The organism is Citrobacter sp. RHBSTW-01013 (genome assembly GCF_013781985.1).
In the GTDB taxonomy this organism is placed as follows: domain Bacteria; phylum Pseudomonadota; class Gammaproteobacteria; order Enterobacterales; family Enterobacteriaceae; genus Citrobacter; species Citrobacter braakii.
Genome location: NZ_CP056185.1, coordinates 2,936,144 through 2,992,121, shown reverse-complemented (window position 1 = coordinate 2,992,121; position 55,978 = coordinate 2,936,144). Strand labels below are relative to the sequence as shown.

Genomic DNA, 55,978 nt, shown 5'->3' with positions numbered 1-55,978 from the left:
CTGATTGAAGAACTGTACGAACTACCGTTTATGGCGGGATTGTTTCTGATGAACCTCGGCTTTATGCGGCGGGATAAGCAGGAGAAAGCTGCATCCATCCGCTTCAGTGAACCACAGTTGGCGAAGTCATGAGATAAGGCCTGAGTCTGGAAAGCCAGGCTCAGGCGATGATGGCGGTGACTTACGCAATAGCCTCACACAGACGTGACTTCATATCGCTATACGTTTGTGCGGCATATTTTTCTGCCCACCCCTGATCGGTAATGTGCTCAATATTTACGGCGCAATATTTGGTTTCCGGCGTTTTCGAAATAGGATCGAGATTGTCCTGGGTTAACTCGTTACACGCGCCAATCCACCATTGATAAGTCATATAGACCGTTCCGGCATTGATGCGCTCGGAGACATCCGCGCGGCTGATAACCTTACCGCGGCGCGAGCTGACCCATACCAGATCGCGATGACGAATACCCAATTTTTCAGCATCATGGGTATTGATTTGCACATACCCAGGCTCGTCTGCCAGTGCTTGCAACGCTGCGCAGTTGCCGGTCATCGAACGGCAGGAGTAGTGCCCAACCTCACGCACGGTACACAGAACCAGCGGATATTGTTCATCAGGAGCTTCTGCTGGCGCTCGCCACGGTGCGGCAAACAGTTTGCCTTTGCCATTGGCGGTATCAAACTGGCTGTGCGCGTAAAGGTAGGGTGTACCAGGACTATCGAGATCCGGACATGGCCACTGAACATGACCCATCTCACCCATTTTCTCATAGGTCACGCCGTAGAACAGTGGACACAGCTCGCGCATCTCATCCCAGATTTGCTGGTTATTTTGATACTGCATTGGATAGCCCATTTCGCTGGCCAGCAGGCTGATAATCTCCCAGTCACGCTTTACATCACCAGTGGGTTCAATCGCTTTCTCAAAACGCTGGAAACCGCGATCGGCGCAGGTAAAGACGCCACCGTGTTCGCCCCATGAGGTGGCAGGCAGGAGGACATCGGCCATTTCCGCCGTCTTGGTCATGAAGATATCCTGCACGACGATAAAATCGAGCGCGTTAAATCCTTCGCGGACCAGACCCAAATCGGCCTCGGTTTGCAGCGGATCTTCTCCCATGATGTAGTAGGCTTTGATTTTGCCTTCGATAGCCAGATGCGGAACTTCGGTGATGCGGGTTCCAACCTTGTCATCCATCTGATTAACGTCAATACCCCATGCGGCGGCAAATTTCTCCCTGACGGCGAAATCGGTTACGTCCTGATACCCTGGAAACTGGTTAGGCAGCACCCCCATATCGCACGCGCCCTGCACGTTATTTTGCCCGCGCACCGGGCCAACACCGACGTTAGGGCGTCCCAGATTTCCGGTTAGCAAGGCCAGGCTCGACAAACCACGAACCACGTCAACGGCCTGACCAAACTGGGTGACGCCCATCCCCCACATCACGGTGGCCGATGGCGCCGCAGCAAATGTACGCATCGCCTGACGAACCTGCTGTGCGGGAACACCGGTTAAATGTTCAACGTCTTCAGGCGCATACTCCTTAACGGTTTCCCAGTATGTTTCCAGTCCTTCCGCATGCTTTTGTACATACTCGCGATCGTAGAGTTGCTCCTCGATGAGGACATGGCCAAACGCGTTGACCAGCGCCATATTGCAACCGTTTTTCAACTGCAAATGTTGGTCAGCGATACGGGCAGTTTCAATCCGGCGTGGGTCGCAGACAATGATTTTTGCGCCGTTCTGGCGAGCTTTAATTACCCGGCGGGCCACAATTGGGTGTGAATCGGCACAGTTATAACCAAAGATCAGCAGGCATTTTGAGTTTTCAATGTCGCTGATGGAATTGCTCATGGCGCCATTGCCTAACGTTTCCTGTAACCCGGCCACGGAAGGGCCGTGACAGACGCGGGCACAGCAATCGACATTGTTGGTATGGAGCACGCCACGTGCGAATTTTTGCATCACGTAGTTGGTCTCATTCCCTGTTCCACGGGAAGATCCGGTGGTCATGATGGCACGAGGGCCATAGGTATTTTTGATTTCAGTTAAGCGTTTTGCGGTGTAGCGAATGGCTTCATCCCAGCTAACGGGAGTGAATTTTCCACCTTTTTCATAACGGATCATCGGGCGGGTCAGACGGGGAGTCAGAAGGCGAGTGTCGTTAAGAAAGTCCCAACCATAATAGCCTTTCAGGCATAACTGATTTTGGTTCGTTACACCCTCTGCGGCCTCAGCGCGGATGATTTTGTTATTCTCAACAACAAGCTTGAGCTTGCACCCGGCCCCACAGTATGGGCATACACTGGTGATTTTTTTCATCAATAACAGACCTGTTAAATGCTGAAATAGCGCGAATTGTAGACGCAGTCACGCGATACGCATCGCGGACTACGATGTGTCGTAGTGACGGGCTGTTTAAGCATAAAGTGTGCCAGAAGTGAAAACCCAGCAATAGCAGGGGCTGACGGCCAAAGCGTTAAGCAGAATGACTGACGATTCGACATTAATGACGAGGCGCGACAAAATTAGTCTGCCGGTCAGCGGTGTAACCTTATGAAACATCAGAAAAAGATGAAAAACAGAAGTGATAGCGATCACAAATTTTAATTTTTCAGCGCTATGCTATGCTTTTATACGACGAGTGAATCGTTAATTTAAAAACATAAGTGAGGGAAATTATGGGCATTATTTCATGGGTGGTTTTCGGTCTTATTGCTGGGATTTTGGCAAAATGGATTATGCCGGGTAAAGATGGCGGCGGATTCTTTATGACCATTATCTTAGGGGTTGTCGGTGCAGTAGTGGGTGGCTGGATCAGCACCTTCTTTGGTTTTGGTAAAGTCGATGGTTTCAACTTCGGCAGTTTCGCCGTGGCGGTGATCGGTGCGATTGTGGTGTTGTTTATCTATAGAAAAATCAAAAGCTAATTAAACATACAGACAATAGAGGCCACTAATATGTGGCCTTTTTCTTAGGTCACCACCAGCCGAATTCTGTTCCCAGAACGACGATGATAGCCACGCCAATCATAATAAGCGTTGTTTTTTTCATCGTTATGCTCCCGGCGCAGCGTAGCCGCCAATAAAAAACCAGGATAAGAAAACGACAGCGGAAATGAAAATGATGACGGGGAAAATAATACCGAGTCGCATACGATTATCTGCCAGAGTTATTTAAAGACGGGTTAGCATAGCAGGGCTTAATGTACGACAAAAGTGGTTTTATCCTGACGCTTTTTATCCTTGTACATTGCGCTGTCTGCGAGGTGAAGCGCGCAGTTTACATCAGTCTCCAACGGATTAATTTCCACGATGCCAAGACTGGCGCCAGGATAAAATAGATGAATGTCACCCAGGTGGTAGTCACCGCAAATTTGCTGTTGTAGCTGATTTTTCACCTGCTGCAGGCGGTCCCGCGGATCCCTGTCATCTTCCGGTGACAGGCTCACGACTAAAAATTCGTCACCACCCAGTCGCCCAAGGATATCATTGTCACCGCATTCGCGAAGCAGACGCTGACCAATCTGGATCAGAAACTGGTCGCCAACCTCGTGGCCAAAGCGGTCATTGATCAATTTGAAATCATCCAAATCAATATAGGCAAAAATAATCTTCTGCCTGAGATGTCGGGCAAGGGAAAAAAGAGTCTCAACATTTTCAAAAATGGCGCGCCGATTCGGTAATCCGGTCAGGGCATCGGTGTAAGAGTGCGCAATCAGCGCGGCATTCGCTTCGCGTAACTGAGCAACCAGCGACTCTTTTTGAATAGACTGGGCGATCAGGCCCGCAAACAGATGTAACACCTGTTCGCCACGTTGGCTTAATGCGTGCTGGTGGCGACTGGTGGCGCAGAGCGTACCGTAAAACGTTCCGTCGGGAAGATGAACCGGCGTGCTCAGGAAAGTGGTTATCTCCAGCGCGCGGGCGGCGGTACAATCCGGCCAGCGAGCGGGAACGTTGTCGCTGTACAGACAGTTTTCGTCTATGGCGCGTTTGCATAGCGTCTCATCCCAGGGTACGGACAGCCCTTCAGGGATCTGCATCTGCTTGCTATTGCGCGCATACAAAATATGCTGCAGGCGGGCATCTAAATCGACCTTGGTTAAATAGGTGGATTCCATCTCAGTCACCACTTCCAGCATCTCCAGAAGTTGCCGAACCAGGCTCTCAACTGACTGCTCCGTGGCTAAGGATTGTGAGACTCTGGCAAGGATCATGTCCGACATGAGGTGTAAATGCTCCTGAGTAATGACTGGGCTAACGTGGCCCGCATGATAGAACATCAAGATGAAAGATGAAACACGCCATCCCGCTCAAAATTTAAACATTAAATTGAAAGCCGGCAGTAAAACATGGAGATAGATGGAAAGTCGGGGTAACCTGCCGGGATAAGGTTTTTAACAGGAGTCGATATGAAACTGGCGTCTATTATTTTGCCCGGCTTGTTGGTGTTAGCGGGATGTACCACTCAGCCCGAAGCCCCCAAACCGCCGAAGATTGGTCTGGCGAATCCGGCATCGGTATATTGCGAACAAAAGGGCGGCTCGCTGATTGCGGTGCAGACCCCGCAAGGCGTAAGGTCGGACTGCAAATTACCGGGCGGGGAAGTGATTGATGAATGGGCGCTCTGGCGCAGAGATCATCCGACAACGGGCAAATGAAATCCGGTTAGCATTGACGTATCCATTCAGCCAGCACCAGCGCGTGGTTTTGCTGGGTGTTTTTCGCCGCATACAGTAGCGTTAAGGTTTGCTGTCGGGCAATCTCTGCGAGACGCTTTCCTTCCTGCTGCTGTAGGGCGAGTTCAGCGCGATATTGCTCGGAAAAGTGTGTGAAATCAATCAATTCTGCGTGGAACGCCTTGCGTAAATCAGATGACGGCGTAAGCGCTTTATTCCATTCGTTAAAAATAAGGTCGGTCTTTTTTACCCCGCGAGGCCACAACCTGTCGACCAGTACGCGATAACCATCATTTTTTTCTGCTGGGTCATATACGCGTTTACATTGAATTTTCATCTTTTCATCCGCTCCATTAATCCACTGCTTTGATATATTTCGACACCTTTATTACGGTTAAATAAGATCGTAAAACGTGACAATTGTAACATTCTGCCCGTCCTGACTCCCAATTTAAGGGATTGTGATACCAACAAAAAATCGGTAGGCTGAGGCTCCTTATATTGTCCCTCATTGTCTGGACATAAGGAAAGCTTAATGGAAATTTCCCCGTTTAAAGATACGCTTCGCATTGCGCTGGTGGGTGATTACAGCCCTGATATTGTGGCGCATCAGGCCATTCCTCTTGCTATCGATGATGCCGCTGCCGTTCTGGAATTAGTGGCTGATTATGACTGGCTAACCACCTCTGATATTAGCAGCAGTGAAGATCTGATTGGCTATGATGCTATTTGGGTCGTTCCTGGCAGTCCATATCGGCACCTGGAAGGCGCACTGATCGCGATCCGCTACGCGCGTGAAAACAGCATCCCATTCCTCGGGACCTGTGGCGGTTTTCAACATGCGATTCTGGAGTATGCCCGCAACGTGCTGGGCTGGAGTGATGCTGCCCATGCGGAAACGGATACCACGGGGCGGATGGTCATCGCACCGTTGACCTGCTCGCTGGTAGAAAAAACGGATGATATTGAACTGAAGGCCAATACGCTGATTGCCAAAGCCTACGGACGGGGTGTTATCTCCGAGGGGTATCACTGCAACTATGGCGTATCGGAAGATTTTGCCGCCGAGCTTGAGAGCGGTGATCTTCGTGTGACTGGCTGGGATGAGGCTGGTGATATCCGTGCCATTGAGCTGGTGACGCATCCTTTTTTTGTCGGCACACTCTTTCAGCATGAACGTGGAGCGCTGGCGGGAAAACCCGTGCCGTTAGTTCAGGCAATGCTGCGCGCTGCGCGAGGATAAAAAAACGGGCAGGTTATACTCAAACCTGCCCGCTGCATTATGCGCTTGCGATCTCCCGATTACGCCCTGCGCACAGACCAAACACTGCCATCAGTATCGCTAACACGGCGACCCCAGCTAATGGAATCAGCCAGCTACCATTGAGGTCGTGAATCTTACCCATCAGCGGTGGCCCACAGGCAGCCAGTAAATACCCGACGGATTGTGCCATGCCGGACAGGGCCGCGGCCTGATGCGCTGAGCTTGCGCGCAGGCCAATAAAGGTCAAACCAAGGATCATTGTGGCGCCTGAGCCAAAGCCAAACAGTATGGTCCACAGCAAAGCCTGCCCGGGCATTACCGCGAATCCGGCTGCGCCGACGGCGCACATTAACGAAACCAGTGCGGCGATGGCGCGCTGATCCTTAAATCTGTTCAGGACGAGAGGGATCAATAACCCCGGCGCGGCGGTTGCCAGTTGCAGTAAACCATGTAACGAACCGGCCTGCGCTTCGCTGTAGCCGTGGCTGATTAAAATTGCGGGTAGCCAGCCAATGATCACGTAGTAGATAAGTGAATTGATCCCGAGAAACAGCGTCACCTGCCAGGCGAGGCTCGAGCGCCAGATCGCGCGGGAATGCAAAGCGCGCGAGTTGCTCAAACTGGCATTGGCCGTCTGGCGACATTGGGGTAACCAGATAATCAGCGCCAGCAGCGGAAAGACCATCAGTACCATCAGCGCACCGCGCCAGCCAAAGCCGTTCAGCGCCAGCGGAACCACAATAGCTGAACCCAGTGCCGCCGCTGCGCCCATAGTCAGCGAGTATGCGCCAGTGAGTTTTGCCACATGCTGAGCAAAATCACGCTTAATCAGCCCAGGTAACAGCACATTTCCCAGCGCGATTCCGCAACCAATGATAGCGGTGCCGCTAAACAGGAAACCTGGCGTGGGCAGAGAACGTATCGCAATACCTGAGCAAATCAGTAGCATTGCGGCAAACAGGCTGCGTTCGATACCCCAACGGCGTGCAACGGCGGCGGCCAGAGGCGATACCAGTGCGAAGGCCAGCAGCGGCAGGGTGGTCAGAAGTCCCGTCTGGGCGGTACTCAGGCCGTAGTCGGTGCGAATTGCATCCAGCAACGGGGCGGCACCGGTAAAGGTGACGCGCAGCGTGGTGGCAATCATCAGGATCCCCGCGATCAGCCAGGCTGCGTTTTTGCCGCGGGAGGAAGGCATATTTGTCATTTTTTTCTCATATCGTCAGGCGAGGCGATACTTTAGCGTTTTTACTCAATGGATGAATCAAGCTAAAATGACAGTTTATCGCTAAAAACGGACATTTTTATGTTAGGACTGAGGCTGGATGGGTATGAGCCCGATCTTTACCACGATGCGGCGGTGGCGTTTTGTATTCAGGCCCGGGAAGATGAACTCTTCAGTCCGCTGCATCAGCACCGTAAGGGGCAGTTGATTCTGGCCTTGCATGGCGCGATCACCTGTGAGGTTGAAAATGCCATGTGGATGGTGCCTCCACAATATGCGGTATGGATCCCCGGTGAAATTCCACACAGCAACCACGTTACCGTTGGGGCGCAATTGTGCTTTTTGTTTATTGAGCCGCAGGCAGTCGTGATGCCTGAACGCTGCTGCACCCTGAAAATCGCCCCATTATGTCGGGAGCTCATTCTGGCGCTGGCGTCCAAAACGGATGATCAACGGCTGGAGCCGTCTACCCAGCGGCTGACGCAAGTGTTATTTGATGAACTCCCGCAGCAGCCGCAGGAGCAAATGCAGTTGCCGGTTTCCGATCACCCGAAAATCCGCAGAATGGTCGCGACGATGGCGCGGGAGCCCGCGCAGTGGCAGACGCTGGGACAGTGGGCCAGCGTATTTGCGATGAGTGAGCGGAACCTCGCCCGTCTGGTCGTTAAAGAGACGGGGTTGAGTTTTCGCCGCTGGCGTCACCAGCTTCAATTGATTCTGGCGCTGCAGGCGCTGATAGATGGCCATAACGTGCAACAGGTTGCGCAAATGCTCGGTTACGATTCGACCACGGCATTTATCACCATGTTCAAAAAAGGCCTGGGACAGACTCCAGGCCGTTATCTGGCTGGACTGGCTACTGCTTCCCAACAATCAATGACACCAGACCTGCCGCAATGAGCGGTCCCACTGGCACACCGCGAAATAGCGCCACGCCCAGTACCGTACCCACCAGTAAACCGGCCACAAGCTGAGGCTGGCTACCCATGAGCGTGACACCGCGCCCGCCAAGCCAGGAGACGAATACCCCGATGGCAATAGCGACCAGTGATTTCCAGTTCACAAAGGAGTGGATGAGCGTGGAGGGGGGGAGCGTTCCGCTGGCGATCGGCGCCATGACGCCAATGGTTAGAATTATAATCCCGACGGTCAGGCCCTGTTTTTCTATCCATGGAAAGAACGTATTCAGAGGGGTAACACGAACAATGATCAGCACCAGAATTGAAACAGCGACAGTGGTGTTGTGGCTGACAAAGCCCAGAGCTGCCAGTCCGAGCAGGATCAGCAGAGTGACATCAAACATCGTAGTTTCCTTGCCAAAAGAAAAAATAAGCCTGCTTACTGTACGCGTAAACGCGTGACGGAACAGGCTTTTTTTAATGATTATGATTTTTTTTGGGCTAATGCACGATGCTACGCTTTTACACCTGACTCGGGCGGCTATTGTACGCGGCGGAACGGGAGTAATTCCGGTTTCGCGATACGCAGGTAATCTGCGGTATCCATGATCACGGATTTTTCCAGCACTCCGGCATTGAACGCAATTTCATTAAAACGCTCAAACAATAGCGGATCGGCGACCAGCTTAAGTTTTGGATGGAAGCTAAACGGTGGGATAGCGCCAAATACGCAACCTGTCAGTGCATCGACTTCCGCCGGGCTGGCAAGTGATGCTCTTAACCCGCCGATATGACTGGCTAACAGGCTCAGGTCGGCCTGCTGGTCGGCAGAAAGAATCGCCAGGACGTGCTGATTAACGCCGTTGCCTTTGACCTTACAAACCAGCGCTTTTGCTCCCTGGCCCAGTGCGGTACCGCGAATTTCAGAAACCGCTTCACATTTGCCGACCGCTTCATGGCTTACCACGCGATACGTCGCGCCTTGTTCTGACAACAGCGAAATTAAACGCTGATGCGTTGCGTTACCTTTGTTCACTTCCGTCATGACTTACTCCTGGTACAACAATGAAAATCCTGTCAGAAAAATGATTACGCATCCGCGCGTTTTTTCTGTTTGTTCAGGTAGAGCTGTGCATCGGATGCTTTGTAGGCATCATCAATGGTGTCGTTTGGCTGCATATTATAAATCCCTGCGGAGAAGCTGATTGCTCTATCTTGCGCAATAATTTGTAAGTTATAGCGAATCCTCTCCAGCAGACGAGGCGTTAATTCAGCGGGGTAATCAATGAGGATAATGCAAAACTCATCCCCACCGAGGCGGATGGCATAGTCGTTTTTGCGAATCGAGGTTTGAATGGCTCTAGCCAGAATGGTGATAATTCGATCGCCTTCCTTATGCCCCAGCGTATCATTAATGACTTTTAGTTTATCGCAATCAATGGCGATAAAGGTCACAAGGGTGCCCGCGTTTACCAACTGCTGTAAACGCTGTTCGAGCGTCGGCGTTAAAATTTTGCGGTTGTAGAGCCCGGTCATCGCGTCACTGATATTTTCACGTGTGACGTTGTGATACAGCCGAAAATGCGTTCTGACCATATTCAGCAACAGTATTGTTGCCAGCAGATAGAAGGCGAATACTTTCCAGGAGGAGACAATAAAGTACATAAAATCAAGCGATAAGGTGATGCGTATACCGCCGGGCATGTCCTCCTGGTAGTGAACATAGCTAAACAGGTTGTTCTCACTTTGGTGAACGAGTATCTCTTTACCTGAGTTGATGTCCGAAAGCGTCACGTTAAGATAGCGCCAGACGAGAGGGCGGTCGCTGGTATAGAAAATATTCTTTAAATTCTCTTTGTTGATATCCACCATCACCACGCCTTTTAACTTACCGGCATAGTAGACCGGTGTTAAAAAGCTCATCACTTTTTTCTCGGTCAGGTTATCTTCATAAATACGGGAGATTACCGTGCGGCCAGTGAAAATACCGTCAATATCATTCTGGTTGATACCCAGGTTTCCTTTTTGCAAAAACGACCAGTTGTGTATCGCAAATTTCCGCGAGTCGACCAGATCAAAGAAATAGACGTAGTTATTTTTGAGATCGACGTAATATCGAAATTTATACTCCTGCATACCTAAACCATGACCGTAATCTTTCTGCTCACGATTAACGTTTACCGCCCGGTCAAAAGAGGGCAGTAGAAATATGTCTTCAAGTTTCTCGCTACATTTTGTGGTGGGGGTTTGCAACGTACCGTGTAATGGTAGGTAGTTATGCTGGGTGAGGTTGAGCCCATGAGTGCCGTTAACGCTGTCGAAAGCGTTGCAAAGTGCTTTTTGTTGCTCGATAGAAGCGGATACCTGGGGGGATGAAAATGTGCGCATCAGATGGGCTGCAATACTTTGATTAGTATACTTATCATAGAGAAACGATGAGTCGGCTTTCTCATTGATATAGCGCATGTACGCATTCATTGCTTTATCGCTGGCAATGAGCTCATAAACCAAAAAAGAAAACGTCAAAACAACTACGCTGACGGAGATAAAGAGCCTGAGCGCTTTATGATGCAATTGCATAATGATGTACAGCCCTGTAAGTCTGATACTTCAGTCTATCACACGGCATACATCCGCTCTAACGCTACTGGGAAGGGCATTTTGTAATAAAAATCATTCGCGTGCTTCACCTTTAACTCTTATTGTTGTATTTATAATGCAACTTATAAGAAAGGAGACAAGCAGATGAGCGCGACTGATAAAGCGGGCCATACGTTCTTAGCCAGCCTGGGCAAAACCCGTCTGCGTCCGGGGGGCGTTGAAGCAACAGAGTGGTTGTTCAGCCAGTCACAGCTGACGCCCGACAGCCAGGTGCTGGAAGTGGCGTGTAACATGGCCACGACGGCGATAGAGTTAGTTCAACGTTTTGGTTGTACGGTATACGCCATTGATATGGATAAAACCGCACTGGCAAACGCCAGAAATAACGTGGCGGCAAATGGTCTGGAAAATCACATTCACGTTATGGCAGCTAACGCTAACACCCTTCCATTTGCGGATAACAGTTTCGACGTTGTGATCAACGAAGCCATGCTGACAATGTATGCCGATAAAGCGAAGGCGAAGTTAATTGCCGAGTATTATCGCGTATTGAAGCCCGGCGGGCGTCTGTTAACTCACGACATTATGTTCACCGCACAAAAACTGGGCGCGGGCGAGCAGGGCCAGCTTGTAGAGGTAGTGAAATCAAACGTTAGCCCGATGACCAGACAAGGCTGGCGAGATTTATTTCTGAACGGTGGGTTTGCACAGGTCTTGCAGCAGAATGGCGATATGTCGCTGATGTCGCCGCGAGGATTAATTCGTGATGAAGGGCTGACTGGGGCGGTTAAAATTGTGTTTAACGGCTTACGCACACGCGAAAATCGTCGCCGGTTCCTGAAAATGTTTCGCTTCTTCCGTTCGCAACGTCACCAGCTAAACTACATTGCCTGCTGCTCCGTAAAGGGAAAATAAAAAGGATAAACGGATGAATATTGATAAAATGAAAAATCAGCATGTTGAAATTCTGGAGAAAATATCATTTCTACGTACGTTGAGCCATGCAGGCGTATCATCCAATGCCCAGGAAATTGCAACTGCGATCGTTAGCATGAGTGCCATTATAAAAACACATTTGTTTGCTGAAGATCAGTTCCTTTATCCACATATTGAGCAGGATGGAAATAGTACGCTCAGACAGGTTAGCTCAAAATTTCAACGTGAAATGACGGATATCGTCAGCGAATATGAAGTTTTTTCCCGGCGCTGGAATATTGCCAGTAAATTAAAAGGTAATGATGAGGCATTCAGACGTGATGCCAACAATGTTCTACGCAAAGTGTATGAGCGTATGCAAAAAGAAAATAAAGACTTCTATCCGCTGGTGGAAAGGATGTAGGGTGTTTTAAAACACAATGATAAAAGGATGGCGAAGTGTCAGAAAAACACTGGTCGAGAATGGAGTACCTTCATCAGACAGTGACCAACCCTAATATAGTTATTAAGGGTACGCATAGCTATTACAGTGACTGCTGGGATCATGGATTCGAACGCTCGGTGGTGCGGTATTTACTCGGTGATGAGATCAGCCGGGACTGGGAACCGCTTGGGCATTTGGATAAGTTGATTATTGGGAATTTCGTCTGCATTGGCGCTGAGAGCGTTATTCTGATGGGGGGAAATAGTACGCACCGGCTTGACTGGATCAGTCTTTATCCCTTTATGGCGTCGATCAAAGATGCCTACGAGTTTCGGGGTGACACGGTGTTGCATGATGGTTGCTGGTTAGGCATGCGCGCCATGATCATGCCAGGCGTTACGCTCGGGGAAGGCGCTGTTGTCGCAGCAGGTGCTGTGGTGACTAAAGATGTGCCACCGTATGCGGTAGTCGGCGGCAATCCGGCAAAAATAATAAAATATCGCCTGCCGGTGGGGGATATTGAACGAATACTGGCTCTTAATTTGTATCAACTTCCGGAAGAGTCGCTCGTGAAAATGCAACCGCTGTTGTCTTCTGGCGATATTTCCGCGCTCGAAGTGGAAGTGGCTAGCCTGAGACAAAATGCTAAATGACATAACATGTGGTTGAAACGCGAGGTCATAAAAATCAACCAGAGGAGATAACCTCTGGCTGATTTATGTATGTGGTTAGCTATTGCTGGTTGTACTTTGCTTATGAAACAGTTCGCGAAAGACCGGATAAATATCATCCTGGTCGCGGATATGCTGCATCGCAAAGTTTTCAAACGTTGATTGCAGATGTTCGTATTCACGCCACAAGGTCTGGTGCGCGCGACGGGTGATTTCGATATAGCTATAATATCGCACCATCGGCAGCAGTTTTTTCGCCAGAATCTCATGACACAACGGGGAATCATCCGCCCAGTTATCACCGTCCGAGGCCTGTGCGGCATAGATGTTCCACTGAGCCGGGTCGTAACGGTCTTTTACCACTTCATCCATTTACTTCAGCGCGCTGGAGACAATAGTTCCCCCGGTTTCCTGAGAGTAGAAGAACTCGTGCTCATCCACCTCTTTCGCCTGGGTATGGTGGCGAATATAAACCACTTCCACGTTTTTGTAGGTCCGACTCAAGAACAGATACAGCAAGATATAAAAACGCTTGGCCATATCTTTGGTCGACTGATCCATTGAACCGGAGACGTCCATCAGACAGAACATCACTGCCTGGCTGGAAGGATCGGGCCGTTTTTCATAATTCTTGTAGCGTAAATCAAAGGTGTCGATAAACGGCACGCGTTCGATTTTTGCCCGTAGTTCGGCAATCTCTTTGCGTAACCGTTCCTCTTCCAGCAACTGCGCTGGTTCACTTTTTGCGATGGTTTCCAGATCCGCTTCGAGCGCATGCAATTCGCGACGCTTACCTGCCGTCATCGCTGTGCGGCGCGCCAGTGAGTTTTGCAGGGAGCGCACCACGCTGATGTTGGCAGGCACGCCGTTAGAGGTGAAACCTGCCCGGTGCGTTTTGTACTCCGTTAACTGACGCTGCTGATTCTGCTTCAGGTTAGGAAGTGCTAAATCTTCGAACAACAGATCGAGATATTCATCTTTAGAGATCTGGAAGACGAATTCATCCTGACCCTCGCCATCCTGGCTGGCCTGGCCTTGTCCGCTTCCTGAACCACCGCCGCCGCCCTGCGGGCGTTCAATGCGGTCGTTCTGCACAAAATGGTCGTTACCCGGATGCACGCGATGGCGCAAGCCGCCACGCCCCTGATGGAACATCGGTTCGCTAATATCATCAGTCGGAATAGAGACAGATTCGCCGCTATCCACATCAGTCACCGAACGCTTGTTAATGGCCTCGGAGATCGACTGTTTAATTTGCGATTTATAACGGCGTAAGAAGCGCTGGCGGTTTACCGTGCTCTTGTTTTTGCCGTTAAGACGCCGGTCAATAAACCAGGTCATAAGCCCCCCGTACTGCATTTGCCAACTTTATGCTACATCAGTAACGCCGGATGCGCTGAGCATATCCGGCCTACGGATGTGTATTGTAGGCCCGGCAAGCGTACGCGCCTCCGGGCACTTTTTTTAAGACGATTTACGTACGCGCAAATACCATTCGCACAGTAAACGTACCTGCTTACGCGTGTAGCCTTTTTCCATCATCCGGTCGACAAAATCGTCGTGTTTTTTCTGCTCGTCAGTTGAGGTTTTGGCGTTGAACGAAATGACCGGCAGCAGCTCCTCGGTATTGGAGAACATTTTCTTCTCAATGACCGTGCGCAGTTTTTCGTAACTGGTCCAGTTTGGATTTCGACCGCTGTTATTCGCTCTGGCACGCAGAACAAAGTTGACGATCTCGTTACGGAAATCTTTGGGGTTACTGATACCCGCCGGTTTCTCAATTTTCTCCAGTTCTGAGTTCAACGACTCGCGGTCAAACAGCTGACCGGTATCCGGGTCGCGATACTCCTGATCCTGAATCCAGAAATCCGCATAAGTGACATAACGGTCGAAAATGTTTTGTCCATATTCGGAATAGGATTCGAGATAAGCCGTCTGGATCTCTTTGCCAATGAACTCAGCATATTTCGGGATCAGATAGCCTTTCAGGAACTCAAGGTAACGTTCAGCCAGCTCCTGCGGGAACTGTTCGCGCTCGATTTGCTGCTCCAGTACGTAGAACAGATGCACCGGGTTAGCTGCCACTTCGGCGTGGTCAAAGTTAAAGACGCGTGAGAGGATCTTAAACGCGAAACGCGTGGAAAGACCGTTCATTCCCTCATCGACCCCAGCGTAATCCCGATACTCTTGATAGGACTTCGCTTTTGGATCGGTATCTTTCAGGCTTTCCCCATCGTAAACACGCATCTTCGAGTAAATGCTCGAGTTCTCAGGCTCTTTCAGGCGAGAAAGAATGGTAAAGCGAGAGAGTGTTTCCAGCGTGCCCGGTGCGCAAGGCGCATGGGTCAGCTCACTGTGGTTAAGCAGTTTTTCGTAAATTTTGATCTCTTCGGAGATCCGCAGGCAATAAGGCACTTTGACGATGTAAACACGGTCAAGGAACGCCTCATTGTTTTTATTATTACGGAACGTCACCCATTCGGACTCGTTCGAGTGGGCAAGAATAATTCCGTTAAACGGCAGGGCAGAGATACCTTCTGTCCCGTTGTAGTTTCCTTCCTGGGTTGCGGTCAGCAGAGGATGCAGCACTTTAATTGGTGCTTTAAACATCTCAACGAACTCCATAATCCCCTGGTTTGAGCGGCACAGTGCGCCCGAATAACCGTAGGCATCAGGATCGTTCTGGGCGTGGTGTTCGAGTTTACGAATATCCACTTTCCCGACCAGCGCAGAGATATCCTGGTTGTTTTCATCACCAGGCTCCGTTTTGGCAATAGCGATCTGCTCCAGAATAGACGGCCAGACTTTGACAACGCGGAATTTTGTAATGTCCCCGCCAAAATCATGCAGACGTTTTGCAGCCCAGGGCGACATGATCGTACCGAGATAACGACGCGGGATCCCATACTCTTTTTCCAGGATCTGCGCGTCTTCCTGTGGGTTAAACAGGCATAACGGATGATCGTTTACCGGGCTACGCTCGCCGTTGGCGCTCAGGACATAAATCGGTACTCGCTGCATCAGCGACTTCAGCCGCTCAGCAAGAGATGATTTCCCCCCTCCCACAGGCCCCAGCAGATACAGAATCTGCTTCTTCTCTTCCAGACCCTGAGCCGCATGCTTCAAATAAGAAACAATCTGCTCAATGGCCTCTTCCATGCCATAAAACTCTTCAAAAGCGGGGTATCGTGCAATCACCCGATTCGAAAAGAGTCGAGAAAGACGAGGTTCGTGGGCAGTGTCGACCATGACAGGCTCACCAATAGCCATTAATAGCCGCTCTGCCGCATTGGCATAAGCGCTGCGATCTTGCCGACAAGTGGTAAGAAACTCCTGCAGCGTGAACTCTTCGTCCTTGGCAGCTTCATAACGCTGGCGATAGTGATCGAATATATTCATGGTATGCCGTCCTTTCGTTTTTTTAGCACATGTTAAGAGCCGTTCATATGAATAGTAGAGGCCCCTGAAGAGGTAAACTGAACGACGTCGCTGCTGAAGAAACAAGCAACTCTCATGCCATTGTGGTGGTCAGGAGATCAACGTATTCGGTGATACACCTTCTAAAATTAAGCGTAGATGGCATTTGCAAAACTTGCCTGTGTGCGCAAATGAATTTCAATGGCATATCAATAACTCATCAGCAAAAAAAGCACATCTTTTGTAAATCTATGGGGCAGGATTCATGCGGTGTTCACTGTCCTGCAAGCAAAATGTCATCACTCGCTGAGAAATTAGGGGGTTACATTCTGGGGCGAATCCGTAAAATAGTTGGGCTGAAGCGTATTGACGGTTAAACTTTGACCGCTACACATTTAAATAAGGAATTATTGACTGTGACCAAACTCAAACTTCTGGCACTTAGCGTGCTTATCGCCACTTCCGCTAACGTCGCACAGGCAGAGAGCAACCTGACGCTGGGCGCAGGCGTTGGTGTGGTTGAGCACCCTTACAAAGATTACGATAGTGACGTTTACCCGGTCCCGGTTGTAACTTATGAAAGCGATAACTTCTGGTTCCGTGGTCTGGGCGGTGGTTACTACCTGTGGAATGACGATACCGATAAGCTGTCGGTGATGGCCTATTGGTCGCCAATGTACTTCAAACCGGGTGACAGCGATGACAACCGTCTGCGTAGTCTGGATAAACGTAAGAGCACCATGATGGCTGGCCTTTCTTACATTCACAACACGCAATACGGTTTCCTGCGTACCAGCCTTGCAGGCGATACGCTGGATAACAGCAATGGTATTGTATGGGATCTGGCGTGGTTATACCGCTATACCAATGGCGGTCTGACGTTGACTCCGGGGATTGGTGTCGAGTGGAACAGTGAAAACCAGAATGAATACTATTATGGTGTTTCACGCCATGAATCTGCCCGTAGCGGCTTGCGTAGCTACGATCCTGAAAGCTCCTGGAACCCGTATCTGGAGCTCAGCGCAAACTATAACTTCCTGGGCAACTGGAGCGTATACGGTACTGCGCGTTATACCCGCCTGTCTGATGAAGTGACAGACAGTCCGATGGTGGACAAATCCTGGACGGGTCTGATTTCAACGGGTGTTACCTACAAGTTCTGATACCACTGTGTGTCAAACAGTCGCCCGCAGAGATGCGGGCTTTTTGTGCATATCAGAGATGAATATTGATCCAAAACATGTGATTTGATTTTTTGTGCTGTTTTGGCATTACATCGGCCGCAACAAATAGTTAACGTATTTTTCCTGCCGCAATTACCAAAATTAAACCTGTTGTTTGATGAGACTGAAATCTATTCGTTTGTGAATGGAGGAGTATCTGTACAGTTTCACGAATCATTGTTCTGGGAGAGTGATTTCTGGTTTCGCAATATATTGATAATATTCTATTTTATAATCACGGTATAATTTTATCGTGAAACTCTCGCCACTAAAAATAGCAAGATAACTATTTTATTGTTTTTGTGTGACGATGAAAGTTAACTTTCATTTGAAAAAATAAAATCATTAAGTTAATTTTTATTTTACATCTTTTAGGTATTTATCTGAAAAAATTAAAATTGACATTAAATAAGCGATTGCAGATATTACTCCAACTTAATAAGTAAAGACAGTAACGCTGCATGGCTCAGATATTAAATGTCATGTGGTTTTCTTGCGAATAAACCTGGTAGAGATAATGAAAAAGTTAATCATGATAGCAGTGATGGGTGGGATTCTGACGGGATGTTCCACCGAGGCTTCACGCATGAGTGCTTGCGAAAGCAAGGGCGTGAGCCGCGATGCCTGCTATATCGCTGAGCAAAACCGTCAGGCGACAATCAATGCCGTAGCTGAAAAACAAGCTATGGAGAACGCGCAAAACGTATATAACTCAAATGATACTAATTCCAGTCATCACCACAAACACAATAATTATTAAGGTGTAACTCATGAAGAAATTAATAATTATCGCTGTACTGGTCGCAACATCTGCGGCTGCACCAGCCTATGCCATCAGCGAGGCTTACCGTCAGCAGTTACAGCATGAACATAAAACGATGGTCAGCGATGCTAATGCTCCGGTGCACGCCAGTAAAATCACACCCGTGCATGTGAATAAACTGGGCGTAGACTTTAAACGTGGCGCTGATGGTATTGCTTATATTAATGGCAAAGCGGCGGCAAATGATGAGAACAATGCAGATGCTCAGTCTTATAGCGCGGGCTTGATTTCCGTCATTGTCTATAAAAATGGGAAAATTAACGCGATGAAAGAGGGGAAATATTTAGGTCGCTTAAAATAACCGCAGTGCAGTTAAGATTTTCTGTCATTCGGCCCGGGAGCATAGTTTGTTCCCGGGTTTTTTATTGCCGTTGCCATAGCGGTCAACTTCCAATCTTAGAGGGTGCAATTTGTGCACCCTAACAGGACACATACCAGTTGTTTTGCTTTACTGTGGTGCATTAACACAGGAGGGTGCGATGACAGCGAAACAGGTGATGTTTACAAAGCAGGTATCGCTGCCTGCTATTGGGCAGGGAACATGGTACATGGGCGAGGATCCTGGCCGACGCCGGGAAGAGGTTTCAGCGCTGCGGGCTGGTCTGGATCTCGGTCTGCGGTTGATCGATACCGCCGAAATGTATGCAGATGGTGCAGCGGAAGAGGTAGTGGGTGAAGCATTAACCGGGCGTCGTGATAGCGCTTTTTTAGTCTCGAAAGTATATCCCTGGAATGCCGGTGGTCAGAAATCCATTGCCGCCTGTGAAGCGAGCCTGCGTCGACTAAAAACCGATTATCTGGATCTCTATTTGCTCCACTGGACGGGCAGTTTTTCATTTGCTGAGACCGTTGATGCCATGGAAACACTCATTGCGCAGGGGAAAATCCGCCGCTGGGGCGTCTCTAATCTCGATTACGATGACATGCAGGCGTTATGGCAAGTCACAGGTGGGCGGGAATGTGCCACTAACCAGGTGCTTTATCATTTAGCATCGCGCGGTATTGAATATGATTTACTGCCGTGGTGCCAGCAGCAGCAGATGCCGGTCATGGCTTACAGTCCGCTGGCTCAGGCGGGGCGATTGCGCGGTGACTTGCTTTCTCACTCTGTGGTGAACGACATCGCGCACGCGCACAATGTTAGTGCTGCGCAGATTTTGCTGGCATGGGTGATTCGTCTGCCGGGCGTGATGGCGATTCCAAAAGCGGCAAGCATAGCGCATGTCGAACAAAATGCCGCCGCGCTGGAGATAACGCTCTCTGTTGATGAGCTGAAGCAGCTAGATAAGGCATATCCAGCGCCAAAGGGTAAAACGGTGCTGGATATGGCCTGATTTGCCGAATGGCGATGCTCACGCTTCTTATCCGGCCAACGCAATGTTTGGTAGGCCGGATAAGGCGCAAGTTCCGTCAGGCTACAGACACAATTTTAGCGTTTAGCAACGCGGATAGTTTGTGCCAGGCGTGATGGTTTTTCTTCGCGGGTTTTCTGCGGCGCGGTCGCGTAAGCCGTCTCTACGCAAACAAAGGTTTTATAGCCGTCATCCGGCATGTCGCCCATGCTAACGGACAGCGCCGGACCCGGGTTCCAGCCCACGACATTCAGATGGTGATGATGGACGACGTCGATATTGCGGTTGAGCGCATCATCATGGATAACGCTGCACGCTTGCGGATTCAGATAGACACGATCGGTGCGGTCCGGGAAGGTCTGGATACCATCAGCCAGCACATCTTCTTTAGCATCATTCACTTTGTCGATCAGGCGATCGCCAAGTCCACTGACTTTTACTGCCGCAATGTCACCGACGTTGAAATAGGTATGCAGCGCAGAGGTGGTTTCAAATTCACCGTGGGCTTCCAGTTCCATTTCACAGGTGGCACCTACTTTGAAACGGGCCAGCAGGCAGAACTCGTGCGGCCATAGCTGACGCGTTTCAGCGTTGCTTTGCAATTCAAACGTTAGCGCCACGCCATTGTCGTCTTCGTTGTGCGCTTTCAGCGTCCATGGCAGGTTGCGGGCAAAACCATGAGAAGGCAGGCCCTGCTGAGCAGCCGGACCAAACCACGGCCAGCAAATTGGTACGCCGCCACGCAGCGCTACGCCGGTTTTAAACGGGGTATTGTTACTTAGCCACAGGACTTCCTCTTCGCCGTTGGGTTTCCAGGAAAGAAAATGTGCGCCCTGCAGTGCGAAAGATGCTTTAACCTGTGGATGATCGACCACAAGAATCTCAAGTTCATCAAGCTGGCGGCGGGAGAGGACCGGGGTAATTTGTTCGATTACCGGAAGTGCAAAAATTTTATTAATCATTATGCAATCCTTTTTTTTACCCTAAATAATTCGAGTTGCAGGACGGCGGCAAGTGAACGATCCCGATGAGCTTACAGAAGTAAGTGATTCGGGTGAGAGAGCATTGCCAACACACCGGTAACTTGAAGTATGACGGGTATCTTCAGGCAAAAAAAAGAGCGACCTGAGTCGCTCTTACAGATTACTGTTTCATCTCAACTTATTTGGAGATGTGAGCAATCAGGTCCAGAACTTTGTTGGAGTAGCCGGTTTCGTTGTCGTACCAGGATACCAGTTTCACGAAGTTGTCGTTCAGTGCGATACCAGCTTTAGCATCGAACACGGAAGTGCAAACTTCACCGTTGAAATCGGTAGATACTACGTCGTCTTCGGTGTAACCCAGAACGCCTTTCATCGGGCCTTCGGAAGCAGCTTTGATTGCTTTCTTAATTTCTTCGTAAGAAGCAGCTTTTTCCAGACGAACGGTCAGGTCAACAACAGATACGTTCGGGGTAGGAACGCGGAACGCCATACCTGTCAGTTTGCCGTTCAGTTCTGGCAGTACTTTACCTACAGCTTTAGCAGCACCGGTAGAGGACGGGATGATGTTCTGGGATGCGCCGCGGCCGCCGCGCCAGTCTTTGTGAGACGGGCCATCAACGGTTTTCTGAGTAGCGGTGGTCGCGTGAACAGTAGTCATCAGACCTTCGATGATGCCGAAGTTGTCGTTGATAACTTTAGCCAGCGGAGCCAGGCAGTTAGTGGTGCAGGAAGCGTTAGAAACGATGTCCTGACCTTCGTATTTGTCAAAGTTAGCGCCTTTAACAAACATCGGAGTGTTATCTTTGGACGGACCAGTCAGAACCACTTTTTTCGCGCCAGCAGTGATGTGCTTACGAGCGGTTTCATCTGTCAGGAACAGGCCAGTAGCTTCAGCTACTACGTCAACACCAACTTCGTCCCATTTCAGGTTAGCCGGATCACGTTCAGCGGTAACACGGATTTTTTTACCGTTTACGATCAGATGACCGTCTTTCACTTCAACGGTACCGTTGAAACGGCCGTGAGTGGAGTCATATTTCAGCATGTAAGCCATGTAGTCAGCGTCTAACAGGTCGTTGATTGCAACGATCTCGATGTCAGAGCGTTCTTGAGCAGCACGGAAAACAATGCGACCGATACGGCCAAAACCGTTGATACCTACTTTGATAGTCATATATTCCACCAGCTATTTGTTAGTGAATAAAAGGTTGCCTGTAAAATTACAAAAACCTTACGCAGCGTCAAGCGGAATCGTGTCAATCATTGCGACAAATCAATCTGCTGCTTAAGCTTTGCGCAACTGACTCGCCTCACTCTTCCTTTGGGCTTGAAACCACATGGGGTCGGCGGCCCGAATTTTAAAGGGCAATCAAGATAAAAACGTGATTGTGATCACGAATTGCAGGCTGCCATTTCGCACGGATCAAGTTTAGAACAAAAGTTCGCACTCTGGTGTTAATGTTTTGTTAGAATCTGTCTCGCGATGTGAGTTTAGATAAAGCGAGATGTGAGCAAATGGCTAATCAACCTTCTCCAGAAGAACTAAAAAAAAATTTAACCGAAATGCAGTTCTACGTGACGCAGAATCACGGGACAGAACCGCCATTTACCGGGCGTTTGCTGCACAACAAGCGTGACGGCATCTACCACTGTTTGGTCTGCGACAAACCGCTATTTCGTTCCGAGACAAAATATGACTCTGGCTGCGGCTGGCCCAGTTTTTACGAGCCTGTCAGCGCAGAGGCTATCCGTTACATTAAAGATACTTCACACGGCATGCAGCGCATTGAAATCCGCTGTGGTAACTGTGATGCGCACCTGGGGCACGTCTTCCCGGATGGTCCGCAACCTACCGGTGAACGTTACTGCGTTAACTCAGCGTCTTTGAACTTCACCGATGGTGAAAACGGTGAGCAGACCAAAGGTTGAAGAAACGATTCAGCAAATTATTCTACGGAGAGTGGATTTAACATGAATCTTGATGAGATGATCAACAGCATGACGCCGGAAGTTTATCAGCGCTTATCAACTGCCGTTGAACTCGGAAAATGGCCGGATGGCGTGGCGCTAACGGCAGAACAAAAAGAGAACTGCTTACAGCTGGTGATGTTGTGGCAGGCGCGAAACAATATTGACGCGCAGCATATGACGATTGATACCAACGGTGAGATGGTGATGAAGAGTAAGCAGCAGTTGAAAGTGGAGTTTGGTATTACGCCCGAACCCATTGCGACGTTTAAATCCTGATTACTCAGGCCCGGCAAACATCTATGTCGGGCCCGCAGTTGAAGTTATTTCTTGTTCATCATCGCCTTCAGATCGGCGAACGGATTATATTTCGCTTCGCCCACCGCTTTCTGTGCATCTTCGCCTGCAACCACCGTTGAACCATACTGGTCCGCTTCCGTATATTTGGAATGTTCGTGATCGTGGCAGTACAGGCACAACATTTCCCAGTTGCTACCATCTTCCGGGTTATTGGAGTGATCGTGATCGATATGGTGTACCGTCAATTCGCGCAAATTTGAGTACACGAACTCACGGGAACAACGTCCGCAGACCCAGGGGAAGAGTTTAAGCGCCTTTTCCCGGTAACCGACTTCCAGACGGGCGTAATTTTTAGGGATAAAAGCCATAAAGCTCATGCCTCCAGTAGAAAATGAAAAGCTGCGCCAAAAGCTGGCGCAGCAGAATGCGATAATCATAACCTATTGTGTCAGGCGTTGGGATCAGTGTTTGATGCCTAACGAATCGGCTAACTGCTTAGCCAACTGGTTTTGGTCATCCGCACCGTATTCCCAGAACATGGCGCCTCCCAGCCCCTTGCTCTTGATGTAGTCAGCCTTGATCGCTACCGAGCGCGGGTTTTCATAGGAGAGGGCAAAGAGCGCTTTTCCCTCCACAGACTGCACTGACAGCCACGGCACTTTTGCTTCATCATCCCAATGCTGGCTAAAGCGCTTTTGCGGATCGTTGATCAATTTCGCCACAATGTCGTTGTACTTCACATAGGTATCTTTGCTCAGATCGACGCCCAGTGATTTGAACAATTCAATTTGCGCGGGCTCGAAATAGGGCTGGGTAACAGGATTTTTCTGTGCGTCAGGTTTGCTCCAGTCAATGCCAGGCTCAACAGCGCGTTTCGGTACGCGACCATAAAAACCAATGCCCAGGTTCATCTGACTCGCTTTTAGACCGGCAGCAAGATAGTTGTTGACCACAAAATCAGCGCTGTACTTATCCGCCGCGGCAACCGTCGGCCATTGTGTCGAATCGTACAGGTTCGAGTTGAAATACTGCGTACCGTAAGCCATGTCATAGGTCATCAGGTTTATGTAGTCGAGCGATGGCGCAATGGCTTTCACATCCACCCAGCTTTTCGGGCTTTCCGCATTTGCGCCCACGGCGATAGTCAGTAGTTTTTTATGCCCCAATGCGGCGCGGAGTTCTTTTAACAGCGCGGTAAAGTTAGCTCGGTCGGCCGGTTGACTTTCGACCAGTCCCCAGGCGCCGTTGACCGGGTATTCCCAGTCGAGGTCGATGCCATCAAGGCCATATTTCGCAATTATCTCCTGAGCAGACTGAATAAACACCGCGCGCGATTCTTTCGTTGCCGCCGCGCCTGAGAATCCACGTGCCCCCCAACCACCGACGGAAAGCAATACTTTCAGGTTCGGATTCTGTTTACGCAGCTGTGGAATTTTCAGTAAATCATCCTGCACTTTCGGTGAAAGCCAAATCTGATGCAGCTTGCTGGCGTCTTTTAAGGCGTCATTGGTCTCGTCTTTTTCGTTGTTGTAGACAAGGCCAAACGAATAGTTGAGATGGGTTATCTGACGAACATCCAGTTTATTGATGTCGCCACCAGGACCGGCAGTGACGTCGCCGCCACCATTGAAGTAGCCAACTGACATCAGTGAACTGGCGGAAACAACGCTGGCGCAAAGCAGGGGTAATGCTGCCAACAAAGGCAATAGTTTCATCGGTGTTCCTCTTTGACATTTAAACAAGCAAACACGCCACGGAAATGGCGTGGCGAAAAAAACAGCACCTGCAGGTTAACAGTTTCATAACAGGAAAAATGCGAAGGTGTTCACGTCATGTTGGCGAAGCGGCAAACCATTTCTGGTAGGTTGTATCGGTTGGGGCAAACATTACTGATTGTTGACGCAAGTCCTTTTTCTGGCCTACAGATTTGCATACATGCGCAAATTCAATAGGCCGGATAAGGCGTTTTAAAGTATTAGCGCTGGGTTTCCAGCCAGTCATCAAGCGTATACAGCGTCGCGCCCGCTGCGGCCATTTCCATAAACGCCTCTGCACTGTCCTGGGGTTGAATATTGACGCCACGGCAGCCGTCGGTAATAACGCTGACGGTATACCCAAGATCGAGCGCATCCAGAACGGTGAATTTAACGCAATAGTCGCTAGCCAGACCCATGATAATAAGCTCAGCAATACGGTGTTCGAGCAGCCAGGCGTTCAGCGCGGTTGCCTGACGACGACCGTTATCAAAAAACGCACTGTAACTGTCGACCAGCGGGTTCTCGCCCTTGGTGAAGGTTTTCGCTATTGCACGCTGGTTCAGCAGCGGATGCAGGGCCGCCCCTTCGCTGTTTTGCACGCAATGATCGGGCCAGAATGTTTGCGCCAGACCATCCAGTTGTCCCTGACTGTAGGGGGCGACCTGATGCTGGCTGGCAAAACTACCGTGATTAGCCGGATGCCAGTCCAGACTGGCAACAACCGTGTCGCCGCGTAGGGCGCACCAGTCAATCAGACGGTTGGCAATCTCGATTGTGCTGTCGCCTTGCGGAACAGCGAGAGCGCCGCCGGCACAAAAGTCATTTTGTAAATCGACCAACAGTAAGGCTCGGGCCATGGGCATAGACTCCTTTATTCGTCCGGGGTGAGCTCGCCGCGCAGATTTTGCGTCATTGCTTCACGAATGCTCTGCACATCCAGTCCCTGACTGAGTAAATAATGCAATTTGGTGAGCGTGGCTTCGACGGTCATATCCGCGCCGCCAATCACGCCAGCGTGGGCGAGGGCATTACCCGTCGCATAGCCACCCATGTTTACCTTGCCGGACATACACTGGGTCAGGTTCACCACCACAATGCCACGTGAGCTCGCATCTTCAAGTTCTTGCAGAAACTCTTTATTTTGCGGTGCATTGCCCACGCCGTAGGAGCGCAAAATTAACGCTTTCACCGGCTGGCGCAGGAAGTTACGCACCACATCAGCGGAGATACCTGGGTAAATGGTGACTACGCCAATCGGTTGTGGAGTAATAGGATGAACAATCAGTTCACCTGCGCCGTGCGGTGCTGGCGGAGTTCCCAGTCGACGGATGTGGATCCCGGCTTCCAGTAGCGGCGCAAGGTTGGGTGAGGCAAAGGCGTCAAAGCCATCGGCGTGCGCTTTAGTGGTACGGTTGCCGCGAAACAGTCGATTGTTGAAAAACAGGGTTACTTCATTGATCGGGTAATTTGCCGCAACGTACAGCGCATTGAGCAGGTTGATTTGCCCGTCTGAACGTAGCTCTGCCAGCGGGATTTGTGACCCTGTCACAATTACCGGTTTACCCAAGTTCTCCAACATAAAAGAGAGCGCTGAAGCCGTAAACGCCATGGTGTCGGTGCCGTGCAGAATGACAAAACCATCGTAATCGTCGTAGTGCGCTTTAATGTCTTCCGCAATATGCTGCCAGTCTTCCGGCGTCATGTCGGAGGAATCCATCAACGGGACGTATTCGTGGATGGTGAAGTCTGGCATCTCCGGGCGGTGGAATTCAGGCATCAATGCCAGTTGACGCTGGAGATGACCAGAAACAGGAATATAACCCTGTTCTGAGCGCTGCATACCAATGGTACCGCCGGTATAGGCAACGTAAATCGATTTCTTTTGCATGACTTTTCTTCTGTCTCAATGAAAACCCCTCTTCATCCCGAAGAGGGGGCAATTGTTAGCGAACGTTGGCGCAGGTCAGGCAAAACGCATATCGGTTTTGCGGATCGTTAAACGCGGCCAGCTTATCGCTTTCCGCTTTAACTGCACTGGCCGCAGAAGCAAACGGCGCCGGGAGCATGGCCTGAATAGCTTTGGGCAGCACGGCGCGAACGGAGCCTGACATGCTGTCCATTACCATATCGACGAATGTCGGTTCATCCTGATAATACGCAATGTGCCACTGTTTCAGCTTGGCAAGCTCAGCCGCTTTCGCGATGGCGTCGTCAAAATCACCGAGGCTGTCTACCAGTCCGTTGGCTTTCGCATCCTGACCGGTCCAGACGTGACCCTGCGCGATTTTGTCAATCTGCTCAGGGGTTGTCTTACGTGCATCCGCGACCAGCGTGATAAAGCGCTTATAGCCATTTTCAATGCTCAATTGCATCATTTGCTGCACTTCAGGCGGTAACGCTTTGGTGATGGAGATATCCGCCAGCGGGGAAGTGGCCACGCCATCGGTATGTACACCAATGGAATCCAGGCTGTTTTCTACGGTGTTGATCACACCAAAGATCCCGATTGAACCGGTTAAAGTGCTGGGGTTTGCCACAATGTAACTGGCTGGGGTGGAGATCCAGTAGCCACCGGAGGCCGCCATGCCGCCCATAGACACGACAACCGGTTTACCCGCCGCTTTTGCCGCAGCCAGCTCAGCACGAATGACTTCCGAGGCGCTGACGCTGCCGCCAGGACTGTTAACGCGCAGTACAATAGCTTTCACTTTCGGATCGAGACGCGCTTCGCGGATTTGTGCGGCAGTGGTGTCGCCCCCCACATTTCCTGGGGTTTCTTCACCGTCCATAATCGCGCCGTTCGCGAAGATAACGCCAATGCTGTCTCCGGTATCCGCCGGTGTTTTCAGCGAATAATCGTAATAGCTGACGGCGCGATAGTTTTTATCCGCTTTGCTCCAGCCAAACTGTTTGGTCAGCATTTTTTCGACTTCGGCGCTGGAGGCGAGTGCATCCACCAGTTTGTTGTCGAGCGCATATTTCGCCGTATCTCCATCGACCTTCGTCAAACCGTCCAGCATCGCCTGTGCGCCTGGGAACACCTGCTGAGCTGGGATCTGGCGGTTGGCGGCGACCGTGTCGAGATAGTTCTGCCACAGCTCGCCGATCCAACGACTGTCGGCTTCACGCGCGGCAGGAGACATATCATCGCGGATAAACGGCTCTACGGCAGACTTATAGGTCCCGACGCGGAACACGTGCGTGGAAACTTTCAGCTTATCGAGCAGGGACTTGTAGTACAGACCGTTGGTGGCAAAGCCGTGCAGATCAACGGAACCCTGCGGAGAGAGGTAAATTTTGTTAGCAAAACTGGCGAGGTAATACTGCCCCTGGCTGAAGTTATCGCCCACGGCAAAGACCGGTTTACCGCTGTCGCGGAATTCCCGCAGTGCTTTGCCGATATACTGCATGGAAGGCTGGTCTGCCCCGGCAAAATTTTTCAGATCCATCACGATGCCGGTGATGTTGCGATCATCTTTTGCCTGGCGAATCGTATTCACGATATCGAAAAGGGAGTTTTCCTGCAGACGATCGGAACTGGCGCCAAACAGCTGACGGCCAATAACGCTTAAACGACTGGTGCTCGAAGGCTTATCGACAATCACCCCGGAGATATCCAGCAGCAGCGCGCCTCGCTCAGCGTGTTCGCTGGTGTTGCTGCTGCTGACCTGCATCCAGATGCCCACGCCAACCAGCACCAAAAAGATGAAGAACAGGTTAAGCACAAATTCACGGACGAAATTGAGTAATCGCCATGTCCATTTAAAAAATCCGGCAATAAATCGCCACAGGGTTCGCATGTATTCTCCCTACCAATTAACAACACGCCACCCCGAAATCCCGGAGAAAGGCGATAAGATGAGGCTATCGTAATGACCCGACAGGCACTTGTCAGCAGGAATCACCGCCTGTGCTGTAACAAAATCCGCTCACGTGTTAATTTTGTGAACAAATTTCATTGTTGGAGTTAAGCAAATGGATGCACTCGAATTACTTATGACCCGTCGTAGCGCCTCTCGTCTCGTCGAACCGGCCCCGGCAGGAGAACAACTGCAAAATATTCTGCGTGCGGGAATGCGCGCGCCGGACCACAAAACGCTGCAACCGTGGCAATTTTTTGTCATTGAAGGCGAAGGGCGTGAACGCTTTGCCGCCGTGCTTGAAAAAGGCGCTATTGCATCTGGCAGCGATGAGAAGGCCCAGGAAAAAGCGCGCAGCGCGCCGTTTCGCGCGCCGCTGATTATTACCGTGGTGGCGAAATGTGAAGCAAACGACAAAGTTCCGCTATGGGAACAGGAAATGTCTGCCGGTTGTGCGGTGATGGCCATGCAGATGGCTGCCATTGCCCAGGGCTTTGGCGGTATCTGGCGCAGTGGCGCATTAACCGAAAGTGAGGTCGTCCGCGAAGCGTTTGACTGTCGCCCACAAGATAAAATCGTCGGTTTTCTCTATCTGGGCACACCACAGTTGAAAGCATCCACGACGATTACCCTTGCCGATCCGAGCGCATTCGTCCGTTATTTCTGATATCAACGGCAAAACTGTCTGGATTATGAGCAAAGGCACCCGAATTCAGACAGTCACTCTTACCACATCATGGAATGAGCGCTACCATATCCGGATTGCAATGACAGGAGATGTCCATGAGCGAGCAAGCTATTCGTTTAACGCAATACAGCCACGGAGCCGGTTGCGGTTGTAAAATTTCCCCAAAAGTGCTGGAAACCATCCTGCACAGTGAGCAGGCGAAGTTTGTTGATCCAAACTTACTGGTGGGTAATGAAACCCGCGACGACGCGGCTGTATACGATCTGGGAAACGGCACCAGCGTAATCAGCACCACTGATTTCTTTATGCCGATTGTCGATAATCCGTTTGATTTTGGCCGCATCGCCGCCACCAACGCCATCAGCGATATTTTCGCCATGGGCGGCAAACCGATTATGGCAATTGCTATCCTGGGCTGGCCGCTTGATAAGCTGGCGCCGGAAATCGCCCGCGAAGTAACCGAGGGCGGACGCTTTGCCTGCCGTCAGGCGGGTATCGCGCTGGCGGGGGGGCACTCTATCGATGCCCCTGAGCCTATCTTTGGTCTTGCGGTAACCGGCGTTGTTCCAACTGAACGCGTGAAGAAAAACAGCACCGCCGAGGCGGGATGCAAGCTGTTTTTGACCAAGCCTCTGGGTATTGGTGTCCTGACCACCGCAGAGAAAAAATCGCTGCTGAAGGACGAGCACAAAGGGCTGGCGACGGAAGTGATGTGCCGGATGAACATTGCCGGGGCGGCATTTGCCGATATCGACGGCGTGAAAGCCATGACCGACGTTACCGGTTTTGGGCTGCTGGGGCATCTGAGCGAGATGTGTCAGGGGGCCGGCGTTCAGGCGCAGATCGTCTACCAGGCTATTCCTAAGCTGCCAGGTGTTGAAGAATACATCGCGCAGGGCGCGGTGCCAGGCGGTACCCAGCGTAACTTTGCCAGCTACGGACACCTGATGGGTGAAATGCCGCAGTCGGTTCGCGATCTGCTCTGCGATCCGCAAACTTCCGGTGGTCTGCTGTTAGCGGTAACGCCGGAAGCTGAAGCCGAAGTTAAAGCGGCAGCTGCGCAGTTTGGCATCGACCTCACTGCGATTGGTGAGTTAGTGGAAGCTCGTGGCGGTCGCGCCATGGTTGAGATCCGTTAACTCGATGCGGTTGTTTATTGCCGAAAAACCGAGTCTGGCGCGCGCTATCGCCGATGTGCTGCCGAAGCCGCATCGCAAAGGTGACGGTTTTATCGAGTGCGGAAACGGGCAAGTGGTGACCTGGTGTATTGGTCACCTGCTTGAGCAGGCGCAGCCAGATGCCTACGACAGTCGTTATGCTCGCTGGAGTCTGGTTGATCTGCCGATTGTCCCGGAAAAGTGGCAACTGCAGCCGCGTCCCTCGGTGACCAAACAGCTCAACGTTATTAAGCGATTTTTGCATGAGGCCAGTGAAGTCATTCACGCAGGTGACCCCGATCGTGAAGGACAGCTGCTGGTGGATGAAGTGCTTGATTACCTGCAACTGGCCCCTGAAAAGCGCCAGCAGGTGCAACGCTGCCTGATTAACGACCTCAACCCGCAGGCCGTCGAGCGGGCGATTGAGCGTCTGCGCGCCAACAGTGAGTTCATCCCCCTTTGCGTGTCGGCACTGGCGCGAGCGCGGGCGGACTGGCTGTACGGTATCAACATGACGCGCGCTTATACCATTCTGGGGCGTAACGCGGGCTATCAGGGCGTACTTTCGGTCGGGCGCGTGCAAACGCCGGTGCTCGGACTGGTTGTGCGCCGCGATGAAGAGATTGAAAACTTCGTTGCCAAAGACTTCTTCGAGGTGAAAGCGCATATCGTGACGCCCGCCGATGAGCGGTTTACCGCTATCTGGCAGCCGAGCGAAGCGTGTGAGCCGCATCAGGATGAAGAAGGGCGCTTGCTGAATCGCTCGCTGGCTGAACACGTGGTAAACCGCATTAACGGTCAGCCGGCGATTGTCACCAGCTATAACGATAAACGGGAATCAGAATCCGCGCCGCTGCCGTTTTCGCTGTCGGCGTTGCAGATTGAAGCGGCGAAACGCTTTGGCTTAAGTGCGCAAAACGTTCTGGATATCTGCCAGAAGCTGTATGAAACCCATAAACTGATCACCTATCCGCGTTCGGATAGCCGTTATCTGCCGGAAGAACACTTTGCCGGACGTCACGCGGTGCTGAACGCGATTAGCGTCCATGCGCCGGATCTGCTTCCGCAACCGGCGGTCAATCCCGATACGCGAAACCGCTGTTGGGATGATAAAAAAGTGGATGCCCACCACGCCATCATTCCAACCGCGCGCAGTTCGTCCATCAACCTGAACGATAATGAAGCGAAAATATACAACCTGATTGCCCGTCAATATCTGATGCAGTTTTGCGCGGATGCGGTATTCAGGAAGTGCGTTATTGAGCTGGACATCGCGAAAGGTAAGTTTGTCGCCAAAGCCCGTTTTCTGGCAGAGGCCGGATGGCGTACGCTGCTAGGCAACAAAGAGCGCGACGAAGATAACGACGGGACGCCGCTGCCGGTGGTGGCAAAAGACGACGAGCTGCTGTGCGAAAAAGGCGAAGTGGTTGAACGACAGACCCAGCCTCCGCGGCATTTTACCGATGCCACGCTGCTGTCAGCGATGACCGGAATCGCGCGCTTTGTGCAGGATAAAGATCTGAAAAAGATCCTGCGCGCAACGGACGGACTGGGAACGGAAGCGACGCGCGCCGGGATTATCGAGCTGCTGTTTAAGCGTGGTTTCCTGGTGAAAAAGGGGCGCTATATCCATTCTACCGATGCCGGAAAAGCGCTGTTTCATTCGCTGCCTGAAATGGCGACGCGTCCGGATATGACTGCGCACTGGGAATCTATCCTGACCCAAATCAGCGAAAAACAGTGTCGATATCAGGATTTCATGCAGCCGCTGGTGGGGACGCTGTATCAGCTAATCGATCAGGCGCGCAGCACGCCGGTACGACGCTTCCGTGGTATTGCCGCACCGGGTAGTAGTGGTGGTGACAAGAAAAAGAGCGCGCCGCGGAAACGCACGGCGAAAAAAAAACCGCCATCTGAAGAGGCGGGTCTGTAATGCGCTCTTAGGCTTGATAAGGCATGTGTGCCGCATCAAGCCTACGGGAACAACAGATCTGAATTAAATCACACCCTGGCCCAACATCGCGTCGGCAACTTTCACGAATCCCGCGATGTTGGCGCCACGTACGTAGTTGGTTTGCTTGCTTTCGCCGCCGTACTCGACGCAGGCATGGTGAATATCCAGCATGATGTGGTGCAGGCGCGCATCCACTTTCTCCGCTTTCCAGCCCAGACGTGCGGCGTTCTGCGCCATTTCCAGACCGGATGTCGCTACGCCTCCCGCGTTGGCCGCTTTACCCGGCGCGAACAATACACCCGCTTCCAGGAACAGATCGGTGGCCTCGATGGTGGTAGGCATGTTTGCCCCTTCGGCGACAGCCTTCACGCCGTTGGCGATCAGCACGCGTGCCGCATCGACATCAAGTTCGTTCTGGGTGGCGCACGGCAGGGCGATATCAACCGGAACAGACCACGGCTGTTGGCCTTCCAGATAGGTCAGGCCAAATTCGCGGGCGTAATCCGCCACGCGGCCGTCGCGGCTGTCTTTGATCGCGCACAGACGCGCCAGTTTTTCTTTGGTAAATCCGCTTTCGTCGACCACGGTACCGCTGGAGTCGGAGGCGGTGACTACTCGCGCGCCAAACTCCATGGCTTTCTCAATGGCGAATTGCGCCACGTTACCGGAACCAGAGACGGCCACGCGCATGCCTTCAAAGCCCAGACCATGGCGTTTGAGCATCGCTTCGGTGAAGTACACCAGACCGTAGCCGGTAGCTTCCGGGCGAATCAGGCTGCCGCCGAAAGAGAGACCTTTACCGGTAAAGACGCAGGCGCTGTTGTTGGACAGTTTTTTCATCATCCCGGCCATAAAGCCGACTTCACGACCGCCTACGCCGATATCGCCCGCCGGAACATCGGTATCGGGCCCTAAATGGCGGAACAGTTCGGTCATCAGCGCCTGACAAAAACGCATGATTTCGCCTTCGCTTTTACCTTTAGGATCGAAATCGCTCCCGCCTTTACCCCCGCCCATTGGCAGCGTGGTGAGGGCGTTTTTAAATGTTTGCTCGAAGCCAAGGAATTTCAGGATCGACAGGTTCACGGAAGGGTGGAAACGCATCCCGCCTTTGTATGGGCCAATGGCGGAGCTAAACTGCACGCGCCACGCGCGGTTGACCTGCACCTGATTGCGATCGTCCAGCCAGACGACGCGGAACTGGATCACGCGCTCCGGTTCAACCAGACGTTCCAGCAACGACATCTGACGATAACGCGGGTTTTGCTCGAGGAAGGGCCACAGTGTCGTCATTACCTCACGAACGGCTTGCGCGAACTCGGTCTGATTCGGGTCGCGCTTTTGCACATGGTTAAGGAATGACTCCAGAGAACGTGTCTGATCCATAGATATAAATACCTCTTATGTATTGATATGGTTATATTTTTGATTTTTGTGTTAAGTGTTTTGCAGTTTTTGACTATAACATCAGCAGTGTGACGGGACGCAAGAAAAAATTAACCGCGCTAAGTAAATTAATATTGCGGCGTGGGTCATAACCAAAAGCGATGATGGCAAGGGCTAAAGTTTCTGCCGGTTTATACCGTTATACTGAGCATAACTGTCAGTCAAAAAGGAAAGAATATGCGCCGTATAATCATGGCAGGAGCGTTGGCACTGGTGTCCAGCGCGACGCTGGCAAATCAGCTCTATCGCCCGGACGTGCAGGTGAATGTCCCGCCGGAAGTGTTCAGTTCCAGCGGTCAGCGGGCGCAACCCTGTAGTCAGTGCTGCATTTATCAGGATCAAAACTACTCAGAAGGGGCGGTGATTAAAGCGGATGGCGTTTTGCTTCAGTGCCAGCGCGATGATAAAACGATCAGCACGAATCCGCTGGTCTGGCGTCGCGTAAAAGGATAAACGCTTCTAATAGCGGGATATCGGCAGGCGCCAGCGGATAACGCAGCGCCTCTTCGGGTGAACACCAGACGATATCCTGATGCTCATACGCTCTCAGCTCCCCCTGATATGACGGTACATGCCAGGCATGTAAGTGAATGAGTCGGCCTGAAACCTCGCGTTGATGGCTGGCAATGTAGCACTCAACGACCGCCTCGATGCCCAACTCTTCACGCAGTTCACGGATCAGCGCCTCTGGCTGACTTTCCCCCGGCTCAACCTTACCGCCAGCAAACTCCCACATACCTGACTGATCCGCATGCTGCGGGCGTTGAGCCAGTAAAATTTTGCCATCACGTTCAATGATAGCGGCGACCACGTCGAGGGTTTTCATTATATTCATCAAGATCTAACGGTAGAAAATGACATACTATCGCTATCTTTGTTTTATCTAAAGTATTCAGGAGCCACCGTTGAACGATCCTCAGTCGTGGGTAAAACCGTTAACGCGTATCCCTTCCAGTTTGCAACCGCTCGTTGCTACACAGAAAAAACATTATGGCGATGTGCTGCATCCCACGCGCTGGTGGGGGCGGATGCCGTTCCTGTTCTGGCTGGTGGCGCTGTTTGTCGGGTTTCTGGAGCGTAAAAAGGCGCGCCTGTCGCCGGTGATGCGCGCGCTGTTGATGACCCGCGTTTCTCAGGTGTGCCACTGCGCTTTCTGCGTTGACGCCAACAGTTTACGGCTGGCTGAACGCTGCGGCGCGCTGGATAAAGTCTTACAGGTTGCCAACTGGCAAGAATCAACGCTATTTAGCGCAGAAGAACGTGTAGGGCTGGCCTATGCTGATGCGGTCACCGCAACGCCACCACAGGTTGACGATGCGCTGAAAGCGCAGATGAAGCAGTATTTTACCGATGATGCCATTACTGAAATGACCGCGCTGATTGCGTTTCAAAATCTCTCGGCGCGTTTTAATGCCGCTCTCGATATTCCCTCCCAGGGACTGTGCGACAGTTTTAAAGGACGCCCGCATGCTTGACCGCCATCTTCATCCGCGATTAAAACCGCTTTTACATCGCTGCGTGGGCATCCTTGATCAACCGGCGATTACCCCGGACGGACTTACGCTGGTCGGTTTTGCTATTGGCGTGCTGGCGTTGCCATTTCTGGCGTTAGGCTGGTATATGGCGGCGCTGGTGGCCATTGTACTCAATCGGCTGTTTGACGGGCTGGATGGGGCGCTGGCACGGCGCAGAGGACTAACGGACGCGGGAGGATTTCTCGATATCTCGCTCGATTTTCTGTTTTACGCCTTAGTGCCGTTTGGTTTTATTCTTGCTGCGCCGGCGCAAAATGCGCTGGCAGGCGGTTGGCTGTTGTTCGCGTTTATTGGCACCGGCAGCAGCTTTCTGGCCTTCGCCGCGCTGGCGGCAAAGCATCAGATTGATAACCCCGGTTATGCGCATAAATCGTTTTATTATCTGGGCGGACTGACCGAAGGAACCGAGACGATTTTGCTGTTTGTGTTGGGATGTCTGTTCCCGGAATATTTTGCCGTAATGGCGTGGGTCTTTGGCGCGCTGTGCTGGATGACGACGTTCACCCGGCTCTGGAGCGGATATCTGACGCTGAAAGCGGTCCAACGTCAGGCGTAACGTAGTGCGTTGCCGGATGCGCTTCGCTTATTTGGCCTACAACGATGGTTTATGTAGGCTGGGTAAAGCGCTCTCGCTGCATCCGGCAACAATGACAATCTTACTTGCTGGCGTCCGGACCCCGTTCACCGCTGGCGATCGGGTTTTTCGGAGAGCTGCTCCACTCATACCAGCCGCCGTCGTAGACGGAGACGTTTTTCCAGCCCATTGCGCGGGCATACATAAACGTTTCCGAAGCACGCCAGCCGGTACCACAATAGAATGAGACCTGTTGCTCTGGCAGGATATTCCATTGCTTCCACATGGCGGCGATGTCATCGGCGCTGCGCATGGTGCCATCCGGATTATGGAAATCTTCCATGTGGGTGGAGTCGCTGCCTGCATGGCCCCAACGCGCCCCTGCGATCTCACCTTTTGGCTTAATGTAGCTATAGCCGCTGGTCGTACCGATAAATTCCGGCCATGAACGAATGCTCACCAAAGACGCATCCTGGCGATGCAGCAGACCGCGAGCCTGTTCCATATCCAGCATCAGTTGCGGTTGGGCAGGGATCGTCACGCCGAAATCAGGTTCAGGCTTCACCGTTGGTGCAGTACCGCGTTCGACCGGTAAACCTGAGTCAGACCAGGTCTGCCAGCCGCCGTCGAGCAGACGAACATCTTTCACACCTGCATACAGCATAATTTGTGCCACGCGCGCGGCGGCGTAGACATCGCGGCCGTATAAAATCACCGTGGTGTCGTGGCGGATGCCGTGTTTCGCCAGCATCGCTTTGAGCTGCGCGTCGGACACTTTATTCCACAGCGGTTCGCTTTCGACTTCGTTGGTATCAATGTAGCCCGCGCCAGGGATATGGCTGAGCAGATACAACTTCGGCGCGCCCCAGGCGGCTTCAATCACTTTCCAGTCACCGGCCGGTTTGGCGGTCACCTCTTTACCCTGCTGAAGGTCGTGCAGCCACTGCGGGTAAACCAACTGTTCGAAGTGCGGCAGACGTTGCAGGCGGGCAGGGTCCGTAAGCGCATCGCTGAGGGTTGAGATAGCGTTAAAGCCGACTTTCTGCAGGCGGGATTTGACGGCCTGCATGTCAGTATCGCTGCCATACAATGCCACCGGCGCGTCGGTTTTCAGGTGATGTGCCTTAACCCAGGCGCTGAGTTGTTCATCATTCATCTTGTCGAGCCAGGCGGCAGACAGGTTCAGTGCGGAAGGCTCGTGTCCTGAAGGACCATTAAGCGATTGCGGCCAGCCGTTATAAAAAGCGCTCTGACGGGTATCGATCGCCGCGCCTTGCTTTTGCTGTAACTGGTTGAGGGTGAGCGTCTGTGCTGTTTCAGCAGCCCAGGAAGAAGCGCAAGCGAGCCCTAAAGCCAGTGCCAGCGCGGTCATTTGAGAAACACGTTTCATCGAATAGCCCGACGTTGAAAAAGAGGACGACATTCTGTGCCGCCAGTTAAGTAAAAACCTTGCGTTAACGCAGCATATCGCCACATTCACGCCCAGTTTTCCATCTGTAATACACGACCTGCTGGTGGGACGTCCTGCGCATCGTGGGTAACCTGGACCACCGGAATACCCTGTTTACGTACTTCGGTGAAGACCCACTGGCGAAAGGTATCGCGCAGCGACGCATCCAGCCGGCTAAAGGGTTCATCGAGTAACAGCGCCTGGGGTTGCGCCAGAAGCGCGCGAAGCAGGGCGACACGCGACCGTTGCCCGCCGGAGAGCGAAGCCGGATCGCGTGAATAAAATCCTGCCAGGCCCGCGCGTGCGAGGGCGCTTTCCACCTCATGGCGTCTGGCGGGACCTTGCACGCTGGCGGGTAAGGCCAGCAGTAAATTCTGCCCAACGCTGAAATGGTCAAACAGCAGCGCATCCTGAAACAGAATGCCAATCTGGCGCTGCGCGGTAGGCAGTGTGTCTACGCGCTGTTCGTTGAGCCACAGTTCGCCTGACGCCTGAAAATGAGGAGACAACGCCCCGATCATCCATGAAAATAGCGAAGACTTACCGCTGCCGGAAGGTCCCATAATGGTGACAATGTCACTTTTATTAACCTGGAAATTAACGTCCTTCAGTAGCGCTGTCGTACCCTGGTACAACGAAACGCTTTGTACAATGAGCATTAGCGGAGTCCTTGTCGAAAGCGGCCAATCCACGCAGCGAGAAACGCCGCCAGTGCGAAAATTATAAGCGGTAACAGAAGCTGCCATAGCGCCTGGGTTGCCAGAATGGCGGTGCTACCGCCGCTGCTTAATGCTACCGCTTCGGTGGTCAGCGTGGGATAGCGCCCGGCGCCTAACCACAGCGTCGGCATATACTGGGCGATACTGACTGAGAACCCTACCGCGAAGGCAACCAGCGCCGGGCGCGCCAGCTGCGGACATTTTACTTGCCAGAATATGCGGCCCCGGGTCCAACCCAGCGTTTGCGCAATCAAAATCAATCGTGGGTCAATGCGTTGCCACGCCGGTTTGAGCACAAACAGCATCCATGGCATCACCCACAGCAGGTGTCCCCAGACAATGGTTATCATCAGCCCATCCTGTCCGGCATATAACGCCAACAGATACTGTCCAGTCACCAGCGGCAGCGCAGGCAAAATGAGCGGTAGCCAGACCCAACGGTGTCCGGTTTGCGGACCCCATTCCAGCCAGGCAAAAAGTATCAGCAGCGCCAGCACGCTGGAGAGAAGCCCCAGTTGCAGGCTATTGCTGAGCGCCTCGCTATTTAGCGACGAATAGCTGGCGATCAGCGCCAGAACCAGCGCGCACACCACACCGCCAAAGGGCAAAAGTTGTACCAGCGAACGGCCGATTGTACAGGATGAAAAACGCAGGCGTTCCCCGTTTACTGCGGGAATAGTGCGTTGCCAGGCGCGCCAGAGCAGATACCCCGCCAGCGCGATGATGAGTAGCAGCAGTACCAGCAGCAGGCTGGCGAGTGCTCCTTTAGCCTGTTGCTCGGCATCGCCCTGACTGAGCCATTGCCAGCTCAACACGGCGAGCGTTGGTGGGTTTCCGGGACCAAGGACGATTGCTACATCCACTACCGAGAGCGACCAGGCGACGATCGCCAGCATGGCTTTGCCTAACGCGGGGGCGAGAGAGGGCAGAACCAGCCAGTTCAGGCATTGCAGTCGGCTGTAACCCAGCGAATCCAGGACGATAACCTGCTGCGAAAGCTGTTTTTCACTCAGCAGAGCTGAGAGGATCCATAACAAAAAGGCACTCTCTTTTACCGCCAGCGTTACGCCAAGCCCAATGCCGTAGCGGTCAGGCTGGGAGCTGAGAAACGGGAGCCATTGCCAGAGCATGCCGCCTTCGGCAAAAACCAACAGCACGCTGGTGGCGAAGGCAACATGTGGAATCGCCAGCAGCCACGGAAGACGTGTGCACAGACGTGCCCAGCCTGCGCCGGGCCATAAGGCGAGGATCGCCAGCAGGGCGATGATCAGCGCGCCGCCAGCCGCGAGGCTTACGGAAACCAGCGTTGCCAGTAACGCCTGCGGGAGTTGAGGATCGCTAAATAGCGCCAGCCAGTGTCTGGTGCTCAGCGCCGGCGTTATCAGAGAAAAAGCCGCTGGCGCCAGCGGCAGATAAACGCCCGCCATGATGGCCCAGAGTAGCAGAATTAATGTGTACCGTAGCGGCGTAGCCATTCTTGTTCCAGAGCGTTTACCCATGCAGCATGCGGTTCTGGTAGCATGGTAGGGAGCCCTTGTGGGATCCGCGCCAGCAGCGCATTACGCTGGTCGACAGGCAATTTTTGTGGATCAAGCACCGAAGGATCTCCCCAGACTGACGGGTCGGCTTTACGCAGCTGCGCTTCGGGTGAAAGCAGGAAATTTGCCACGACTTTCGCTCCGGCGCTGGCACGCGCATTCGCTGGAATGGTGACAAAATGCACGTTGCCGAGCATGCCCTGTGAGAAACCAAAACTATAGCTGCTTTTGGGTAATTCACCGCGGGCCACTTTTTGCTGCGCGTGGGCAGGATTAAAGGTCATTGATAAACGCAGGGTGCCACCGTTGAGCAGCGCATCCATTCGCGCGGGCGTGGGCGGAAAATCTTTACCTTCGCGCCACAGGGCAGGATGCAAAGCATCAAGGTAATGCCACAATGGAGCGGTAACGTCGGCGAATGTGGACGCATTGGGCGCTATTTTCAGCGCCTGCGGCTTGTTGGTGAGCGAAATTAACAACTGCTCAAGAAAAGCCGTTCCGGTAAAGTCTGGCGGACGCGGATAGGTCACCGTGCCAGGGTGCGCCTGGGCAAACTCAAGCAGTGCCTGCGGGGATTGCGGCGGCTGCGCGGTGAGATCCTGCCTGGCAATAAAGGTAAGCTGTGCGCCGCCCCACGGTGATTCAGCCCCCTCCGTTGGAATGGAAAAGTCTTCGTTCACCGGTTTCTGGGTATCAACATAGCGCCAGTTAGGCAGCGTTTGTGCCCACTGGGTCTGTAGCAGCCCGGCTTCTTTCAGCGTGCGGAAATTTTCGCCGTTCACCCACAGTAAATCGACCGAGCCACCGGTTTTTCGCCCAGATGCCGCTTCCGTCTGGATACGTTTTACGGCGTCGGCGGCATCCGCCAGGCGTACGATTTTCAGGTTAATGGCATAGTGCGATTTCATCTCGCCGCTAACCCAGTCGAGATACTGGTTAACTGCGTTGTCACCACCCCAGGCGTTGAACCACACCGTCTGACCGCGGGCGTCATTTTTGATTTGCTGCCAACTGGCGTCCTCGGCGAAAGCCGCCAGCGGAGAGAGCAGCAAACTCAGGCACAATAAGCAGTAACGCATAATATCTCCATTGCTCAAAATGGGGGAAAGACTCAGGTCTTTTTCCGTTGATGCTCAAGATAAAGGCTTCTGGCCACGGCAATCACCACGCTCAGAGCGAACAGGATGAACAGGCCGGTAACAAACCAAAATGTGCCGCCGGTTAACAGGCTACCAGCCCATGAATAGACGATAGTGGCCGGTAACTGACCGATGCCGGTGGCGATGAAGAAATGGCGAAAACGAATCGAGGTCAGGCCTGCTGCGTAGCTTACCGGGTCGAACGGCACAAAAGGTAACAGGCGACAGACAAGAATTGTGTGCTTGCCATAGCGCTCGAAAAAAGAGTCCATGTTGTTCAGCACCGTTTTTCCGGTCAGTTTTTCCACCGCGCTGCGACCTAAAACGCGGGCAATAAAAAAGCACAGCGCCGCGCCTGCCATCGCGCTGCTCCAGGACAGAACGCCGCCCCAAAATGCGCCAAACAGCGAGGCATTGGCAAAGGTGATCACAAAGGCGGGAAGCGGTGCGACGATGGCCTGTAAGATCATCAGGAAGAACGACACGACCGCCGCCTGGGTTCCGTAAGAACGAATGAAGTTCTCAAGAGTATGCTGATCGAGCGTGGTAAATGCCGCCAGGCTGGCGTGAAGAAAATCACTCACGCCAGGTATCCACGCCCACGCCATCAGGGCGAGCAGCAGCAGGGCAAGCAAGCTTAAACGGTAATAGCGTGTCCGCCGCGCTTTATTCATCTTGATCATTTACCCGCGTACTCGTGACCGGGCGCCGGATCGACATGTTTATGCCGCGCCCAGGCTTTGGCGGCCTGAACGAGGACGAATAGCGCCAGCCCCGCAACGCTGAGCTTACCGATAAATGCCCAGCTAATCCCTTCGCTGGCCAGTTCGTGCGACATCAGCGTATAGATAAAGATGCCGGGCAAGGTGGTTAGCGCAGATATCACGGTAAATGACCAGAACGGAATGGCCGTCAGCCCATAGGCATAGTTTTGAATGTTATAGGGGAACAGTGGCACGAGCCGGGTCAGGATCAGAAAGTCTACTCCGCTATGGGCAATGCCTGTTTCGATAGCCTGAAACGTTGCCGTATGGCCAACGTATTTCAGCAGCAATTCCCGGCCAAGCCAGCGAGCCAACATAAATGACAGCGCCGAAGCCATGGTTGCCGCCACTAACGAGATAAGCGTCCCTGTCACCGGGCCAAACAGCACACCGCCGACGATCACCAGAATGCTGCCAGGGATCAGACACAGCGCGGCAACTATAAACAGCAGGATATAAAGGGTATAGCCGAACAGGCCGCTTTGGCGGATGACATCTTGTAAATGATGGAAATTGGTGATCAGATCGGTCAGACCGTAATGATGGAAAACTCCCGCCAGAACGCAGAACAATACCGCAACAATTAGCAGCCGGTATTCTGCGTTATGCGAACTTCTTTTTCATGGGGGTTCTCCTGTAAAACCGAGTGCAATGTGGCGTTTTCGTCAGCGAAAAGTGCGCGCGAAGATATAATAAATTTCCGGCCGCAACAATGTATTACCGTGGCTTTATTGATTTTGCACAGAATAAACAGACTCTCCAGGCCAGGCCCGGAGAGTGAAAATACACAGACGATCAGACGCGGAATTTAGCCCATACAGGCGCATGGTCGGACGGCTTTTCCATGCTGCGGATTTCATAGTCGATGCCGGTTTCTTCGCAGCGCTCCGCCAGCGGTTTGCTCGCCAGCAGCAGATCGATACGCAGGCCACGGTTATCGTCAAAGCCTTTTGAGCGGTAATCAAACCACGAGAACTGGTCGTTCTTTTCAGGCCAGGCGTGACGGTAGGTATCTACCAGGCCCCAGCCCAGCAGACGTTCCATCCACTCGCGCTCTTCTGGCAGGAAGGAACATTTGCCGGTACGCAGCCAGCGTTTACGGTTCTCTTCGCCAATACCGATATCGAGGTCGGTTGGGCTGATATTCATATCGCCCATGATCAATACCGGATTGTCGCGCTTCAGTTCAGTCTCCAGATAGTTTTGTAGGTTCTGATAAAACGCGGCTTTGGCCGGGAACTTGGTTTCATGGTCTCGGCTTTCGCCCTGCGGGAAATAGCCGTTGATCACCGTGATGCTGCCCAGAGGCGACGGAATTTCCGCCATGATGATACGACGCTGCGCTTCTTCGCCATCACCCGGGAAGCCACGACGCACCGCAATCGGCGTTTCTTTCGTTAATAGTGCTACGCCGTAATGGCCTTTCTGACCGTGATAAAAGACGTTATAACCCAGCTTTGCTACCTCTTCGAGAGGGAACATATCGTCGTGGACTTTTGTCTCCTGTAAGCCAATAACATCCGGTTGGTGTTTTTCGACAATGGCTGCCAGTTGATGGGGACGGGCACGCAGGCCGTTGATATTAAAAGAGACAAATTTCATAGTCGCTGCCACTTTGCAAGATGAATAGTGCAAGGATGGTAGCAGAATTTCTGCAGGCTGACTGCTTCTTGTCACCTGATTCCAACAATGATTGCTAATGGTGTTAACGATGGAGCAAAAACTGCACCGTTTTGGCGCGTAGCGCGTCGGAATAGAGCAATAATTTCCGATAAATTTCGTATACGATCACAATTCCAGAATTATATTTGGCGACTGAATAAAATTGCGTTTTTTCCTCTGTTTAGTCATCTGGTACGCAAACATATTCACTTTATATGCACATACAGTGAATATCGTCAGGTTGTAACTCGTTGATATTCCGTCACCGCCCTCCGTTTATGCACTTTTTTCGCTGGCTGGCACGAAGCCTGCAATCTACATTTACACCGCAAGCACTATATTTATTAACATATAAATAACCTTTTATTTACCATTGAGGTCGCTATGTCTCTGTCAATTACGCGTGAAAATTTTGATGAATGGATGATGCCCGTATACGCTCCGGCCCATTTTATTCCGGTGCGTGGCGAAGGTTCACGTCTGTGGGATCAGCAGGGTAAAGAGTATATCGATTTTGCGGGAGGCATTGCGGTTAACGCGCTGGGTCATGCACATCCGGCATTGCGCGAGGCATTAAACGACCAGGCGAGCAAATTCTGGCATACGGGAAATGGCTACACCAACGAGCCGGTGCTGCGCCTGGCGAAAAAGCTGATTGATGCCACTTTTGCCGAGCGTATTTTCTTCTGTAACTCTGGCGCAGAAGCTAACGAAGCGGCATTAAAACTGGCACGTAAATATGCCCACGATCGTTTTGGTAGCCAGAAGAGCGGCATTGTGGCGTTTAAAAATGCTTTCCATGGTCGCACGCTGTTTACCGTCAGCGCCGGAGGACAGCCCGCCTATTCACAGGACTTCGCGCCGCTGCCGCCGGATATCCGCCATGCGGTGTATAACGATCTCGACTCTGCCAGCCAACTGATTGATGACAACACCTGTGCGGTTATTGTGGAGCCGGTGCAGGGGGAAGGCGGCGTAGTGCCGGCAACAAACGCCTTTTTGCAGGGGTTGCGTGAATTATGCGATCGCCATAATGCGCTGTTGATTTTTGATGAAGTTCAGACCGGGGTTGGCCGTACCGGCGAACTGTATGCCTACATGCACTACGGCGTTACGCCGGACCTGCTGACGACAGCAAAAGCGCTGGGCGGTGGTTTCCCCATCGGCGCACTGCTGGCGACAGAGCGTTGCGCCAGTGTGATGACGGTCGGTACGCACGGTACGACCTATGGCGGAAACCCGCTGGCCACTGCGGTGGCGGGAAAACTGCTGGAAATTGTTAACACGCCGGAAGTGCTTAACGGAGTGAAACAGCGCCACGACTGGTTTGTGGAGCGTATTAACGCCATTAACGAACGTTTTGGACTGTTTAGTGAAATTCGTGGACTCGGACTGCTGATTGGCTGTGTGCTGAACGCGGAATTTGCCGGGAAAGCAAAACTCATCTCGCAAGAAGCGGCGGTTGCCGGAGTGATGGTGCTGATTGCTGGCGCTAATGTGGTGCGGTTTGCGCCAGCGTTAAACGTCAGCGAAGAAGAAATCGCCACCGGACTGGATCGCTTTGCGCTGGCCTGCGAACGCATTAAAGCAGGAGGTTCATCATGATGGTGATTCGTCCCATTGAACGCGCTGATATCACCGCGCTGATGCAGCTTGCCAGTAAGACCGGCGGCGGGTTGACCTCGCTACCGGCGAATGAAGCTACGCTGATGGCGCGTATCGAACGTTCGCTACAAACCTGGCGCGGTGAGTTGCCCAAAAGTGAGCAGGGATATGTGTTTGTGCTTGAAGACAGCGCCAGCGGAACCGTGGCAGGGATTTGCGCCATTGAGGTGGCGGTGGGGCTTAACGATCCCTGGTACAACTACCGGGTCGGTACTCTGGTGCACGCCTCGAAAGAGCTGAACGTGTATAACGCGCTGCCGACGCTGTTTCTGAGTAACGATCACACGGGCAGTAGCGAACTTTGTTCTCTGTTTCTCGATCCGGACTGGCGTAAAGAAGGCAACGGCTATTTGTTGTCGAAGTCGCGCTTTATGTTTATGGCGGCCTTTCGTGACCGGTTCAATGAGAAGGTCGTGGCCGAGATGCGCGGCGTGATCGATGAACACGGCTACTCTCCGTTTTGGCAAAGCCTCGGCAAACGTTTTTTCTCAATGGAGTTCAGCCGGGCGGATTTTCTCTGCGGAACCGGGCAAAAAGCCTTTATTGCTGAACTGATGCCTAAGCATCCGATTTATACCCATTTCCTGTCTGACGAAGCGCAAAGCGTGATTGGTCAGGTGCATCCGCAAACGGCTCCTGCGCGGGCGGTGCTGGAGAAAGAAGGATTTCGCTACCGCAACTACGTCGATATTTTCGACGGCGGACCGACCCTGGAATGCGATATTGACCGGGTACGGGCTATCCGTAAGAGCAGGCTGGTGGAGGTGGCTGAAGGGCAGCCTGCGCCAGGCGACTATCCTGCTTGTCTGGTTGCCAATGAAAATTATCAAAACTTCCGCGTCATGTTGGTTCGTGCCGACCCGGATACTCAGCGTCTGGTACTGACGGCGGCGCAACTGGACGCCCTGAAATGTCACGCGGGCGACCATGTACGTTTTGTGCGTCTTTGTGCAGAGGAGAAAACAGCATGACATTATGGATAAACGGCGACTGGGTGACGGGGCTGGGCGAGCGTCGGGTGAAAACCAATCCCGTAAGCGGTGATGTGCTGTGGCAGGGGAATGATGCCGATGCAGCCCAGGTAGCGCAGGCGTGCCGGGCCGCGCGCGCAGCCTTTGCCGGTTGGGCTAAACAGCCCTTTGGTGCACGCCAGGCCATTGTTGAAAAATTTGCTTCATTACTGGAAAGCAATAAAGCCGAACTCACACAGATTATCGCCCGGGAAACCGGCAAACCCCGTTGGGAAGCCGCTACGGAACTGACGGCGATGATCAATAAAATTGCCATCTCCGTGAAAGCCTGGCATGCGCGTACCGGAGAGCATCACAGCGAATTACCGGATGGCGCAGCGACGTTGCGCCATCGCCCGCACGGCGTGCTGGCGGTTTTTGGCCCGTATAACTTCCCCGGCCATTTACCCAATGGTCATATTGTTCCGGCACTGCTGGCAGGCAACACATTGATTTTCAAACCCAGCGAGCTGACGCCGTGGACCGGTGAAGCCGTGACAAAGCTGTGGGAGCAGGCGGGATTGCCGCCGGGTGTGCTGAACCTGGTGCAGGGCGGTCGCGATACGGGGCAGGCGCTGAGCGGGCAGGACGATCTCGATGGCCTGCTGTTTACCGGCAGTGCCAATACGGGTTATCAACTGCATCGACAGCTATCCGGCCAGCCGGAAAAAATCCTCGCTCTGGAGATGGGGGGCAACAACCCGCTGATTATTGAGAACCCGGAAGATATTGATGCCGCAGTGCATCTGACTATTCAGTCCGCGTTTGTCACCGCCGGACAGCGTTGTACCTGCGCCCGTCGCCTGTTAGTTAAAAAAGGCGCGCAGGGGGATGCGTTCCTGACGCGCCTGGTGGACGTCAGCCAGCGTTTAATGCCCGGCAACTGGGACGCAGAACCGCAGCCATTTATTGGCGGGCTGATTTCCGAACAGGCCGCGCGGCATGTCTATGATGCCTGGCAGCGTCTGGAATCGTTAGGGGGTCGAACGCTGTTAGCGCCACGTCTGGTGCAAGCCGGAACGTCACTGCTCACCCCAGGGATCATCGAACTGACCGGGGCGGCGAACGTACCCGATGAAGAGGTCTTTGGACCGCTGCTTGGCGTCTGGCGTTATGACAGCTTTGATGACGCAATTCGTATGGCGAACAACACCCGCTTTGGATTGTCGTGTGGGTTGGTTTCCCCCGAACGCAGCCAGTTTGATCAACTGCTGCTCGAGGCGCGGGCCGGGATCGTCAACTGGAATAAGCCGTTAACCGGCGCGGCGAGTACAGCGCCGTTTGGCGGCGTTGGCGCTTCCGGGAACCATCGCGCCAGCGCGTGGTATGCCGCAGATTATTGCGCCTGGCCGATGGCAAGTCTGGAATCACCGGCCTTAACGCTGCCAACGACGCTTAGCCCCGGCCTGGATTTTTCTCGCGAGGATAAGCTATGAAAGCCCGTGAGGTAAATTTTGATGGTCTGGTGGGGCTGACCCACCACTATGCGGGGCTGTCATTTGGTAATGAGGCCTCAACCAAACATCGTTTTCAGCTATCGAACCCGCGTCTGGCGGCGAAGCAGGGTCTGCTAAAGATGAAAGCGCTGGCGGATGCGGGATTTCCCCAGGCGGTGATCCCGCCTCATGAGCGGCCGTATATTCCGGTGCTGCGTCAGTTGGGCTTTACCGGCCGCGACGAACAGATACTGGAGAACGTGGCGCGTCAGGCGCCCCACTGGCTCTCCAGCGCCAGCTCCGCATCGTCTATGTGGGTGGCGAATGCGGCAACGGTCTGCCCTTCAGCCGATGCGCTGGACGGGAAAGTGCATCTGACGGTGGCGAATCTGAATAATAAGTTTCACCGTTCGCTGGAAGCGCCGACCACCGAAGCGTTGCTACGGGCGATTTTCCGTGATGAGAATAGTTTTACGGTCCACGGTGCGTTACCCCAGGTTGCGCTATTCGGTGATGAAGGTGCGGCAAACCATAACCGCCTCGGCGGGGATTACGGCGACCCTGGCGTACAGCTGTTTGTTTACGGTCGTGAAGAAGGGAATGCATCCCATCCGAAGCGCTATCCGGCGAGGCAATCCCGTGAGGCCAGCGAGGCGGTCGCCCGACTGAATCAGGTTAACCCGCATCAGCGCATTTTTGCCCAGCAAAACCCGGACGTTATCGATCTTGGCGTGTTTCATAACGATGTGATTGCGGTGTCGAATCGCCAGGTACTGTTTTGTCATCAGTTGGCGTTTGCCAGACAGCAGGCGTTGTTCGAGCAGTTACGCAGTCAGGTGGCAGGTTTTACCCCGCTGGAAGTCCCGGCTGCGGAAGTGTCGGTGCAGGATGCGGTGACCACCTATCTGTTTAACAGCCAGCTATTGAGCCGTGATGACGGTTCGATGATGCTGGTCCTGCCGCAGGAGTGTCGGGAGCATGCGGGCGTGTGGCGGTATTTGAACCGTCTGCTCGAGGAAGACAATCCGATCGATGACCTGCAGGTATTCGATCTGCGTGAAAGTATGTCCAACGGCGGCGGTCCGGCATGTCTGCGCCTGAGAGTGGTGCTTACGCCACAGGAGCTGCAGGCCGTAAATCCGGCGGTTATCATGAACGATACGCTGTTTAACACGCTGAATAATTGGGTCGACCGTTACTATCGCGATCGTCTTACCGCCGCCGACCTTGCCGACCCGCAGCTGTTACGTGAGGGGCGTGAAGCGCTGGATACGTTGACGCAATTGCTCAACCTCGGCTCTGTGTATCCCTTCCAGCAGGAGAGGACCAGTCATGGATAATTTTCTGGCCCAGACGCTGGCAGGGATAACCCCCGAGACAACCGAGGGCACAGCTCGCGGCTTTTCCTGGCAGTGGATTGGTCACGGAATTCTGGAGCTGACGCCGGACACTCCGGCGGAATATTCGCTGGTGCTGTCTGCGGGGATCCACGGCAATGAAACGGCCCCGGTAGAGATACTTGATTCAATTCTCTCCAGGCTGTTTAGCGGTGAACTAACGCTGACATGGCGGCTGCTGGTGATTCTGGGGAACCCGCAGGCGCTGGCGGCGGGACAACGTTATTGTCATAGCGACCTGAACCGTATGTTTGGCGGCCGTTGGCAGATTTTTGCCGCGAGTGAAGAAACGCACCGAGCCCATCAGCTTGAGCTGTGTCTGGAGGATTTTTATTCGCGGGCGAAAGAGCCAGTACGCTGGCATCTGGATCTGCACACCGCGATTCACGGCTCGCAGCATCTGCGCTTTGGCGTGTTGCCACAACGCAACGTTGCCTGGGACGAAGATTTTTTGGGATGGCTGGGAGAGGCAGGGCTGGAGGCGCTGGTTTTCCATCAGACACCTGGCGGCACGTTCACCCATTTTAGCGCTGAACATTTTGGCGCGCTGGCCTGCACGCTGGAACTGGGTAAAGTGCTGCCGTTTGGACAAAACGATCTGACTCAGTTTGCGCAGACGGCAGATGCGCTGGCGAAGCTGCTAAAGGGCGAGCGAATGTCACCGGGAGAAACATCTCCGCTGCGTTACCGCGTGGTGTCGCAAATCACGCGGCGTAGCGACGATTTCATTCTTCACATGGATAACCAGACGCTCAACTTTACCCCTTTTACAGAGGGCACCTTGCTGGCGCAGGACGGTGATGAACGTTTTACCGTCACCCATGATGTTGAATACGTTCTTTTTCCAAATCCAAACGTGGCCTGTGGTTTACGTGCCGGATTGATGCTCGAAAAATTGTGAAAAATATATATGCCCTTTTGGTTTATCCCTAAGGGCTTATTTTTACGTGCTGTTTTTATTTATTACGGATTATTCCTGGTGAATTGCTTTCTTAATAATCAGGGATGAGGTATAGTTCTTCATAATCCCTTCAAAATCATCCCGTTGTAATTTTTTATTGCAACTCTGCGCAATTTATTCTTTTTTTCTCCATAATTGATGAAAGTTTGTTTTTTACACTTTCATTGTTTTACCGTTGCTCTGATTAATTGACGCTTAAGCCGGTAAAGTTAATCTCGTCAACACGACATCACATTGCATAAGAGTCGCATGAGTGTCGTAAAAATAACTGAAAGAAAGGATAGAAATTATGCGTAAACTGACTGCTCTGTTTGTTGCCTCTACCCTGGCGCTGGGCGCTGCTAACCTGGCCCACGCCGCTGACACGACAACAGCTGCGCCAGCTGATGCCAAACCAATGATGCACCACAACGGTAAGTTTGCCCCGCATCACGACATGATGTTTAAAGACCTGAACCTGACCGATGCGCAGAAACAGCAGATTCGCGAGATCATGAAAGGTCAGCGCGATCAGATGAAACGTCCGCCGCTGGAAGAGCGCCGCGCAATGCACGACATCATCGCCAGCGATAGCTTTGATAAAGCGAAAGCTGAAGCGCAGATTGCGAAGATGGAAGAACAGCGCAAAGCCAACATGCTGGCGCACATGGAAACCCAGAACAAGATTTACAACATTCTGACCCCGGAACAGAAAAAGCAGTTTAATGCCAATTTTGAGAAGCGTCTGACAGAACGTGCCGCGCAGAAGGGTAAAATGCCGCAAGCTGCTGAGTAATCGTTCAGCGTCTACACTATATCATTCACGCTGTGTGTGCTGATTGCCGCACAGTGTGAAACCAAACTCAAGACCGCCGCTCTTGTCCACAACACGTTTAACGAGGTGGGCAGGATCGGCGGTTTTTTCTTTGCTGCCTCTTGCACCGCGCTTGTGACACGTTATTCTCCTGAAGCCCGCGAAAATTCCACCTGGAGGGCGCGTTGTTCTTTTTTGCAAAACACCGGGTTCATCGCTAAGGCAAATCAACTCTGCTGCCGATAACAATAATCTGCAGGGTGAACATAACAATGATGATTTATGGCTGCCTGTTTACGGTGGGCTGCCGTGCTGCGCCTTTCTGGAGGGATGATGGAATACTTTGATATCCGCAAAATGCCGGTCAATCTGTGGCGAAATGGTGCGGGAGAAACGCGTGAGATTTGCTGTTTTCCGCCAGCAACACGAGATTTTCACTGGCGGGCGAGTATCGCCTCCATCGCAGCAAATGGAGAGTTTTCTCTTTTTCCCAGCGTAGAACGCGTGATTACCCTGCTGGAAGGCGGAGAAGTGACGCTGGAAGAGCCGAACACCTTCACGCATACCCTGAAACAGCATCAGCCTTTTACCTTTGCCGGTGACAAGGTGGTAAAAGCGAAGCTGACGGAAGGGCAGATGTCGATGGATTTTAATATCATGACCCGACGGGATGTCTGCCAGGCAAAAGTCAGAGTTGCCGATCGCACCTTTACGACCTTTGGTTCGCGCGGCGGCGTGGTGTTTGTTATCAGCGGAGCCTGGCAACTGGGTGATAAGCTGTTGACCGTCGATCAGGGTGCAAGCTGGCACGACGGTAAACACACGTTACGACTGCTGGAACGCGAGGGGAAACTGCTGTTCAGCGAGATTAACTGGATGCCGGGGCATTCTCCGGACTCAGTTCAATAATGTCATATTGACCAGACAGAATAGGCCGGCAGAGAATTTTGTAGCCATCTTGATCAAAGCCGGCCGGCATTCGCGCGAGTGTAGCTGCCTCATCCAGCGTTGAAACGGCTCCCAGCCACAGCCAGTTATTGATGATATGGTACTGCGTCATTTCAGCGCGGGTTTCCTGCAGCGCAATGGCATTGCTCCACGGCCAGCAGATTACGCGCACTCTTTCCAGGGCTTCTACCAGACGCAAATGATGTGCTTCAGGGCTTTCTTTCCCGCAGCAGGCTCCGGCGCAGCGTTTAAGCGCGGAGCGAAAACAGGCGCGCCCGTGGCTCAGGGGTTCCAGCCCCAACAGGCCGTAGCACAGCTGTTGTTCATCGGCGAGGCTTTGCAGCGTCTGTAGCGCTGCGCGGCGGTTGGCAAACAGGCCAAACAGATTGGGGGCGTGGGAGAAATCAATATCTCGTGCGTAAACCACCTGAACCGTTCGGTCGGTAAGCTGCAAGGCACACAGCTGGCGATTGCGTCGCAGCCGTTTGTTAAACAGGGGCTGCTGTTCTTTGATAAGCCGCGCTTCCAGCAGCAGGGCGCCAATTTCTCCGGCCGTACAAATCCAGCTAATGCGCCTGGCCTGACGCAGCATACTCGCTTCGTCTGCGGTACGCAGATGCGCCAGCACACGGCTGCGAATATTGACACTTTTACCAATATAAAGCGGCATGGTGTCGCTATCACTGTGAAACAGATAGACGCCTGGCGCGGTGGGAAGCGCACTCAAAAACGGGCGCAAATGCTCGGGATATTCATAGATTGCCGCTGCCTCAAATGTCAGACGAGGGGCTGATTGACGCTGTACCACTGTTGACTCCAGATGCTGGTTATTCATCCAGTGTAGCAGTTTGAGGACGATTAAAAAAGCGGCATGAGATTCAGCAGGCTAATGCCAGATAGTGCCAATCCTGGCGCTACCCGGCATTTTGAAGGGAAAAGGATTACGCTTTTTTCCAGAAATCATCAAACACGGTGATCGGGGTGCGACGTTTATGCTCAGTTTTCACGTACCAGCCTTCAATTTTTTTCGCGACGTCGGCATCCAGCGTTTTTCCTTCCAGATAGTCGTCGATGTTGTCGTAAGTGACGCCGAGTGCGGCTTCATCCGGCAGAGAAGGGCGATCGTCCTCGAGGTCGGCAGTTGGTGCTTTCTTATATAAGTGCTCCGGGCACCCCAGCGCGGCGAGCAGTTGTTTGCCCTGGCGCTTGTTCAGACGAAATAGTGGGTTAATGTCGGTACCGCCATCGCCGTACTTAGTGAAAAATCCGGTGATGGCTTCTGCAGCATGATCGGTACCCACGACAACCCCGCTGGTCATGCCGGCGATACTGTATTGTGCCTTCATACGTTCACGGGCTTTTTCATTGCCACGCACAAAATCGCTCAGTTCGATACCCGCTTCACGCAGGGCCTGCTCGCTGGCCAGCACCGCGCCCTTAATATTGACGGTCAGTACGCGGTCCGGTTGAATAAAGGCGATGGCATCCTGGCAGTCTTGCTCATCGGCCTGAACGCCATACGGTAGGCGTACGGCAATAAACTGCAGTGCGTCATTACCCGTTTCTTTTCGCAGCTCGGTGATAGCCATCTGGCACAGTTTTCCCGCGAGCGTTGAGTCCTGTCCGCCGCTAATTCCCAACACCAACGATTTCAGAAAGGGGTAGGTCTGCAGATACGATTTCAGGAAATCCACGCTGCGGCGAATTTCTTCTTCTGCATCGATGTGCGGTTTTGCGCCAAGCGCCTGGATTATCTCTTGCTGCAGAGTCATTTAACCCCCTCCGAAAAATAAAATGATCAAAAAAATGATGTGTTAAAGCTAACGCGTTGAGGCCCAAACGACAAGGGATGCGAGCCTGATATAGCATCATTTTGTTTTAATAGAATTTTCCGAAACCACCTAAGTATCCTCTGATTGCTTGAAAAATGCGTTGTTGTGCTCCAGGCTTATATAACACGCTGAAATACAAGAGGACGGAATATGAACAAGAATCTAACAGGAATTCTGAGCGCAGCGGCTGTTTTGACTATGCTGGCAGGGTGTACGGCCTACGATCGTACGAAAGACCAATTTGTTCAGCCCGTGGTGAAAGATGTGAAGAAAGGGATGAGCCGGGCGCAGGTAGCGCAGATTGCCGGTAAACCGTCTTCCGAAGTCAGTATGATCCATGCGCGTGGGACGTGTCAGACCTACATCCTGGGTCAACGAGATGGTAAAGCTGAGACCTATTTTGTTGCTTTAGATGACACCGGACACGTGATTAACTCTGGCTACCAGAGCTGCGCAGAGTACGACACCGACCCGCAGGCAGCGAAGAAGTAACAACTGTTTATTGCCTGAGCACTCGGGAAAACCGGCCACTGCGCCGGTTTTTTTATGTCACACGATCTTAATTATTGACGCGAATTATTTACCTGAAGTGTGAGGGTGGTCATAACGCCAGGTCAAGGAGAGACAATTTAGTTGGTCAAGGAAATACCATCCGCCGGTGCAATCCCGTATACTCATTTCAGCCACCTAAAAAAGTAATTTAGCTGACGCAAGTTACCCAGAGCATGGATGCAGGTTAGGGCTTGCGAAGTGTCTGGTGACAGATAATCGCACATGAGGATCGTTTTAATGGAAAAGAAACACATTTATCTGTTTTGTTCTGCGGGCATGTCGACTTCATTGTTGGTTTCGAAGATGCGTGCTCAGGCCGAAAAATACGAAGTACCGGTTATTATTGAAGCGTTTCCTGAAACGCTGGCCGGAGAAAAAGGTCCAGTGGCCGATGTTGTATTATTAGGTCCACAAATTGCTTATATGTTGCCCGAAATTCAGCGTTTGTTACCCAACAAGCCTGTGGAAGTGATTGACTCGCTGCTGTATGGCAAAGTCGATGGTTTAGGCGTGCTTAAGGCTGCGGTTGCAGCAATTAAAAAAGCCGCAGCAAATTAATTATTTTATTTTAATTTTTCCCGTCAAAGAGTTATTTCATTAACATTCACCGCAATTATTAATTGCGGTATTTAAGGGTATTTTTCTATGAGTAACGCTATTGCTTCACTTGAAAAGGTACTCCTTCCTTTTGCTGTAAAAATTGGAAAGCAGCCACACGTTAATGCAATCAAAAACGGTTTTATTCGTTTAATGCCGTTAACCCTCGCAGGGGCCATGTTTGTATTAATCAATAACGTTTTCCTGAGCTTTGGGGAGGGGTCGTTTTTTTATTCAATGGGCATTCGACTTGATGCTTCAACTATTGAAACGCTGAATAGTTTGAAAGGCATTGGTGGAAACGTCTATAACGGTACGCTGGGTATCATGTCATTGATGGCGCCGTTCTTTATCGGTATGGCGCTGGCAGAAGAACGCAAAGTCGATTCTCTGGCTGCCGGGCTGTTATCCGTCGCCGCGTTTATGACCGTAACGCCATATAGCGTGGGTGAAGCCTATGCCGTTGGCGCGAACTGGCTCGGCGGTGCCAATATTATTTCCGGTATTATTATCGGCCTCGCGGTCGCGGAAATGTTCACCTTTGTGGTCCGTCGCAATTGGGTAATTAAATTACCTGATAGCGTACCGACATCCGTGTCGCGCTCTTTCTCTGCGCTGATTCCTGGCTTCCTTATCCTCTCCATTATGGGGATCATCGCCTGGGCATTGAACACCTGGGGTACGAACTTCCACCAGATCATCATGGATTCCATTTCAACTCCGCTGGCATCGCTGGGCAGCGTGGTGGGTTGGGCCTACGTGATTTTTGTTCCGCTGCTGTGGTTCTTCGGTATTCACGGTTCACTGGCGCTGACCGCGCTGGACAGCGGTATCATGACGCCATGGGCGCTGGAAAACATCTCCATTTACCAACAGTTTGGTTCCGTAGACGCCGCGCTGGAAGCCGGAAAGACCTTCCACGTCTGGGCGAAACCGATGCTCGACTCCTATATTTTCCTCGGGGGTAGCGGGGCTACGCTGGGTCTGATTATCGCTATCTTCCTGGCATCGCGCCGTCCGGATTATCGTCAGGTTGCTAAACTGGCACTGCCGTCAGGCCTGTTCCAGATTAACGAACCTATCCTGTTCGGTCTGCCGATCATCATGAACCCGGTGATGTTTATCCCGTTCATTCTGGTGCAGCCGATTCTGGCGGCGATTACGCTGGCAGCTTATTACTCCGGCATTATTCCACCGATTACCAACATCGCACCGTGGACCATGCCAACCGGTTTGGGCGCGTTCTTTAACACCAACGGTAGCGTCGCTGCTCTGCTGGTCGCGCTGTTCAACCTCGGTATCGCCACGCTGGTTTATCTGCCGTTCGTGGTGGTAGCCAACAAAGCGCAGAACGTTATTGATCAAGAAGAAAGCGAAGAAGATATCGCTAACGCATTGAAATTCTAAAATTTAATCCGGCATGGCTTCACGGTCATGCCGGACTGAACCAGAGGAAAAAAGTATGTTGGATATCGAGAACATCGTCGACACGCAGTCAGAAGCAGAAGAACTTGAAGAAGTGGTGATGGGTCTCATCATCAACTCCGGTCAGGCGCGTAGCCTGGCTTACGGCGCGCTCAAAATGGCCAAGCAAGGCGATTTCGAGTCAGCTAAGGCTATGATGGACCAGTCTCGCCTGGCGCTGAATGAAGCGCACCTCGTGCAAACGAAACTGATTGAAGGCGATCAGGGCGAAGGTAAAATGAAAGTTAGCCTGGTGCTGGTTCATGCTCAGGACCACCTGATGACATCAATGCTGGCGCGTGAGCTGGT

Annotated in this window: 59 protein-coding genes and 1 pseudogene (2 of these 60 cut by a window edge); 31 read left to right on the top strand and 29 right to left on the bottom strand. The window is 52.2% G+C overall.

Annotated features, from left to right (window positions below; genetic code table 11):
* Positions 1-132 carry the 3' end of a hypothetical protein gene (locus tag HV350_RS14505; RefSeq protein ID WP_181628785.1) on the top strand. The gene continues 516 nt to the left of window position 1, outside the view, so the window shows 132 of its 648 coding nt (coding positions 517-648); its start codon lies off the left edge, out of view; its stop codon occupies positions 130-132.
* A gap of 49 nt (positions 133-181) precedes the next feature.
* On the opposite strand, the gene fdhF is transcribed toward HV350_RS14505, so the two are convergent.
* A complete protein-coding gene (fdhF, locus tag HV350_RS14500) occupies positions 182-2,329 on the bottom strand; it encodes a formate dehydrogenase subunit alpha (RefSeq protein WP_181628783.1) in 2,148 nt (715 codons plus the stop codon).
* A 359-nt stretch (positions 2,330-2,688) separates the two neighbouring features.
* On the opposite strand from fdhF, the gene HV350_RS14495 reads away from it, so the two are divergent.
* The gene (locus HV350_RS14495) at positions 2,689-2,937 is read left to right on the top strand and encodes a GlsB/YeaQ/YmgE family stress response membrane protein (protein WP_016152796.1); all 249 of its coding nucleotides are present in this window, start codon (positions 2,689-2,691) and stop codon (positions 2,935-2,937) included.
* A gap of 49 nt (positions 2,938-2,986) precedes the next feature.
* Here the strand turns inward: HV350_RS14495 and yoaJ are convergent, their stop codons facing one another.
* Genes yoaJ through HV350_RS14480 form a run of 3 tightly spaced genes read right to left on the bottom strand, consistent with a single transcriptional unit; the run spans position 2,987 to position 4,235 of the window.
* Positions 2,987-3,061: a protein YoaJ gene (gene yoaJ, locus HV350_RS14490; protein WP_101700011.1), complete on the bottom strand. Its 75-nt coding sequence runs from the start codon at positions 3,059-3,061 to the stop codon at positions 2,987-2,989.
* A 2-nt stretch (positions 3,062-3,063) separates the two neighbouring features.
* Positions 3,064-3,162 (bottom strand): YoaK family small membrane protein, encoded by a 99-nt coding sequence (locus tag HV350_RS14485; protein WP_032941789.1) that lies wholly within the window; start codon positions 3,160-3,162, stop codon positions 3,064-3,066.
* A 47-nt stretch (positions 3,163-3,209) separates the two neighbouring features.
* Positions 3,210-4,235, bottom strand: a complete 1,026-nt coding sequence (locus tag HV350_RS14480) for a sensor domain-containing diguanylate cyclase (protein ID WP_181628781.1) — start codon at positions 4,233-4,235, stop codon at positions 3,210-3,212.
* A gap of 186 nt (positions 4,236-4,421) precedes the next feature.
* Between HV350_RS14480 and HV350_RS14475 the strand changes: the two genes are divergently transcribed.
* A complete protein-coding gene (locus tag HV350_RS14475) occupies positions 4,422-4,670 on the top strand; it encodes a DUF333 domain-containing protein (protein ID WP_016152798.1) in 249 nt (82 codons plus the stop codon).
* 7 nt (positions 4,671-4,677) lie between these two features.
* On the opposite strand, the gene HV350_RS14470 is transcribed toward HV350_RS14475, so the two are convergent.
* Entirely contained in the window at positions 4,678-5,025 is a 348-nt protein-coding gene (locus HV350_RS14470; protein ID WP_016152799.1) for a DUF488 domain-containing protein, read from the bottom strand.
* 198 nt (positions 5,026-5,223) lie between these two features.
* On the opposite strand from HV350_RS14470, the gene HV350_RS14465 reads away from it, so the two are divergent.
* Positions 5,224-5,931 (top strand): CTP synthase, encoded by a 708-nt coding sequence (locus HV350_RS14465; RefSeq protein ID WP_181628780.1) that lies wholly within the window; start codon positions 5,224-5,226, stop codon positions 5,929-5,931.
* A gap of 37 nt (positions 5,932-5,968) precedes the next feature.
* On the opposite strand, the gene HV350_RS14460 is transcribed toward HV350_RS14465, so the two are convergent.
* Positions 5,969-7,156, bottom strand: a complete 1,188-nt coding sequence (locus HV350_RS14460; RefSeq protein WP_181628778.1) for a CynX/NimT family MFS transporter — start codon at positions 7,154-7,156, stop codon at positions 5,969-5,971.
* Between the two features lie 99 nt (positions 7,157-7,255).
* On the opposite strand from HV350_RS14460, the gene HV350_RS14455 reads away from it, so the two are divergent.
* A complete protein-coding gene (locus HV350_RS14455; protein WP_047358592.1) occupies positions 7,256-8,074 on the top strand; it encodes a helix-turn-helix transcriptional regulator in 819 nt (272 codons plus the stop codon).
* Here the strand turns inward: HV350_RS14455 and HV350_RS14450 are convergent.
* The 3 genes from HV350_RS14450 to dgcJ form a co-directional block, all read right to left on the bottom strand.
* Complete coding sequence (locus tag HV350_RS14450; protein WP_016152803.1) at positions 8,031-8,477, bottom strand: DUF441 domain-containing protein; 447 nt, start codon at positions 8,475-8,477, stop codon at positions 8,031-8,033. The genes HV350_RS14455 and HV350_RS14450 overlap by 44 nt on opposite strands.
* A gap of 137 nt (positions 8,478-8,614) precedes the next feature.
* Positions 8,615-9,118: a YbaK/prolyl-tRNA synthetase associated domain-containing protein gene (locus HV350_RS14445; protein WP_049041633.1), complete on the bottom strand. Its 504-nt coding sequence runs from the start codon at positions 9,116-9,118 to the stop codon at positions 8,615-8,617.
* Positions 9,119-9,162: 44 nt separating this feature from the next.
* Positions 9,163-10,653, bottom strand: a complete 1,491-nt coding sequence (gene dgcJ / locus HV350_RS14440; protein WP_181628776.1) for a diguanylate cyclase DgcJ — start codon at positions 10,651-10,653, stop codon at positions 9,163-9,165.
* A 165-nt stretch (positions 10,654-10,818) separates the two neighbouring features.
* On the opposite strand from dgcJ, the gene HV350_RS14435 reads away from it, so the two are divergent.
* The 3 genes from HV350_RS14435 to HV350_RS14425 are packed head-to-tail and all read left to right on the top strand — an operon-like array spanning position 10,819 to position 12,687.
* Positions 10,819-11,589: a class I SAM-dependent methyltransferase gene (locus HV350_RS14435; protein WP_016156303.1), complete on the top strand. Its 771-nt coding sequence runs from the start codon at positions 10,819-10,821 to the stop codon at positions 11,587-11,589.
* Positions 11,590-11,602: 13 nt separating this feature from the next.
* Positions 11,603-12,013, top strand: a complete 411-nt coding sequence (locus tag HV350_RS14430; protein WP_016156304.1) for a hemerythrin domain-containing protein — start codon at positions 11,603-11,605, stop codon at positions 12,011-12,013.
* Between the two features lie 35 nt (positions 12,014-12,048).
* Positions 12,049-12,687, top strand: coding sequence for a CatB-related O-acetyltransferase (locus HV350_RS14425; RefSeq protein WP_016156305.1), 639 nt, complete (start codon positions 12,049-12,051; stop codon positions 12,685-12,687).
* Positions 12,688-12,762: 75 nt separating this feature from the next.
* Here HV350_RS14425 and HV350_RS14420 read toward each other — a convergent pair.
* Positions 12,763-14,046 (bottom strand): annotated as a pseudogene (locus HV350_RS14420) (YeaH/YhbH family protein).
* Between the two features lie 123 nt (positions 14,047-14,169).
* A complete protein-coding gene (yeaG, locus tag HV350_RS14415) occupies positions 14,170-16,104 on the bottom strand; it encodes a protein kinase YeaG (protein ID WP_016152810.1) in 1,935 nt (644 codons plus the stop codon).
* A gap of 434 nt (positions 16,105-16,538) precedes the next feature.
* On the opposite strand from yeaG, the gene HV350_RS14410 reads away from it, so the two are divergent.
* The 4 genes from HV350_RS14410 to HV350_RS14395 all read left to right on the top strand — a co-directional run bounded on the left by HV350_RS14410 (position 16,539) and on the right by HV350_RS14395 (position 19,502).
* Positions 16,539-17,285 carry a MipA/OmpV family protein gene (locus tag HV350_RS14410; RefSeq protein WP_016152811.1) on the top strand — a complete coding sequence of 249 codons (747 nt, stop codon included), beginning with the start codon at positions 16,539-16,541 and terminating at the stop codon, positions 17,283-17,285.
* 577 nt (positions 17,286-17,862) lie between these two features.
* Positions 17,863-18,105 (top strand): hypothetical protein, encoded by a 243-nt coding sequence (locus HV350_RS14405; RefSeq protein WP_019076610.1) that lies wholly within the window; start codon positions 17,863-17,865, stop codon positions 18,103-18,105.
* Between the two features lie 10 nt (positions 18,106-18,115).
* On the top strand, positions 18,116-18,469 hold the full coding sequence (locus tag HV350_RS14400) for a hypothetical protein (RefSeq protein ID WP_016152813.1): 354 nt from the start codon (positions 18,116-18,118) through the stop codon (positions 18,467-18,469).
* Positions 18,470-18,647: 178 nt separating this feature from the next.
* Entirely contained in the window at positions 18,648-19,502 is an 855-nt protein-coding gene (locus tag HV350_RS14395; RefSeq protein ID WP_181628774.1) for an aldo/keto reductase, read from the top strand.
* A gap of 95 nt (positions 19,503-19,597) precedes the next feature.
* Here HV350_RS14395 and HV350_RS14390 read toward each other — a convergent pair whose 3' ends face one another.
* Entirely contained in the window at positions 19,598-20,482 is an 885-nt protein-coding gene (locus tag HV350_RS14390; protein ID WP_181628772.1) for a D-hexose-6-phosphate mutarotase, read from the bottom strand.
* Positions 20,483-20,681: 199 nt separating this feature from the next.
* A complete protein-coding gene (gapA, locus tag HV350_RS14385) occupies positions 20,682-21,677 on the bottom strand; it encodes a glyceraldehyde-3-phosphate dehydrogenase (RefSeq protein ID WP_003030697.1) in 996 nt (331 codons plus the stop codon).
* 341 nt (positions 21,678-22,018) lie between these two features.
* Here gapA and msrB point away from each other — a divergent pair, with 341 nt between their 5' ends.
* Both msrB and HV350_RS14375 read left to right on the top strand, forming a co-directional pair.
* Positions 22,019-22,432 (top strand): peptide-methionine (R)-S-oxide reductase MsrB, encoded by a 414-nt coding sequence (msrB, locus tag HV350_RS14380; protein WP_016152816.1) that lies wholly within the window; start codon positions 22,019-22,021, stop codon positions 22,430-22,432.
* 42 nt (positions 22,433-22,474) lie between these two features.
* Positions 22,475-22,750, top strand: a complete 276-nt coding sequence (locus HV350_RS14375) for a YeaC family protein (protein WP_016152817.1) — start codon at positions 22,475-22,477, stop codon at positions 22,748-22,750.
* Positions 22,751-22,794: 44 nt separating this feature from the next.
* Here HV350_RS14375 and yajD read toward each other — a convergent pair whose 3' ends face one another.
* The 5 genes from yajD to sppA form a co-directional block, all read right to left on the bottom strand.
* Positions 22,795-23,139 carry an HNH nuclease YajD gene (gene yajD, locus HV350_RS14370; protein ID WP_003832478.1) on the bottom strand — a complete coding sequence of 115 codons (345 nt, stop codon included), beginning with the start codon at positions 23,137-23,139 and terminating at the stop codon, positions 22,795-22,797.
* A gap of 93 nt (positions 23,140-23,232) precedes the next feature.
* Positions 23,233-24,486 carry a glycoside hydrolase family 18 protein gene (locus HV350_RS14365; RefSeq protein WP_049271252.1) on the bottom strand — a complete coding sequence of 418 codons (1,254 nt, stop codon included), beginning with the start codon at positions 24,484-24,486 and terminating at the stop codon, positions 23,233-23,235.
* A gap of 260 nt (positions 24,487-24,746) precedes the next feature.
* On the bottom strand, positions 24,747-25,391 hold the full coding sequence (pncA, locus tag HV350_RS14360; RefSeq protein ID WP_094761837.1) for a bifunctional nicotinamidase/pyrazinamidase: 645 nt from the start codon (positions 25,389-25,391) through the stop codon (positions 24,747-24,749).
* Positions 25,392-25,399: 8 nt separating this feature from the next.
* Positions 25,400-26,416 (bottom strand): asparaginase, encoded by a 1,017-nt coding sequence (gene ansA / locus HV350_RS14355; RefSeq protein WP_016156311.1) that lies wholly within the window; start codon positions 26,414-26,416, stop codon positions 25,400-25,402.
* Positions 26,417-26,471: 55 nt separating this feature from the next.
* Positions 26,472-28,328 (bottom strand): signal peptide peptidase SppA, encoded by a 1,857-nt coding sequence (gene sppA, locus HV350_RS14350; protein ID WP_181628771.1) that lies wholly within the window; start codon positions 28,326-28,328, stop codon positions 26,472-26,474.
* A gap of 175 nt (positions 28,329-28,503) precedes the next feature.
* Between sppA and HV350_RS14345 the strand changes: the two genes are divergently transcribed.
* From HV350_RS14345 to HV350_RS14335, 3 genes are all read left to right on the top strand, one after another.
* The gene (locus HV350_RS14345; protein ID WP_016152830.1) at positions 28,504-29,055 is read left to right on the top strand and encodes an NAD(P)H nitroreductase; all 552 of its coding nucleotides are present in this window, start codon (positions 28,504-28,506) and stop codon (positions 29,053-29,055) included.
* Positions 29,056-29,171: 116 nt separating this feature from the next.
* Positions 29,172-30,215: a selenide, water dikinase SelD gene (selD, locus tag HV350_RS14340; RefSeq protein ID WP_016152831.1), complete on the top strand. Its 1,044-nt coding sequence runs from the start codon at positions 29,172-29,174 to the stop codon at positions 30,213-30,215.
* A gap of 4 nt (positions 30,216-30,219) precedes the next feature.
* Complete coding sequence (locus HV350_RS14335; protein WP_181630663.1) at positions 30,220-32,166, top strand: DNA topoisomerase III; 1,947 nt, start codon at positions 30,220-30,222, stop codon at positions 32,164-32,166.
* A 63-nt stretch (positions 32,167-32,229) separates the two neighbouring features.
* Here the strand turns inward: HV350_RS14335 and gdhA are convergent, their stop codons facing one another.
* Positions 32,230-33,573, bottom strand: coding sequence for an NADP-specific glutamate dehydrogenase (gene gdhA, locus HV350_RS14330; protein ID WP_016152833.1), 1,344 nt, complete (start codon positions 33,571-33,573; stop codon positions 32,230-32,232).
* A gap of 252 nt (positions 33,574-33,825) precedes the next feature.
* Between gdhA and HV350_RS14325 the strand changes: the two genes are divergently transcribed.
* On the top strand, positions 33,826-34,086 hold the full coding sequence (locus HV350_RS14325) for a YnjH family protein (RefSeq protein ID WP_170973731.1): 261 nt from the start codon (positions 33,826-33,828) through the stop codon (positions 34,084-34,086).
* On the opposite strand, the gene HV350_RS14320 is transcribed toward HV350_RS14325, so the two are convergent.
* On the bottom strand, positions 34,046-34,459 hold the full coding sequence (locus HV350_RS14320) for a pyrimidine (deoxy)nucleoside triphosphate diphosphatase (protein ID WP_181628769.1): 414 nt from the start codon (positions 34,457-34,459) through the stop codon (positions 34,046-34,048). The two genes, HV350_RS14325 and HV350_RS14320, sit on opposite strands and share 41 nt — an antisense overlap.
* Before the next feature lie 79 nt (positions 34,460-34,538).
* On the opposite strand from HV350_RS14320, the gene HV350_RS14315 reads away from it, so the two are divergent.
* Both HV350_RS14315 and HV350_RS14310 read left to right on the top strand, forming a co-directional pair.
* On the top strand, positions 34,539-35,108 hold the full coding sequence (locus HV350_RS14315; RefSeq protein WP_016156315.1) for a carboxymuconolactone decarboxylase family protein: 570 nt from the start codon (positions 34,539-34,541) through the stop codon (positions 35,106-35,108).
* Positions 35,101-35,724 (top strand): CDP-alcohol phosphatidyltransferase family protein, encoded by a 624-nt coding sequence (locus HV350_RS14310; RefSeq protein ID WP_181628767.1) that lies wholly within the window; start codon positions 35,101-35,103, stop codon positions 35,722-35,724. Before HV350_RS14315 ends, HV350_RS14310 begins: the two co-directional genes overlap by 8 nt.
* A 100-nt stretch (positions 35,725-35,824) precedes the next feature.
* Here HV350_RS14310 and HV350_RS14305 read toward each other — a convergent pair whose 3' ends face one another.
* The 7 genes from HV350_RS14305 to xthA form a co-directional block, all read right to left on the bottom strand.
* Positions 35,825-37,132, bottom strand: a complete 1,308-nt coding sequence (locus tag HV350_RS14305) for a sulfurtransferase (RefSeq protein WP_047418447.1) — start codon at positions 37,130-37,132, stop codon at positions 35,825-35,827.
* An 86-nt stretch (positions 37,133-37,218) separates the two neighbouring features.
* A complete protein-coding gene (locus HV350_RS14300; protein WP_181628765.1) occupies positions 37,219-37,851 on the bottom strand; it encodes an ATP-binding cassette domain-containing protein in 633 nt (210 codons plus the stop codon).
* Entirely contained in the window at positions 37,851-39,386 is a 1,536-nt protein-coding gene (locus tag HV350_RS14295) for a thiamine ABC transporter permease (protein ID WP_181628764.1), read from the bottom strand. Before HV350_RS14295 ends, HV350_RS14300 begins: the two co-directional genes overlap by 1 nt.
* Entirely contained in the window at positions 39,359-40,528 is a 1,170-nt protein-coding gene (locus HV350_RS14290) for an ABC transporter substrate-binding protein (protein WP_181628762.1), read from the bottom strand. The genes HV350_RS14295 and HV350_RS14290 overlap by 28 nt, the downstream gene beginning before the upstream one ends.
* A 32-nt stretch (positions 40,529-40,560) precedes the next feature.
* Positions 40,561-41,271, bottom strand: a complete 711-nt coding sequence (locus HV350_RS14285) for a TVP38/TMEM64 family protein (protein WP_181628760.1) — start codon at positions 41,269-41,271, stop codon at positions 40,561-40,563.
* Positions 41,268-41,924 (bottom strand): TVP38/TMEM64 family protein, encoded by a 657-nt coding sequence (locus HV350_RS14280; protein WP_169330183.1) that lies wholly within the window; start codon positions 41,922-41,924, stop codon positions 41,268-41,270. Before HV350_RS14280 ends, HV350_RS14285 begins: the two co-directional genes overlap by 4 nt.
* A gap of 223 nt (positions 41,925-42,147) precedes the next feature.
* Positions 42,148-42,954, bottom strand: a complete 807-nt coding sequence (gene xthA, locus HV350_RS14275) for an exodeoxyribonuclease III (RefSeq protein WP_016156323.1) — start codon at positions 42,952-42,954, stop codon at positions 42,148-42,150.
* A gap of 444 nt (positions 42,955-43,398) precedes the next feature.
* Here xthA and HV350_RS14270 point away from each other — a divergent pair, with 444 nt between their 5' ends.
* The 7 genes from HV350_RS14270 (at position 43,399) to ves (ending at position 51,185) form a co-directional block, all read left to right on the top strand.
* Positions 43,399-44,619, top strand: a complete 1,221-nt coding sequence (locus tag HV350_RS14270; protein ID WP_181628758.1) for an aspartate aminotransferase family protein — start codon at positions 43,399-43,401, stop codon at positions 44,617-44,619.
* Positions 44,616-45,650 carry an arginine N-succinyltransferase gene (gene astA, locus HV350_RS14265; RefSeq protein WP_016152846.1) on the top strand — a complete coding sequence of 345 codons (1,035 nt, stop codon included), beginning with the start codon at positions 44,616-44,618 and terminating at the stop codon, positions 45,648-45,650. Before HV350_RS14270 ends, astA begins: the two co-directional genes overlap by 4 nt.
* Entirely contained in the window at positions 45,647-47,125 is a 1,479-nt protein-coding gene (gene astD, locus HV350_RS14260) for a succinylglutamate-semialdehyde dehydrogenase (RefSeq protein WP_181628756.1), read from the top strand. The genes astA and astD overlap by 4 nt, the downstream gene beginning before the upstream one ends.
* The gene (gene astB / locus HV350_RS14255) at positions 47,122-48,465 is read left to right on the top strand and encodes an N-succinylarginine dihydrolase (RefSeq protein WP_181628755.1); all 1,344 of its coding nucleotides are present in this window, start codon (positions 47,122-47,124) and stop codon (positions 48,463-48,465) included. Before astD ends, astB begins: the two co-directional genes overlap by 4 nt.
* Positions 48,458-49,423 carry a succinylglutamate desuccinylase gene (gene astE, locus HV350_RS14250; RefSeq protein WP_181628754.1) on the top strand — a complete coding sequence of 322 codons (966 nt, stop codon included), beginning with the start codon at positions 48,458-48,460 and terminating at the stop codon, positions 49,421-49,423. The genes astB and astE overlap by 8 nt, the downstream gene beginning before the upstream one ends.
* Before the next feature lie 349 nt (positions 49,424-49,772).
* Entirely contained in the window at positions 49,773-50,258 is a 486-nt protein-coding gene (gene spy, locus HV350_RS14245) for an ATP-independent periplasmic protein-refolding chaperone Spy (protein WP_003030629.1), read from the top strand.
* A gap of 351 nt (positions 50,259-50,609) precedes the next feature.
* On the top strand, positions 50,610-51,185 hold the full coding sequence (ves, locus tag HV350_RS14240) for an environmental stress-induced protein Ves (protein WP_181630662.1): 576 nt from the start codon (positions 50,610-50,612) through the stop codon (positions 51,183-51,185).
* Here the strand turns inward: ves and cho are convergent.
* Together cho and nadE are read right to left on the bottom strand one after the other, a co-directional pair.
* Positions 51,145-52,032, bottom strand: coding sequence for an excinuclease Cho (gene cho, locus HV350_RS14235; protein ID WP_047417878.1), 888 nt, complete (start codon positions 52,030-52,032; stop codon positions 51,145-51,147). The genes ves and cho overlap by 41 nt on opposite strands.
* A gap of 133 nt (positions 52,033-52,165) precedes the next feature.
* Positions 52,166-52,996 carry an ammonia-dependent NAD(+) synthetase gene (nadE, locus tag HV350_RS14230; RefSeq protein WP_047498859.1) on the bottom strand — a complete coding sequence of 277 codons (831 nt, stop codon included), beginning with the start codon at positions 52,994-52,996 and terminating at the stop codon, positions 52,166-52,168.
* A 210-nt stretch (positions 52,997-53,206) separates the two neighbouring features.
* Between nadE and osmE the strand changes: the two genes are divergently transcribed.
* The 4 genes from osmE to chbA all read left to right on the top strand — a co-directional run.
* Complete coding sequence (gene osmE, locus HV350_RS14225; RefSeq protein WP_016152853.1) at positions 53,207-53,548, top strand: osmotically-inducible lipoprotein OsmE; 342 nt, start codon at positions 53,207-53,209, stop codon at positions 53,546-53,548.
* Between the two features lie 297 nt (positions 53,549-53,845).
* On the top strand, positions 53,846-54,166 hold the full coding sequence (chbB, locus tag HV350_RS14220) for a PTS N,N'-diacetylchitobiose transporter subunit IIB (RefSeq protein ID WP_003832547.1): 321 nt from the start codon (positions 53,846-53,848) through the stop codon (positions 54,164-54,166).
* A gap of 87 nt (positions 54,167-54,253) precedes the next feature.
* Positions 54,254-55,612, top strand: a complete 1,359-nt coding sequence (gene chbC / locus HV350_RS14215) for a PTS N,N'-diacetylchitobiose transporter subunit IIC (RefSeq protein ID WP_003030619.1) — start codon at positions 54,254-54,256, stop codon at positions 55,610-55,612.
* Between the two features lie 55 nt (positions 55,613-55,667).
* A protein-coding gene (gene chbA, locus HV350_RS14210) for a PTS N,N'-diacetylchitobiose transporter subunit IIA (protein ID WP_003030618.1) crosses the window boundary here: on the top strand, positions 55,668-55,978 show its 5' portion. 37 nt of this gene lie beyond the right edge of the window; only the first 311 of its 348 coding nucleotides appear in the window; the start codon lies at positions 55,668-55,670; its stop codon lies beyond the right edge, outside the window.

Excerpts from the sequence above, each read along its gene's own strand:
- HV350_RS14310 (WP_181628767.1), top strand. The coding sequence starts at position 35,101 with ATGCTTGACCGCCATCTTCATCCGCGATTAAAACCGCTTTTACATCGC.
- astD (WP_181628756.1), top strand. The coding sequence starts at position 45,647 with ATGACATTATGGATAAACGGCGACTGGGTGACGGGGCTGGGCGAGCGT.
- HV350_RS14485 (WP_032941789.1), bottom strand. The coding sequence starts at position 3,162 with ATGCGACTCGGTATTATTTTCCCCGTCATCATTTTCATTTCCGCTGTC.
- ansA (WP_016156311.1), bottom strand. The coding sequence starts at position 26,416 with ATGCAAAAGAAATCGATTTACGTTGCCTATACCGGCGGTACCATTGGT.
- HV350_RS14460 (WP_181628778.1), bottom strand. The coding sequence starts at position 7,156 with ATGACAAATATGCCTTCCTCCCGCGGCAAAAACGCAGCCTGGCTGATC.
- HV350_RS14390 (WP_181628772.1), bottom strand. The coding sequence starts at position 20,482 with ATGATTAATAAAATTTTTGCACTTCCGGTAATCGAACAAATTACCCCG.
- msrB (WP_016152816.1), top strand. The coding sequence starts at position 22,019 with ATGGCTAATCAACCTTCTCCAGAAGAACTAAAAAAAAATTTAACCGAA.
- HV350_RS14445 (WP_049041633.1), bottom strand. The coding sequence starts at position 9,118 with ATGACGGAAGTGAACAAAGGTAACGCAACGCATCAGCGTTTAATTTCG.
- ves (WP_181630662.1), top strand. The coding sequence starts at position 50,610 with ATGGAATACTTTGATATCCGCAAAATGCCGGTCAATCTGTGGCGAAAT.
- HV350_RS14455 (WP_047358592.1), top strand. The coding sequence starts at position 7,256 with ATGTTAGGACTGAGGCTGGATGGGTATGAGCCCGATCTTTACCACGAT.
- HV350_RS14295 (WP_181628764.1), bottom strand. The coding sequence starts at position 39,386 with ATGGCTACGCCGCTACGGTACACATTAATTCTGCTACTCTGGGCCATC.
- HV350_RS14430 (WP_016156304.1), top strand. The coding sequence starts at position 11,603 with ATGAATATTGATAAAATGAAAAATCAGCATGTTGAAATTCTGGAGAAA.
- yajD (WP_003832478.1), bottom strand. The coding sequence starts at position 23,139 with ATGGCTTTTATCCCTAAAAATTACGCCCGTCTGGAAGTCGGTTACCGG.
- selD (WP_016152831.1), top strand. The coding sequence starts at position 29,172 with ATGAGCGAGCAAGCTATTCGTTTAACGCAATACAGCCACGGAGCCGGT.
- HV350_RS14470 (WP_016152799.1), bottom strand. The coding sequence starts at position 5,025 with ATGAAAATTCAATGTAAACGCGTATATGACCCAGCAGAAAAAAATGAT.
- xthA (WP_016156323.1), bottom strand. The coding sequence starts at position 42,954 with ATGAAATTTGTCTCTTTTAATATCAACGGCCTGCGTGCCCGTCCCCAT.
- sppA (WP_181628771.1), bottom strand. The coding sequence starts at position 28,328 with ATGCGAACCCTGTGGCGATTTATTGCCGGATTTTTTAAATGGACATGG.
- HV350_RS14285 (WP_181628760.1), bottom strand. The coding sequence starts at position 41,271 with ATGATCAAGATGAATAAAGCGCGGCGGACACGCTATTACCGTTTAAGC.
- HV350_RS14300 (WP_181628765.1), bottom strand. The coding sequence starts at position 37,851 with ATGCTCATTGTACAAAGCGTTTCGTTGTACCAGGGTACGACAGCGCTA.
- gdhA (WP_016152833.1), bottom strand. The coding sequence starts at position 33,573 with ATGGATCAGACACGTTCTCTGGAGTCATTCCTTAACCATGTGCAAAAG.
- chbC (WP_003030619.1), top strand. The coding sequence starts at position 54,254 with ATGAGTAACGCTATTGCTTCACTTGAAAAGGTACTCCTTCCTTTTGCT.
- HV350_RS14450 (WP_016152803.1), bottom strand. The coding sequence starts at position 8,477 with ATGTTTGATGTCACTCTGCTGATCCTGCTCGGACTGGCAGCTCTGGGC.
- HV350_RS14365 (WP_049271252.1), bottom strand. The coding sequence starts at position 24,486 with ATGAAACTATTGCCTTTGTTGGCAGCATTACCCCTGCTTTGCGCCAGC.
- HV350_RS14400 (WP_016152813.1), top strand. The coding sequence starts at position 18,116 with ATGAAGAAATTAATAATTATCGCTGTACTGGTCGCAACATCTGCGGCT.
- HV350_RS14290 (WP_181628762.1), bottom strand. The coding sequence starts at position 40,528 with ATGCGTTACTGCTTATTGTGCCTGAGTTTGCTGCTCTCTCCGCTGGCG.
- HV350_RS14375 (WP_016152817.1), top strand. The coding sequence starts at position 22,475 with ATGAATCTTGATGAGATGATCAACAGCATGACGCCGGAAGTTTATCAG.
- HV350_RS14480 (WP_181628781.1), bottom strand. The coding sequence starts at position 4,235 with ATGTCGGACATGATCCTTGCCAGAGTCTCACAATCCTTAGCCACGGAG.
- astE (WP_181628754.1), top strand. The coding sequence starts at position 48,458 with ATGGATAATTTTCTGGCCCAGACGCTGGCAGGGATAACCCCCGAGACA.
- HV350_RS14435 (WP_016156303.1), top strand. The coding sequence starts at position 10,819 with ATGAGCGCGACTGATAAAGCGGGCCATACGTTCTTAGCCAGCCTGGGC.
- HV350_RS14405 (WP_019076610.1), top strand. The coding sequence starts at position 17,863 with ATGAAAAAGTTAATCATGATAGCAGTGATGGGTGGGATTCTGACGGGA.
- HV350_RS14345 (WP_016152830.1), top strand. The coding sequence starts at position 28,504 with ATGGATGCACTCGAATTACTTATGACCCGTCGTAGCGCCTCTCGTCTC.
- gapA (WP_003030697.1), bottom strand. The coding sequence starts at position 21,677 with ATGACTATCAAAGTAGGTATCAACGGTTTTGGCCGTATCGGTCGCATT.
- HV350_RS14475 (WP_016152798.1), top strand. The coding sequence starts at position 4,422 with ATGAAACTGGCGTCTATTATTTTGCCCGGCTTGTTGGTGTTAGCGGGA.
- astA (WP_016152846.1), top strand. The coding sequence starts at position 44,616 with ATGATGGTGATTCGTCCCATTGAACGCGCTGATATCACCGCGCTGATG.
- HV350_RS14325 (WP_170973731.1), top strand. The coding sequence starts at position 33,826 with ATGGCAGGAGCGTTGGCACTGGTGTCCAGCGCGACGCTGGCAAATCAG.
- HV350_RS14495 (WP_016152796.1), top strand. The coding sequence starts at position 2,689 with ATGGGCATTATTTCATGGGTGGTTTTCGGTCTTATTGCTGGGATTTTG.
- astB (WP_181628755.1), top strand. The coding sequence starts at position 47,122 with ATGAAAGCCCGTGAGGTAAATTTTGATGGTCTGGTGGGGCTGACCCAC.
- chbB (WP_003832547.1), top strand. The coding sequence starts at position 53,846 with ATGGAAAAGAAACACATTTATCTGTTTTGTTCTGCGGGCATGTCGACT.
- osmE (WP_016152853.1), top strand. The coding sequence starts at position 53,207 with ATGAACAAGAATCTAACAGGAATTCTGAGCGCAGCGGCTGTTTTGACT.
- fdhF (WP_181628783.1), bottom strand. The coding sequence starts at position 2,329 with ATGAAAAAAATCACCAGTGTATGCCCATACTGTGGGGCCGGGTGCAAG.
- HV350_RS14465 (WP_181628780.1), top strand. The coding sequence starts at position 5,224 with ATGGAAATTTCCCCGTTTAAAGATACGCTTCGCATTGCGCTGGTGGGT.
- HV350_RS14270 (WP_181628758.1), top strand. The coding sequence starts at position 43,399 with ATGTCTCTGTCAATTACGCGTGAAAATTTTGATGAATGGATGATGCCC.
- HV350_RS14320 (WP_181628769.1), bottom strand. The coding sequence starts at position 34,459 with ATGAAAACCCTCGACGTGGTCGCCGCTATCATTGAACGTGATGGCAAA.
- HV350_RS14395 (WP_181628774.1), top strand. The coding sequence starts at position 18,648 with ATGACAGCGAAACAGGTGATGTTTACAAAGCAGGTATCGCTGCCTGCT.
- nadE (WP_047498859.1), bottom strand. The coding sequence starts at position 52,996 with ATGACTCTGCAGCAAGAGATAATCCAGGCGCTTGGCGCAAAACCGCAC.
- spy (WP_003030629.1), top strand. The coding sequence starts at position 49,773 with ATGCGTAAACTGACTGCTCTGTTTGTTGCCTCTACCCTGGCGCTGGGC.
- yeaG (WP_016152810.1), bottom strand. The coding sequence starts at position 16,104 with ATGAATATATTCGATCACTATCGCCAGCGTTATGAAGCTGCCAAGGAC.
- HV350_RS14305 (WP_047418447.1), bottom strand. The coding sequence starts at position 37,132 with ATGAAACGTGTTTCTCAAATGACCGCGCTGGCACTGGCTTTAGGGCTC.
- dgcJ (WP_181628776.1), bottom strand. The coding sequence starts at position 10,653 with ATGCAATTGCATCATAAAGCGCTCAGGCTCTTTATCTCCGTCAGCGTA.
- pncA (WP_094761837.1), bottom strand. The coding sequence starts at position 25,391 with ATGCCCATGGCCCGAGCCTTACTGTTGGTCGATTTACAAAATGACTTT.
- HV350_RS14335 (WP_181630663.1), top strand. The coding sequence starts at position 30,220 with ATGCGGTTGTTTATTGCCGAAAAACCGAGTCTGGCGCGCGCTATCGCC.